General features: G+C 67.4%; 43 protein-coding genes and 1 pseudogene (1 of these 44 running past the window's edge). 21 read left to right on the forward strand and 23 right to left on the reverse strand.

From position 1 onward, the window contains the following. The 4 genes from U4Y88_RS08810 to ubiA all read left to right on the forward strand — a co-directional run. A partial coding sequence (locus U4Y88_RS08810) for a catalase (RefSeq protein ID WP_321783435.1) occupies nucleotides 1–733 on the forward strand: 733 nt, incomplete at its 5' end. 98 nt (nucleotides 734–831) lie between these two features. Further along, complete coding sequence (locus tag U4Y88_RS08815) at nucleotides 832–1,008, forward strand: hypothetical protein (protein WP_224004863.1); 177 nt, start codon at nucleotides 832–834, stop codon at nucleotides 1,006–1,008. Between the two features lie 177 nt (nucleotides 1,009–1,185). Beyond that, a complete protein-coding gene (locus tag U4Y88_RS08820) occupies nucleotides 1,186–1,674 on the forward strand; it encodes a Dps family protein (protein ID WP_224004866.1) in 489 nt (162 codons plus the stop codon). Between the two features lie 243 nt (nucleotides 1,675–1,917). After that, nucleotides 1,918–2,781 carry a 4-hydroxybenzoate octaprenyltransferase gene (ubiA, locus tag U4Y88_RS08825; protein WP_224004870.1) on the forward strand — a complete coding sequence of 288 codons (864 nt, stop codon included), beginning with the start codon at nucleotides 1,918–1,920 and terminating at the stop codon, nucleotides 2,779–2,781. Nucleotides 2,782–3,002: 221 nt separating this feature from the next. Here ubiA and proC read toward each other — a convergent pair whose 3' ends face one another. From proC to U4Y88_RS08855, 6 genes are all read right to left on the reverse strand, one after another. Then, entirely contained in the window at nucleotides 3,003–3,818 is an 816-nt protein-coding gene (gene proC / locus U4Y88_RS08830) for a pyrroline-5-carboxylate reductase (protein WP_065065091.1), read from the reverse strand. A gap of 21 nt (nucleotides 3,819–3,839) precedes the next feature. After that, on the reverse strand, nucleotides 3,840–4,538 hold the full coding sequence (locus tag U4Y88_RS08835; protein WP_224005188.1) for a YggS family pyridoxal phosphate-dependent enzyme: 699 nt from the start codon (nucleotides 4,536–4,538) through the stop codon (nucleotides 3,840–3,842). A 246-nt stretch (nucleotides 4,539–4,784) separates the two neighbouring features. Further along, nucleotides 4,785–6,014 carry a glycolate oxidase subunit GlcF gene (glcF, locus tag U4Y88_RS08840; protein WP_224004873.1) on the reverse strand — a complete coding sequence of 410 codons (1,230 nt, stop codon included), beginning with the start codon at nucleotides 6,012–6,014 and terminating at the stop codon, nucleotides 4,785–4,787. An 18-nt stretch (nucleotides 6,015–6,032) separates the two neighbouring features. Next, nucleotides 6,033–7,121, reverse strand: coding sequence for a glycolate oxidase subunit GlcE (glcE, locus tag U4Y88_RS08845; protein WP_224005191.1), 1,089 nt, complete (start codon nucleotides 7,119–7,121; stop codon nucleotides 6,033–6,035). Between the two features lie 294 nt (nucleotides 7,122–7,415). Then, a complete protein-coding gene (locus tag U4Y88_RS08850) occupies nucleotides 7,416–8,921 on the reverse strand; it encodes an FAD-linked oxidase C-terminal domain-containing protein (RefSeq protein ID WP_065065089.1) in 1,506 nt (501 codons plus the stop codon). Nucleotides 8,922–9,038: 117 nt separating this feature from the next. After that, complete coding sequence (locus tag U4Y88_RS08855; RefSeq protein WP_321783437.1) at nucleotides 9,039–10,454, reverse strand: FAD-binding oxidoreductase; 1,416 nt, start codon at nucleotides 10,452–10,454, stop codon at nucleotides 9,039–9,041. Nucleotides 10,455–10,747: 293 nt separating this feature from the next. Here U4Y88_RS08855 and U4Y88_RS08860 point away from each other — a divergent pair, with 293 nt between their 5' ends. Together U4Y88_RS08860 and hmpA are read left to right on the forward strand one after the other, a co-directional pair. Continuing rightward, nucleotides 10,748–11,344 carry a cob(I)yrinic acid a,c-diamide adenosyltransferase gene (locus U4Y88_RS08860; RefSeq protein ID WP_321783439.1) on the forward strand — a complete coding sequence of 199 codons (597 nt, stop codon included), beginning with the start codon at nucleotides 10,748–10,750 and terminating at the stop codon, nucleotides 11,342–11,344. Between the two features lie 218 nt (nucleotides 11,345–11,562). Next, the gene (gene hmpA / locus U4Y88_RS08865; RefSeq protein WP_321783441.1) at nucleotides 11,563–12,765 is read left to right on the forward strand and encodes an NO-inducible flavohemoprotein; all 1,203 of its coding nucleotides are present in this window, start codon (nucleotides 11,563–11,565) and stop codon (nucleotides 12,763–12,765) included. Between the two features lie 99 nt (nucleotides 12,766–12,864). Here hmpA and U4Y88_RS08870 read toward each other — a convergent pair whose 3' ends face one another. After that, the gene (locus tag U4Y88_RS08870; RefSeq protein ID WP_310633025.1) at nucleotides 12,865–13,797 is read right to left on the reverse strand and encodes a GlxA family transcriptional regulator; all 933 of its coding nucleotides are present in this window, start codon (nucleotides 13,795–13,797) and stop codon (nucleotides 12,865–12,867) included. 419 nt (nucleotides 13,798–14,216) lie between these two features. On the opposite strand from U4Y88_RS08870, the pseudogene galU reads away from it, so the two are divergent. Further along, a pseudogene (gene galU, locus U4Y88_RS08875) lies at nucleotides 14,217–15,092 on the forward strand (UTP--glucose-1-phosphate uridylyltransferase GalU); the annotation flags it as partial. Between the two features lie 358 nt (nucleotides 15,093–15,450). Here the strand turns inward: galU and U4Y88_RS08880 are convergent. Next, nucleotides 15,451–15,903 (reverse strand): GDP-mannose mannosyl hydrolase, encoded by a 453-nt coding sequence (locus tag U4Y88_RS08880; RefSeq protein ID WP_224004905.1) that lies wholly within the window; start codon nucleotides 15,901–15,903, stop codon nucleotides 15,451–15,453. Between the two features lie 280 nt (nucleotides 15,904–16,183). After that, entirely contained in the window at nucleotides 16,184–18,064 is a 1,881-nt protein-coding gene (locus U4Y88_RS08885; protein ID WP_321783443.1) for a hypothetical protein, read from the reverse strand. Between the two features lie 124 nt (nucleotides 18,065–18,188). Here U4Y88_RS08885 and U4Y88_RS08890 point away from each other — a divergent pair, with 124 nt between their 5' ends. The 8 genes from U4Y88_RS08890 (at nucleotide 18,189) to U4Y88_RS08925 (ending at nucleotide 29,289) form a co-directional block, all read left to right on the forward strand. Continuing rightward, complete coding sequence (locus tag U4Y88_RS08890) at nucleotides 18,189–18,605, forward strand: hypothetical protein (RefSeq protein ID WP_321783445.1); 417 nt, start codon at nucleotides 18,189–18,191, stop codon at nucleotides 18,603–18,605. 458 nt (nucleotides 18,606–19,063) lie between these two features. After that, complete coding sequence (locus tag U4Y88_RS08895; protein WP_065065081.1) at nucleotides 19,064–20,059, forward strand: GlxA family transcriptional regulator; 996 nt, start codon at nucleotides 19,064–19,066, stop codon at nucleotides 20,057–20,059. A 332-nt stretch (nucleotides 20,060–20,391) separates the two neighbouring features. Further along, a complete protein-coding gene (locus U4Y88_RS08900) occupies nucleotides 20,392–21,888 on the forward strand; it encodes a mannose-1-phosphate guanylyltransferase/mannose-6-phosphate isomerase (RefSeq protein ID WP_224004913.1) in 1,497 nt (498 codons plus the stop codon). Between the two features lie 31 nt (nucleotides 21,889–21,919). Then, nucleotides 21,920–23,308 carry an undecaprenyl-phosphate glucose phosphotransferase gene (locus U4Y88_RS08905; RefSeq protein WP_321783446.1) on the forward strand — a complete coding sequence of 463 codons (1,389 nt, stop codon included), beginning with the start codon at nucleotides 21,920–21,922 and terminating at the stop codon, nucleotides 23,306–23,308. Between the two features lie 108 nt (nucleotides 23,309–23,416). Then, the gene (locus tag U4Y88_RS08910) at nucleotides 23,417–25,642 is read left to right on the forward strand and encodes a polysaccharide biosynthesis tyrosine autokinase (RefSeq protein ID WP_321783448.1); all 2,226 of its coding nucleotides are present in this window, start codon (nucleotides 23,417–23,419) and stop codon (nucleotides 25,640–25,642) included. Nucleotides 25,643–25,719: 77 nt separating this feature from the next. Continuing rightward, complete coding sequence (gmd, locus tag U4Y88_RS08915) at nucleotides 25,720–26,838, forward strand: GDP-mannose 4,6-dehydratase (RefSeq protein ID WP_321783450.1); 1,119 nt, start codon at nucleotides 25,720–25,722, stop codon at nucleotides 26,836–26,838. Between the two features lie 5 nt (nucleotides 26,839–26,843). Next, complete coding sequence (locus tag U4Y88_RS08920; RefSeq protein ID WP_310631713.1) at nucleotides 26,844–27,809, forward strand: GDP-L-fucose synthase; 966 nt, start codon at nucleotides 26,844–26,846, stop codon at nucleotides 27,807–27,809. A 148-nt stretch (nucleotides 27,810–27,957) separates the two neighbouring features. Continuing rightward, complete coding sequence (locus tag U4Y88_RS08925) at nucleotides 27,958–29,289, forward strand: glycosyltransferase WbuB (RefSeq protein ID WP_321783452.1); 1,332 nt, start codon at nucleotides 27,958–27,960, stop codon at nucleotides 29,287–29,289. Between the two features lie 100 nt (nucleotides 29,290–29,389). Here the strand turns inward: U4Y88_RS08925 and U4Y88_RS08930 are convergent, their stop codons facing one another. Next, on the reverse strand, nucleotides 29,390–30,028 hold the full coding sequence (locus U4Y88_RS08930) for a hypothetical protein (protein WP_321783454.1): 639 nt from the start codon (nucleotides 30,026–30,028) through the stop codon (nucleotides 29,390–29,392). 310 nt (nucleotides 30,029–30,338) lie between these two features. Here U4Y88_RS08930 and U4Y88_RS08935 point away from each other — a divergent pair, with 310 nt between their 5' ends. Further along, nucleotides 30,339–30,929 carry a putative colanic acid biosynthesis acetyltransferase gene (locus U4Y88_RS08935; protein ID WP_321783881.1) on the forward strand — a complete coding sequence of 197 codons (591 nt, stop codon included), beginning with the start codon at nucleotides 30,339–30,341 and terminating at the stop codon, nucleotides 30,927–30,929. 105 nt (nucleotides 30,930–31,034) lie between these two features. Here the strand turns inward: U4Y88_RS08935 and U4Y88_RS08940 are convergent, their stop codons facing one another. From U4Y88_RS08940 to U4Y88_RS08950, 3 genes are all read right to left on the reverse strand, one after another. Then, entirely contained in the window at nucleotides 31,035–32,321 is a 1,287-nt protein-coding gene (locus tag U4Y88_RS08940) for a polysaccharide biosynthesis/export family protein (protein ID WP_224004950.1), read from the reverse strand. A gap of 132 nt (nucleotides 32,322–32,453) precedes the next feature. After that, nucleotides 32,454–33,692, reverse strand: a complete 1,239-nt coding sequence (locus U4Y88_RS08945; RefSeq protein ID WP_321783457.1) for a glycosyltransferase — start codon at nucleotides 33,690–33,692, stop codon at nucleotides 32,454–32,456. Then, nucleotides 33,689–35,110 carry a hypothetical protein gene (locus tag U4Y88_RS08950; protein WP_224004956.1) on the reverse strand — a complete coding sequence of 474 codons (1,422 nt, stop codon included), beginning with the start codon at nucleotides 35,108–35,110 and terminating at the stop codon, nucleotides 33,689–33,691. The genes U4Y88_RS08945 and U4Y88_RS08950 overlap by 4 nt, the downstream gene beginning before the upstream one ends. A 401-nt stretch (nucleotides 35,111–35,511) precedes the next feature. Between U4Y88_RS08950 and U4Y88_RS08955 the strand changes: the two genes are divergently transcribed. Beyond that, on the forward strand, nucleotides 35,512–36,717 hold the full coding sequence (locus U4Y88_RS08955; RefSeq protein ID WP_310630053.1) for an acyltransferase: 1,206 nt from the start codon (nucleotides 35,512–35,514) through the stop codon (nucleotides 36,715–36,717). Between the two features lie 26 nt (nucleotides 36,718–36,743). On the opposite strand, the gene U4Y88_RS08960 is transcribed toward U4Y88_RS08955, so the two are convergent. Next, the gene (locus U4Y88_RS08960; protein ID WP_321783458.1) at nucleotides 36,744–38,075 is read right to left on the reverse strand and encodes a glycosyltransferase; all 1,332 of its coding nucleotides are present in this window, start codon (nucleotides 38,073–38,075) and stop codon (nucleotides 36,744–36,746) included. Between the two features lie 312 nt (nucleotides 38,076–38,387). On the opposite strand from U4Y88_RS08960, the gene U4Y88_RS08965 reads away from it, so the two are divergent. Then, a complete protein-coding gene (locus tag U4Y88_RS08965) occupies nucleotides 38,388–39,635 on the forward strand; it encodes an oligosaccharide flippase family protein (RefSeq protein ID WP_224004965.1) in 1,248 nt (415 codons plus the stop codon). A gap of 64 nt (nucleotides 39,636–39,699) precedes the next feature. Here the strand turns inward: U4Y88_RS08965 and U4Y88_RS08970 are convergent, their stop codons facing one another. Continuing rightward, nucleotides 39,700–40,860 (reverse strand): glycosyltransferase, encoded by a 1,161-nt coding sequence (locus U4Y88_RS08970; RefSeq protein ID WP_321783460.1) that lies wholly within the window; start codon nucleotides 40,858–40,860, stop codon nucleotides 39,700–39,702. Nucleotides 40,861–41,334: 474 nt separating this feature from the next. Here U4Y88_RS08970 and U4Y88_RS08975 point away from each other — a divergent pair, with 474 nt between their 5' ends. Further along, the gene (locus U4Y88_RS08975) at nucleotides 41,335–42,297 is read left to right on the forward strand and encodes a glycosyltransferase family 2 protein (RefSeq protein WP_321783462.1); all 963 of its coding nucleotides are present in this window, start codon (nucleotides 41,335–41,337) and stop codon (nucleotides 42,295–42,297) included. Nucleotides 42,298–42,357: 60 nt separating this feature from the next. On the opposite strand, the gene aroG is transcribed toward U4Y88_RS08975, so the two are convergent. The 4 genes from aroG to U4Y88_RS08995 all read right to left on the reverse strand — a co-directional run bounded on the left by aroG (nucleotide 42,358) and on the right by U4Y88_RS08995 (nucleotide 50,925). Next, nucleotides 42,358–43,431 (reverse strand): 3-deoxy-7-phosphoheptulonate synthase AroG, encoded by a 1,074-nt coding sequence (aroG, locus tag U4Y88_RS08980; RefSeq protein WP_224004974.1) that lies wholly within the window; start codon nucleotides 43,429–43,431, stop codon nucleotides 42,358–42,360. A 466-nt stretch (nucleotides 43,432–43,897) separates the two neighbouring features. Beyond that, nucleotides 43,898–45,364, reverse strand: coding sequence for a metalloprotease TldD (gene tldD, locus U4Y88_RS08985; RefSeq protein ID WP_224004978.1), 1,467 nt, complete (start codon nucleotides 45,362–45,364; stop codon nucleotides 43,898–43,900). A gap of 82 nt (nucleotides 45,365–45,446) precedes the next feature. Then, nucleotides 45,447–46,328, reverse strand: coding sequence for a carbon-nitrogen hydrolase family protein (locus U4Y88_RS08990; protein ID WP_321783464.1), 882 nt, complete (start codon nucleotides 46,326–46,328; stop codon nucleotides 45,447–45,449). A gap of 82 nt (nucleotides 46,329–46,410) precedes the next feature. Continuing rightward, nucleotides 46,411–50,925, reverse strand: a complete 4,515-nt coding sequence (locus U4Y88_RS08995) for a YhdP family protein (protein WP_321783466.1) — start codon at nucleotides 50,923–50,925, stop codon at nucleotides 46,411–46,413. Between the two features lie 383 nt (nucleotides 50,926–51,308). Here U4Y88_RS08995 and glnE point away from each other — a divergent pair, with 383 nt between their 5' ends. Then, on the forward strand, nucleotides 51,309–54,152 hold the full coding sequence (gene glnE / locus U4Y88_RS09000) for a bifunctional [glutamate--ammonia ligase]-adenylyl-L-tyrosine phosphorylase/[glutamate--ammonia-ligase] adenylyltransferase (protein WP_321783468.1): 2,844 nt from the start codon (nucleotides 51,309–51,311) through the stop codon (nucleotides 54,150–54,152). 73 nt (nucleotides 54,153–54,225) lie between these two features. Here the strand turns inward: glnE and U4Y88_RS09005 are convergent, their stop codons facing one another. The 4 genes from U4Y88_RS09005 to U4Y88_RS09020 form a co-directional block, all read right to left on the reverse strand. Next, nucleotides 54,226–54,444 carry a type II toxin-antitoxin system RelE/ParE family toxin gene (locus U4Y88_RS09005; protein WP_321783470.1) on the reverse strand — a complete coding sequence of 73 codons (219 nt, stop codon included), beginning with the start codon at nucleotides 54,442–54,444 and terminating at the stop codon, nucleotides 54,226–54,228. Next, a complete protein-coding gene (locus U4Y88_RS09010) occupies nucleotides 54,441–54,722 on the reverse strand; it encodes a type II toxin-antitoxin system Phd/YefM family antitoxin (RefSeq protein WP_224004992.1) in 282 nt (93 codons plus the stop codon). Before U4Y88_RS09010 ends, U4Y88_RS09005 begins: the two co-directional genes overlap by 4 nt. A gap of 99 nt (nucleotides 54,723–54,821) precedes the next feature. Next, nucleotides 54,822–56,501 carry a DNA repair protein RecN gene (gene recN / locus U4Y88_RS09015; protein ID WP_321783472.1) on the reverse strand — a complete coding sequence of 560 codons (1,680 nt, stop codon included), beginning with the start codon at nucleotides 56,499–56,501 and terminating at the stop codon, nucleotides 54,822–54,824. Between the two features lie 58 nt (nucleotides 56,502–56,559). Next, the gene (locus U4Y88_RS09020; RefSeq protein ID WP_224004997.1) at nucleotides 56,560–57,471 is read right to left on the reverse strand and encodes an NAD kinase; all 912 of its coding nucleotides are present in this window, start codon (nucleotides 57,469–57,471) and stop codon (nucleotides 56,560–56,562) included. Here U4Y88_RS09020 and hrcA point away from each other — a divergent pair. Then, nucleotides 57,401–57,671, forward strand: the 5' end (the start) of a protein-coding gene (gene hrcA, locus U4Y88_RS09025; RefSeq protein WP_415774414.1) for a heat-inducible transcriptional repressor HrcA. It continues 1,085 nt past the right edge of the window; only the first 271 of its 1,356 coding nucleotides appear in the window; the start codon lies at nucleotides 57,401–57,403; the stop codon falls past the right edge of the window. The two genes, U4Y88_RS09020 and hrcA, sit on opposite strands and share 71 nt — an antisense overlap.

The following is a 57,671-nucleotide window of genomic DNA, read 5'->3' on the forward strand; positions in this document are numbered from 1 at the left end:
GTCGGCGCAGCGCGATCTGTACAACGAGATTGAAAAGGGCAATTTCCCGAAGTGGCATTTCCGCGTTCAGGTGATGCCGGAAGCCGACGCCGCGAAGGTGCCGTACAACCCGTTCGACATCACGAAGGTCTGGCCGCACAAGGATTACCCGCTGATCGACGTGGGCACGATCGAGCTGAACCGCAATCCCGAGAACTATTTCGCCGACGTGGAGCAGGCCGCGTTCACGCCCGCGAACGTGGTGCCGGGCATCAGCTTCTCGCCCGACCGTCTGTTGCAGGGCCGCCTGTTCTCGTACGGCGACACGCAGCGTTACCGACTCGGCGTGAACCATCACCAGATTCCCGTGAACGCGCCGCGCTGCCCGTTCCACGCGTATCACCGCGACGGCGCGATGCGCACCGACGGCAACCTCGGCGGCAACGTGAATTACGAGCCGAACCGTTTCGGCGACTTCGCGCAGCGTCCGGGCGCGGGCGAGCCGCCGCTCGCGGCGGGTGCGGTCGATCACTACGATCACCGTGAAGATGGCGACTACTACAGCCAGCCGGGCGCGCTGTTCCGTCTGTTCGACGCCGGTCAGCGCGAGCGTCTCTTTGCGAACATCGCGCGGCATATCGCCGGCGTGCCGTCGGAGATCGTGCAGGTGCAGCTCGAACATTTCCGCCGCGCCGATCCGGCTTACGCGGAAGGCGTGATCGCTGCGATGGCGGCGCTCGCGGAAGCGAAGTAAGGCATAACAAGGCAGGCAAATCAGGGAGCGCGGCGGGGCGCATCGACGTCCCGCCGCATCAGTTTCCGGTGGCGAGCCTCAAGCAAAGGAGCAGGATCATGACCCGAACGATGACGATGACGCTCAAGACCGTCGGCCCTGGCCGCGGCGCGGAGATGGCGCGCACGCGCGCGCAAGGCACGCAGTTCGTGCGCAACGTGGTGAGTTTTGCGATCGTGACGAGCGCGCTCGTGGCGGTCGCCGCGCAAGGCCTGGCGCATTTCGCCGCGCGCTGACGACGCCGGGAACACGCGCTGCTTGAGCCTTGTCCGACCTTGGGGCCGGATGCCCTTGGGTTTTACGCTACACTGACGCCCGATCGAGCGTTCGCGAATCGCCTTGCCGTATCGACGTATCCAGGCGAGCGCGGCGCCAGCGACCGGAAGTCTCACTGCTACAAAATAGGAGTCGTCATGGCCAAGAAATCTGCTGTGCAGCACGTGAATATCGGCATCAGCGACAAGGATCGCAAGAAGATCGCGGACGGTCTCTCGCGCCTGCTCGCGGACACCTACACGCTGTATCTGAAGACGCACAACTTCCACTGGAACGTCACGGGTCCGATGTTCAACACGCTGCACCTGATGTTCGAAGGGCAGTACAACGAACTGGCGCTGGCCGTCGACGCGATCGCCGAGCGCATCCGCGCGCTGGGCGTGCACGCGCCGGGCAGCTACAAGGAATTCGCGAAGCTCTCGTCGATCCCGGAAGCCGACGGTGTGCCGGCCGCTGAAGACATGATCCGTCAGCTCGTGGAAGGTCAGGAAGCCGTGGTGCGCACCGCGCGCGCGATCTTCCCGGCAACGGAAGCCGCCAACGACGAGCCGACCGCCGACCTGCTCACGCAGCGCATGCAGACGCATGAAAAGACCGCGTGGATGCTGCGTTCGCTGCTGGCTTGATCTGCGTTTGATCCGCACGATCCCTGGCTGAAGCGCCATGCGCCGATGCAGGGACACAAAGCCCGCTGGTTGATCTGATGGATCCGGCGGGCTTTTTCATTTGGGGCGCGCGTTGGGATGCTCGCGCGCCAGGGCGCTCGGACGCATCGCGCCCGATTTACGCCGCACTCGCCGATGATGAACTCGCGGCGAAGCGCCGCCGCCGTGGCCTACAATAGCGGCATCGTTTTTCGCGCTCCCATCATGTTCGCCCGACTCCCGCTCTATCTGCGGCTCGTCCGCATGGACAAGCCGATCGGCAGCCTGCTGCTGCTATGGCCGACGCTCAACGCGCTGTGGATCGCCTCGAACGGCCATCCGTCGCTGTCGCTGCTCGTGATCTTTACGGTGGGCACGGTGCTGATGCGCTCGGCGGGCTGCGCGATCAACGACTACGCCGACCGCGACTTCGACCGTCACGTCAAACGCACCGCCGAACGGCCGATCACCTCGGGCCGCATCCGCGCCTGGGAAGCGGTGGCGATTGCCGCCGGTCTCGCGATCGTCTCGTTTCTGCTGATCCTGCCGCTCAACGGGCTCACGAAGCAGCTTTCCGTCGTGGCGCTGTTCGTGGCCGCGTCCTATCCGTTCACGAAGCGCTTTTTTGCGATTCCGCAGGCGTATCTGGGCATCGCGTTCGGCTTCGGTATTCCGATGGCGTTCGCCGCGATTCAGGACCACGTGCCCGCGCTCGCGTGGATCATGCTGATCGCCAACGTGTTCTGGTCGGTGGCCTACGACACTGAATACGCGATGGTCGATCGCGACGACGACATCAAGATCGGCATCCGCACCTCGGCGCTCACGTTCGGCCGCTTCGACGTGCTCGCGATCATGCTCTGCTACGCGGTCACGCTCGGCATCTACGTCTGGGTGGGCATGACGCTGCAGTTCGGCTGGCTTTACTGGCTCGGCTGGGCAGCGGCGGCGGGCTGCGCGATCTATCACTACACGCTCATCAAGAACCGCGAGCGCATGCCGTGCTTCGCCGCGTTCCGTCACAACAACTGGCTGGGCGGCGTGCTGTTCGTGGGCATCGCCGCGCATTACCTCGTGGCCGGTTCCTGAGTGCGACTGCGACGCAGGATTCGGATGTAAAAAAAGCGCCTCGATAGTCGAGGCGCTTTTTCTTTGTGCTGGGGTTTTGTGCGGCGCTTGTTCTGCGCTTGTGCGTTGCCATTGTGCGTGGCGTACTGCCGTGCCGCGAACGTCGAGCAAATGCCGACGCAAGGCCGCCAATCGCGCGTGACAGCCGAACGCCGCCACGCGCGCCGCTTCCGGCTTGCGGCTTACTGCTTGCCGAATTCCTCGCCCATTTCCTTCGCACGCGCGTCGGCGGCCAGCGCGCCGCGCACAATGGCGTCCTTCACGGCTGAAGCGTCGAACGACGCAAGCGCCGCCGCCGTGGTGCCGCCCTTGGACGTGACGCGCTCGCGCAGCACGGCGGGCGTTTCGTCCGACTGCAGTGCGAGTTGCGCCGCGCCCGCGAACGTGGCGATGGCGAGCGCGCGGCCCTGCTGCTCGTCCATGCCGAGCTGGCGGGCGGCTTCCTCAAGCGCCTCGATGAAATAGAACACGTAGGCCGGACCGCTGCCCGAGATGGCCGTGACGGCGTCGATCTTGCTCTCGTCGTCGAACCAGACGGTCTGGCCGACCGCGCCCAGCACGTTCGAGGCGAGTTCGCGGCCCGCCGCGTCCACGCCGCCGCTCGCGACGAGGCCGGTCGCGCCCATGCCGATCAGCGCGGGCGTGTTGGGCATCGTGCGCACGATGCGCGTGTGGCCCTTGAGCCAGCGCGAGAGATCTTCGATACGGATGCCCGCGAGAATGCTGATGACGACCTGATGCGCGCCCAGGTGCGGCGCGAGCGATTCGGCGACGACCTTGGCGATCTGCGGTTTGACCGCGAGCAGGATGGCGTCGTAGTCGGCCAGCGCCGCGTCGGCGCCCGCGCCGGTGCGCACGCCGAACTGTTCCTCGCTGCGTTTGCGGGCGTCCTCGTTCGGATCGATCGCGTACAGGTTGGCGGCGGGAACGCCCTTGCGGATCAGACCGCCGATGAGTGCGGCGGCCATGTTGCCGCCGCCGATGAAGGCAATTTTCATGGTGTGGAGTGCGTACTTGAATCAGTGGGAGTAATCGCGCCCGCCAAAGATCGCGGTGCCGACGCGCACGATCGTGGCGCCTTCGAGCACGGCTGCTTCGAGATCGGCCGACATGCCCATGGAGAGCGTGTCGAGCGCGAGGCCGTCGGCGCGCAGCGCGTCGAACAGCTCGCGCAGCTGCCGGTGCGGCGCACGCTGTGCCTCGGGCGTGTCTGCCGGCTCGGGAATGGACATCAACCCGCGCAGGCGCAGGTTGGGCAACGCGGCGATTGCGTGCGCGATTTGTACGGCTTCCTCCGGCGCGGTACCGCTCTTGGAAGCTTCGCCGCTCACGTTGACCTGCAGGCACACGTTGAGCGGCGGCATGCCCGCGGGTCGCTGTTCCGACAGGCGCTGGGCGATCTTCAGTCGATCGATCGAATGAACCCAGTCGAAACGCTCGGCCACGGGCCGCGTCTTGTTCGATTGCAGCGGCCCGATGAAATGCCATTCGAGGCTCGCGCGCAGGTCCGCGAGCGCCTCGATCTTGTCCACGGCTTCCTGCACGTAGTTCTCGCCGAACGCACGCTGACCGGCGGCGTGCGCGGCGCGCACGTCGTCGGCGGGGAAGGTTTTCGACACCGCGAGCAACGCAACGGATTCCGGCGCGCGCCCCGCACTGCGGGCGGCGGCGGCGATGCGCTCATGGACGGCTTCGAGATTGTGGACGAGATCGGTCATCGGATTGGAGGCCGGCCGCGCAGCGCTGCCCGCGGCCGTTACGGCGCACATGAAACGAACGAAGGCAATTATACGGACTGCGCCGGGCCGCGAAATCTCCGCCAAAAGACGTAGGGCTTTTCCGCGTCATGCGACGGTCGAATTCTGTCGGTGCACCTGGGCGGCGCGGGCCTGACAGGCTGGCTCCTACGCCATCAGGCCGACTGTTGGCGCAATCGGCGGATCGTTACGCTGGGAAGTGTTTCTTCAATTCGCGGCCAGCATATGTTCGACCAGCTCAATCCAGTGCGTGACCGGAATCGGCGTGCCGCTTTGCAGGTGCGCGATGCAGCCAATGTTCGCCGAAACGATCAATTGCGGCTCCAGCGCCTTGAGCCGCTCCACCTTCTGGTTGCGCAGCGTGTACGAGAGGCGCGGCTGCGTGATCGAATAGGTGCCCGCGGAGCCGCAGCACAGGTGACTGTCCACCGGCAGGCGCACGTCGAGCCCGAGCGCGCCCAGCACGTGTTCCACGCCGCCGCGCACCTGCTGGCCGTGCTGGAGCGTGCAGGGCGGGTGATACGCCACGGTATGGATGCCGCGCCGGCGCGTGGCCGCGAGCAGTTGCTCCTCGAACTGCGGCAGGATCTCGGCCAGGTCGCGCGTGAGTTCGGCCACGCGCCGCGCTTTCTCCGCGTAGGCCGGATCGTGGCGCATCAGGTGCGCGTATTCCTTGACGGTCGCGCCGCAGCCGGAGGCATTCATCACGATCGCCTCCACGCCTTGCTCGATATACGGCCACCAGGCGTCGATGTTCGCGCGCACGTCGTTCAGGGCGTCGTCGGCGTAACCCATGTGCAGGCGGATCGCACCGCAGCAGCCCGCCTGAGGCGCCACCACGGTCTCGATACCCAGTGCATCGAGCACGCGCGCCGTGGCCGTGTTGATGTTGGGCATCATCGAAGGCTGCACGCAACCGGCGAGCATCAGCATCTTGCGCGTGTGTTTCGCGGTCGGCCAGGCGAGCGGGCGCTGGCGTACCGGCACCTTGTCGCGCAGCCGTCGCGGCAGCAGCGCGCGCACCTGCTGGGCGAGGCGCATGGCCGGCGAAAACAGCATGCGGCGCGGCAGAAAGCCCGCCAGGAAGCGCCGCGTGAGGCGCTGGCGCAGCGGGCGCGGCGCCCGTTCCTCGGCGAGCTTGCGGCCGATTTCCACGAGCCGGCCGTACTGCACGCCCGAGGGGCAGGTCGTCTCGCAACTGCGGCAGGTCAGGCAGCGGTCGAGGTGGGTGAGCGTGCTTTTCGAGACCGGCGCGCCTTCCACCATCTGCTTCATCAGATAAATGCGGCCGCGCGGGCCGTCGAGCTCGTCGCCGAGGAGCTGGTAGGTCGGGCAGGTCGCGGTGCAGAAGCCGCAATGCACGCACTTGCGCAGGATCGCGTCGGCTTCGTCGCCGTCGGGGGTGTTGCGAATGAAGTCCGCGAGGTTCGTCTGCATCGCCGCGTGATGGTCAGGTCAGAAGTCGGAATACAGGCGGCCGCGATTGAAGATGCGGGCCGGGTCGAACGCGGCTTTCAGGCCGCGATGGATCTTCATGAGCGGCGCGGGCAGCGGCGTGAACACGCCCGCGCTGCGGTCGTACTCGCGGCCGGTGCGGAACATTGTGGCGTGGCCGCCCGCCTGCTTGGCGGTGATGCGCACGGTCTGCGCGTCGGTTTCGGTGATCCACCAGCGCTGCGCGCCGCCCCATTCCATCAGCTGCGCGCCGGGCAATTGCAGCGGTTCGGCGATCGAGGGCAGCGCGAGGCGCCAGAGGGCGGCATTGGGCGCGATCGAGGCGAAAAACGGGTCGGTTTGCTCGCGCAGGCACGCCCAGAAACGCTCGGCTTCCACGGCGTCCACCACCTCGCCGCCCAGCGAGGTGCGCGCGGCTTTCACGCCGGCCTCGGCACCCGCCAGACGCACGACCAGCGTGCCGTTGCGCCAGGCGCTGGCCGTCATCGGCAACGGGCGGCCGCCCCATTCGTTGAGCTTGCGCACGGCGTCGGTGCCGTTCATGTCGAAGCGCAGCGTGGTTTCGGCCTGCGGCACGGGCAGCACCTTGACCGACAGTTCGAGCATCAGGCCGAGCGTGCCGAGCGATCCCGCCATGAGCCGCGAGACGTCGTAGCCCGCCACGTTCTTCACGACCTGGCCGCCGAAATGCAGCACCTCGCCGTGACCGTTCATGACCACGGCGCCCAGCACGAAGTCGCGCGCCGCGCCCGCCGCCGCCCGGCGCGGCCCGGCGATGCCGGCGGCAATGCAGCCGCCAAGCGTGGCCTGGGCGCCGAAGTGAGGCGGCTCGAACGCCAGCATCTGACCGCGCGCGGCGAGCGCCTGCTCGATTTCGAGCAGCGGCGTGCCCGCGCGCGCCGTGATCACCAGCTCGGCCGGATCGTACGCGACGATGCCCCGGTGCGCGCGCGTGTCGAGGACTTCGCCTTCGAGCGCCTGGCCGTACCAGTCTTTGGTGCCGCCGCCGCGAATGCGCAGCGGGCGGCCGTCGGCGGTCGCCGCGCGAATGCGCTCGGACCAGACCGCGACGATGTCGTCCTCTTCCATGTCGTCCATGGCGCGTTTGTCGTTGTGGTGCGTTCGATTGTACTGACGCGCCCCGTGCTGACAAGCCGGGGCAGGCCCGCATGGCGCACGCTTACAAGCGTGTTTGACCCGGTGCGCATGACACGCCGCAAGCCGCATGCGCGGCGCATCGCGAGGGGGCAAAACTGGCGTGCACCGCCGCGTGCGCGCTCGCGCCGTCCGTTGTGGCTGCCGCCGCGCGGGGTGGAAGAAGCGGATGAAGCGCGTGGCTCGCCCGCCCCGGCGTGTGCGTCAGGGTGTGCGTCAGCGTGTGCGTCAGAAGCGCGGCAGATCGGGATGCGGCAGCAGATTGCCGCGCACGTGCATGCGTCCGTATTCGGCGCAGCGCGCGCGCGTGGGAATGCCCTTGTCGGGATTGAGCAGCCCGGCCGGATCGAACGCGTGCTTCACGGCATGGAACGCGTCGCGCTCCTGGGGCGAGAACTGCACGCACATCGAATTGATCTTTTCGATGCCCACGCCGTGCTCGCCCGTCACCGTGCCGCCCAGTTCGACGCAGGTTTCGAGAATATCGGCGCCGAAGGCCTCGGCGCGGTGCCATTCGTCGAGGTCGTTGCCGTTGAAGAGAATCAGCGGATGCATGTTGCCGTCGCCCGCGTGGAACACGTTGATGCAGCGCAGCCGGTACTGAGCCTCCATCTCGTGGATGCGCGCGAGCAGCGGCCCGATGGCGCGGCGCGGCACCGTGCCGTCCATGCAGTAGTAGTCGGGCGAGATGCGTCCGGCGGCGGGAAAGGCGTTCTTGCGGCCCGACCAGAAGCGCAGGCGCTCTTCCTCGGTGCGCGAGATCTGGATGCGCGTCGCGCCGTGCTCGCGCAGCACGACGGTCGTGCGCGCGATCTCGTCGGCGACCTCCTCGGGCGTGCCGTCCGCCTCGCACAGCAGGATCGCGGCGGCGTCGAGGTCGTAGCCCGCTTTCACGAATTCCTCCACGGCGCGCGTGGCGGGCTTGTCCATCATTTCGAGACCGGCGGGAATGATGCCGGACGCGATGATGCCGGCCACCGCGTCGCCGCCTTTCACCACGTCGTCGAAGCTCGCCATGATGACCTGCGCGGTCTGCGGACGCGGGATCAGCTTGACGGTCACTTCGGTCACGATGGCGAACATGCCCTCGCTGCCGATCATGACTGCGAGCAGATCGAGCCCCGGCGCGTCGAGCGCCAGCGAGCCGAACTCCACGATCTCGCCGTCCATCGTCACCGCGCGCACGCGCAGCACGTTATGCACGGTGAGACCGTACTTGAGGCAGTGCACGCCGCCCGAGTTTTCGGAGACGTTGCCGCCGATCGTGCAGGCGATCTGCGACGACGGATCGGGCGCGTAATAGAGGCCGTAAGGCGCGGCCGCCTCGGAGACGGCCAGATTGCGCACGCCCGGCTGCACGGTGGCCGTGCGCGCGTAGGGATCGACTTCGAGAATGCGCTTGAACCGCGCGAGCGAGAGCACGATGCCGTGGCGGATCGGCATGGCGCCCCCGGAGAGACCCGTGCCCGCGCCGCGGGGCACGATCGGCACGTCGAGCCGCCGGCAGATCTGCACGATGCGCTGCACCTGAGATTCGGTTTCCGGCAGCGCCACCGCGAGCGGCAGGCGCCGGTAGGCCGCGAGGCCGTCGCACTCGTAGGCGACCGTGTCTTCTTCCCGGTGCAGCAGGCAGTGCGCGGGCAGCACGGCCATCAGCGCCTGAACCACTTCGCGCTGCCGCTGCGCGAGGGCTTCGGGCGAGAGTTCGGGCATCTTCGCCTCGGGTGCGTTCATGTCTCCTCCTGCTCGTGTGGTTCGCCGCGTACGGCGATCGCTGCGGTCGCTGTGTTCGCTGCTTTCGCTGTTTTCGTTACGGGCGCGCGTCTCGCGGCGCGCCTCGCCAGCGTCAGCTTACGCCGCCCAGCTGAAGATCTTGCCGGGATTCATCAGATTATGCGGATCGAGCGCGTGTTTGATGGCGCGCATGGTGTCGATGGTATCGGCGCCATGCTCCTCCACGAGAAAGTCCATCTTGTGCAGACCCACGCCGTGCTCGCCGGTGCAGGTGCCGTCCATGCGGATCGCGCGCTGCACGATGCGATGGTTCAGGCGTTCGGCCTCGTCGATCTCCTCGGGCTTGTCGGGGTCGATCAGGATCGCCACGTGGAAGTTGCCGTCACCCACGTGGCCCACGATCGGGCAGGGCAGGGGCGAGGCCTTCAGGTCCGCTTCGGTTTCCACCACGCATTCGGCGAGGCGCGAGATCGGCACGCAGACGTCAGTGGTCACCGCGCGGCAGCCGGGCTTCAGTTGCAGCATCGCGAAGTACGCGCTGTGACGCGCGTTCCACAAGCGGCTGCGGTCCTCGGGGCGCGTGGCCCACTCGAAACCTTCGCCGCCGTTTTGTGCCGCCAGTTCCTGCACGGTTTGCGCCTGCTCGGCCACGCCCGCTTCGGTGCCGTGAAACTCGAAGAACAGCGTGTGCTTTTCGCGCAGACCGAGGTTCGAATGCTTGTTGATCGCGCGCACCGCGAGTGCGTCGATGAACTCCACGCGCGCGATCGGCACGCCCATCTGGATCGTTTCGATCACGGCGCGCACGGCTTCGGCCATCGAGGGAAACGCGCACACCGCCGCCGACACCGCTTCCGGCTGCGGATAAAGGCGCACGGTGATTTCGGTGATCACGCCGAGCGTGCCTTCGGAGCCCACGAAAAGGCGCGTGAGGTCGTAGCCCGCCGACGATTTGCGCGCGCGCGTGCCGGTCTTGATCACGCGGCCGTCCGCGAGCACGGCGGTCAGACCGAGTACGTTCTCGCGCATCGTGCCGTAACGCACGGCGTTGGTGCCCGAGGCGCGCGTCGCCGACATGCCGCCGATGCTCGCATCCGCGCCCGGATCGATCGGGAAGAACAGGCCCGTGTCGCGCAGCGCTTCGTTGAGCTGCTTGCGCGAGATGCCGGGCTCGACGGTCACGGTCAGGTCTTCGGCGTTGATCGAAAGCACGCGGTTCATCTGCGAGAGGTCGATCGACACGCCGCCTTGCACGGCCAGCAAGTGGCCTTCGAGCGAGGAGCCGTTGCCGTACGGAATGATCGGCACGTTATGGCGCGCGCACAGCTTGACGATGGTCTGAACCTCTTCGGTGCTCTGCGCGTAGACCACGGCGTCGGGCAGTTGCGGGTCGAAACGGGATTCGTCGCGGCCATGATGGGCGCGCACGGCTTCGGCGGTCGAGACGCGTTCGCCGAATGCGCTGCGCAAGGCGTCGAGGAGTTCGGCGGGGAACGGGCGGCGTGCGAGGGCCGGCGGCGCGGGATGATTCACGCGGGTGTCTCCTTCGTTGGTCGCGGCCGATCGCGCAGATCGGCCTCTATGCGTGTGGGACGTGCTATCGGGTGCGTTTCATTTTACGCTGAACGTTCGCGGACGCGTTCGCGCCTCGGCGGGCGCGGGCGGACGCATGTTGCACCGCACGACGGGCACGCGGCGGAGCGCGTGGCGAAGCGCACCGTGAAGGTCACGGCCGTACCTATAATGAGCCGCGTGAGCTTTACCGCATGCCAGTCGAGGCACGACGGATTTGCGCACCGCGCATCAACGAAATCTGGAGAAACACGATGGGCAATCGTCTGAGCAAGATCGCCACGCGCACCGGCGACGACGGCACGACGGGACTCGGCGACGGCAGCCGCGTGGGCAAGGACGACGCGCGCATCGCGGCGATCGGCGACGTCGACGAACTCAATTCGCAGATCGGCGTGCTGCTGTGCGAGCCGCTGCCCGATGACGTGCGCGCAGCGCTCGTCGCGATCCAGCACGACCTGTTCGATCTGGGCGGCGAGCTTTGCATGCCCGGCCACACAATGGTCACCGACACGCATCTGGCCCGCCTCGACGACTGGCTCGCCGAGTACAACGCCGCGCTGCCGCCGCTCAAGGAGTTCATCCTGCCGGGCGGCTCGCGTGCCGCCGCGCTCGCGCATGTGTGCCGCACGGTCTGCCGTCGCGCGGAGCGGGCGATCGTCGCGCTCGGTCAGTCGGGGGCGACGATCGAAGCGGCGCCGCGCCGCTACGTGAACCGGCTCTCGGACCTGCTGTTCGTACTCTCTCGCGTGCTCAACCGCGCGGCTGGCGGCGACGACGTGTACTGGCGTCACGACCGCGGCGGCGCGACAAACGCTGCAACAAGCGGCGGCGAATTCTCGAACGAGTGAGCCTTAATTGGGGCGTGAGCGCGTCGCGATGGTTGCTCCCGTTGCTCCGCTAGTGCCGGGCAAATAGCGTCGGCGTGCAGCCCCGGCTCGCGGCGCCCTCGCGCCCCGGCTGGAAACCGCGTTACGCCCGCCCATGCTGTGGTGCGACAAAATGCCCGAGTCGGCGTGCGGCGTTAAACATGTATCGTATATACATCTTTAACGAGGAGAAGCCGCAAATGACTGCGCTCACCGCTGACCAGATCGCCCGAGTCAAGGCCACCGCGCCCGTTTTCGCCGAGCACGGCACCACGATCACGAAGCACTTCTACCAGCGCATGTTCAACGCGCATCCGGAGCTGAAGAACATCTTCAACCAGACGCACCAAAAGAGCGGCAGCCAGCCTGAAACGCTCGCGCGCGCGGTCTACGCCTACGCGGCCAACATCGACAATCTGGGTGTGCTCGGCGGCGCGGTCACGCACATCGCGCACAAGCATGCGAGCCTGAACATCCGTCCCGAGCACTATCCGATCGTCGGTCGCCATCTGCTGGGCGCGGTCGTCGACGTGCTCGGCGATGCCGTCGACCAGCCGACGCTCGACGCCTGGGCCGTGGCCTACGAGCAGCTCGCGAACATCATGATCGGCGCCGAGGCGAAGCTTTACGAAGCCGCGCCGTGGAGCGGCTTCCGTCCGTTCAAGGTGATGCGCAAGCAGGTCGAAAGCGACGAAATCACCTCGTTCTATCTGGCGCCCGCCGACGGCGCGAGCGCAGGCGGCTTCGAGCCGGGCCAGTACGTGAGCGTGACGCGCTACGTCGACCAGCTCGGCGTCGATCAGCCGCGCCAGTACAGCCTGTCCGACGCGCCGCACGGCCGCTGGCTGCGCATCTCGGTCAAGCGCGAGGACGGCCGCGCCGACACGCAGCCGGGCCACGTCTCGAACATCATGCACGCCGATGTGGAAGAGGGCGCGATCGTCCACGTGAGCGCGCCGATGGGCGAATTCACGCTCGACCGCAAGAAGACCACGCCGGTCGTGCTGATGAGCGGCGGCGTCGGCATCACGCCGATGACGTCGATGCTCGCCACGCTGCTGGCCGAGCGTAGCGAGCGCCAGATCGCGTTCGTGCATGCCTGCCGCAACGCCCGCGTGCATGCGTTCAAGGACTGGCTGCGCCGCAGCGCCGCCGAGCATCCGAACCTCAAGCGCGCGGTGTTCTACGAAGCCGTGGGCGCGGAAGACCGCGCGGGCGTCGACTACGACTTCGAAGGCCGCATGGACATCGGCCGCATCGAAGCCGCCGTGATGCTGCCGGACGCCGACTACTACCTCTGCGGTCCCGTTGCGTTCATGCGCGAGCAGAAAGAAGCGCTTGTCGCGCGCGGCGTCGATCCGGCGCGCATCCACACCGAGATCTTCGGCTCGGGCATGCTGTAACGACACGCGGGCGCGTCAAAGCGTCGTCGCCATGAAGAACGCCGCGCGGGCTGCATGTCCGCGCGGCGTTTTGCATTGGAGGCGCGAAGGCGTCGCCGATCAATCGTTCGACGCGCGCCGGTTTACCGCGCGATAGCCCGACGGCGAGATCGACAAACGGCGTCGAAAGATCCGCGCGAGCCGTTCGCCGCGCGGCACGCCGCAGCGCTGCGCGATTTCGTCGATGGGGAGATTGGTTTGTGCGAGCAGCAGACAACTCGCGTCGAGGCGCGCGCGCAGCAGATATTCCGAAGGCGTGAGGCCCGTCTGCGTCTTGAAGTGACGCAGGAAGTTGCGCATGCTCATTTGCGCGACGCGCGCGGCGTCGGCGACCGAAATCGGCTGATGGTAGTTCTCGCGCAGCCAGTGCGCGGCCGAGCTGATTTTGCCGTTCGGGCTATCCGATTCGCCGTCGTCGAGCATCGGGCCGAGACGTTCCCACGCGCCGGGCATCGTATCTTCCGAAATGCGCTGCGCGAGCGCCACGCCGTGATTGCGCTTGAGCACCTTGAGCGCGGCGATCAGCGCTTCGGGCGGCGTGACCACCGAGGCGCACGCGTGATGCGCTTCGAGCGCGCGCCGCAGACGTTGCGCCGAAGCCGCCGCGATCAGGCCGCTGCGCAGGAACGAGACGTCGGCGGCCGCGAGAACGGTGCGCCCTTCGCCGAGCGCGCGAATGATGCGCACCTTGGGCGCGAGCGCCTGCAGACGCGCGAGCAGGCGTTCGTTTTCGCGCGCCTCCTCGGCGCCGGGGCCGCCCGCGATGAACAGCGTATCGAAGCCGTTGCGCAGCGGGCCATGCACGCTGTCGGTCCAGATCCGCAGGCCGCAGCCGCTCGCGACGCTGCCGCCGTCCTCGGAGAGCACGACGAGCGAATAGACGGGGAGCGGTCCCGTGCCGGAGTCGTTCGCGAGACGAAAGACGTCGGCGAGCAGGCTCACGTCGCCGAGCGGAAAGCCCTCGAAAACCAGGATGCCGATGCGTTTGGCCATGGTCGCCAGCTTCAGGTGGGGGCGCGTCCGCAAGGCGGTTTGCCGGCAGATCACCCGATCGATGTGCATGGCCGGTTCCTCGCGCAAGAATGGATTCGCAGGAGTACGTTGCATTGTGCGGGGCGCTCGCGCGCCACGTTCGACTGGGCTCCATGATAGGACGCGTGTCGCGCGCGCCGCGCACCGCAGTCGGAAAACGCCGAGAGATTGGCAGAATGGCTCGATATGCGCTGGTTAAGCTGGCCTCGCGTCGTTCGTGGACGGGCGCGGCATGATCGCTGCACGTCCGGTCAGACGACGCAGCGAAACGATGTCGCAAATCGACGCCGCAAATCGATGCCGCACACCATGCGGAACATGACGCAAAAAACCACGCGCGGCGCACCCGGCGGCGCGATCCACCGAACGGCGAGGCGAACATGATCAAGCTGCGCAAGGCGGTCTTTCCGGTTGCCGGTCTCGGCACGCGATTTCTCCCGGCCACGAAGGCGAGTCCCAAGGAAATGCTGCCGGTGGTCGACAAGCCGCTGATCCAGTACGCCGTCGAGGAAGCGGTCGCCGCCGGCATCACCGAGCTGATTTTCGTGACGGGTCGCGGCAAGCGCGCGATCGAGGATCATTTCGACAAGTCCTATGAGATCGAGCGCGAACTGGAAGCGCGCGGCAAGGCGGCGCTGCTCGCGACCGTGCGCAGCATCAAGCCGTCGCATGTCGAGTGCATTTTCGTGCGTCAGCCGGAACCGCTCGGGCTCGGCCACGCGGTGCTGTGCGCGCAGAAGATCATCGGCGACGAGCCGTTCGCCGTGCTGCTCGCCGACGATCTGATCGACGCGCAGCCGCCCGTGCTCGCGCAGATGGCGCGGCGCTTCGATCACTATCACTGCTCGCTCGTGGCGGTCGAGGAGATCGCGCGCGCGGATGCGGGCGCGTATGGCGTCGTGAAGGGGCGCGCGTGGGACGAGCACGTGTACCGCATGTGCGGCATCGTCGAAAAGCCGACGCCCGACGAGGCGCCGTCGACGCTCGGCGTGGTGGGCCGCTACGTGCTGATGCCCGGCATCTTCGAGCATCTGCGCCGCTTGCGCCCCGCGCCGGGCGAGGAACTGGAGTTGAGCGACGCGATCCAGTCGATGCTTGCCGACGAACAGGTGCTCGCGCATCGATTTACCGGGCGGCGTTTCGATTGCGGCAGCAAGCTCGGTTATTTGCAGGCGACCGTCGAGTACGCGTTGCGTCATGCCGAAGTGGGCGAGGCGTTCGGCGCGTGGTTGCAGACGCGCGAAGCGCACGCGCCGGATGCATTGCACGTGTCGCACACGTCACATACGCCACACAAGCCGCACGACGGCCACGGCGCGCCGGACCTGCATCTCGTGCGCGATACGGCGGATGCCGACCTCGCCGCGGACGCCGATGCCGATGCCGATGCCGCCGACGATTTCGCCGCGCCGCTTACGGCGACCTGAACACACGAAGCGAAAACGCAGGAACGTGCGCGCGATCTTCGCGCGCGCACAGGCATCGCGCGTCGCACATCACGTCTCACACATCGCGCAGATTCAACGCATCGGCGAAGATCGCGTCGACAATCCTCTGGCACGCGCGATCAGGCGCCACCACGCGCCACGGCCCGCCATCACGCATCACCACCCGCTACGAAAAATACGCCTTCGTATTCGCATGCACATCGTCGCGCGCGAGGATTTCTTCGGGCGTGAGCCACGCGTACTGGCTGTGCTGATCGAAGCGCCCGACCGGCACGGTGCTGTCGAGCGTGAACGCGTAGGCGAGCACCACATAGTGCGTGCCGATCCCGTTCTCCGCTGCGAAATTATCCGGGTACAGATGCTCGTACACGCCGCCGAAACGCGCCGCTGCGCGCTGCATGCCCGCGATGCCCAGCTCCGTTTCGACGATGCGCGTGAACGCCGCGTCGAGCCGTTCCTCCTTGCGAATGCGTCCGCCCGGCACGAACCAGGTGCCGCGCGCAGGACGATTGCGCCGCTGGCCGAGCAGCACGCGGCCTTGCGCATCCACGACGATCAGGTCGATCGCGACGAGCGGCGCGAGGCGCACCACGTCGAGAAATTCGGTTGGCGACAGCATGAGCGAGCGGTCCAGTGGGAAGGGAAGGGCACAGCCCGACGCGCGCTCGCCTCGTATGCGTGGCGGACGACTGGACGAAACCGGCGAAGCAGGCCGCAGCGCGTTCAACAGCAGTCTAGGCGTGCCAATTTTGCGGCGCACTGTCGTTTGCCGCCTAAGTTTCGCTATCGCGGGCCAAGTTGCGCATTCCCGGTTGCCGCGGCGATTCGATTGGCGTAACGATCCCACGTATTGAAGCGGCGGCGTGCAATGCAGCCCTGACCGCGCACGCCGATGAGATTCAACGCGCGACGTATCCCGCCGGCGTGATCGCGTTCGCCTTCGCGATCGCCGCGTTCCCCGACACCACATAGATCGGCGATTCGGTCAGGCTCAGCGGCAGCATGCCGTCCTTGTAGCTCATCGTGCGCGCGTTGCCCATCATGTCGAACACGCTCACGTTGCCCGTGCTGCCGCGCGCGTCCACCGGCAGCGCCCAGTTGGTCGCGCGTTTCGCGTCGAAGCCGACGTTCGCGCTCCAGCGCGCGTCGTCGTGGCTCCAGAGCGCGGTGACGATCTTGCCGTCGGGGCGCGCGAACGCGTAGGCGTAGACACCCGGCGGCGTGTTGCGCAGCGCGCCGAGCGTGATCGTGCCGTCGACGATGCGCGTCATCGCCGCGACCGCGAGCGCGGCCGGCTTCGGGCTGATGTTGCCCGCGCCGTACGCGCCATCCGCGTGATCGAGTTCGAAGAACACGCCATAGCCCGCCGAGGTCTGCGGCATGTCCTGCGAATAGAACACGAAGGTCACGTCGGCGCCTTCGCCGAGCATGATCAGATGCGTGCGCGCGACCACCGCGCCTTGCGCGTAGAGCGTTTGCGCGTCGGGATAACGCGGGCCATATGTCTTGCCGATGTCGTAGCTGATGCCGGTTTCGGTGACGAACAGCGGCGCGCCGGGCTTGAGCAGATCGCGCATCGTGGCGCGCAGATCGCGCATCGCCATGGGCAGCGCGGGGCCTTTGCCCGTGGGCGTGTCGATCACGCGTTCGGGCGGATGCGAGGGGCTCGTGCCGAAGTCGTAGTAGCCGTGGATCGTCAGGCCGTCGAGATAGTTCTGGATGTTCAGTTTTGCGAAATGTTTGAGCCACTTGGTGTTGTCGCTGACGCCCGAGTACGTGAGGCCCATCACGACGGCGTTCGGATCGGTCGCGTGGATGCCCTGATACACCGACGCATAGGTCGCGACGAAATTCGCGTCGGAGTCGCGCCAGGGCAGGCCGCCGTCGGGGTCGGGTTCCCACGTCACCTGATAGTAATTGCGCGACTGGCGCGGGAAGGTCTTGGCGCGCACGCGTGCGGACTCGGTGCCCACGCGCGTCATGAACTCGCGCAGCGCGGCCTGCGAGGCGGGCGCGTAGCTGTGCGTGAAGTTGGTGTCCGTGATCTTCGCGGCCTTGTCGGGCGGCGCGGCCCACTTCGGAATGCCGTCGAGCAGGATCAGCCGCATGATGTCGCCGCGCTCGAACCAGCTCGCGAGCTGCGGCTTGGACGGATCGAAGGTGTTCGGCGCGTCCGGCTCCATCGTGTACCACTTGCGCTCGTCGTTGGCCCACGTGAGGCCGAGATCGGTATAGAGCGGACGATAGCCGTCGCCGCCGCAGCAGTGCTGGCCCGGCGCGATGAACGCGGTGCCCTGGCCGCCGAAGCGGTGCAGGTCCTGACGCGCGAGACGCGGCTCGGGCAGCACGGCGCTCACGTCCGGCAGCACGCCGAAACTCGCGATGCCGCCCGGACGCGTGCCGCGTCGAGGCAGCGTGCCGTCGGGGTCCGATGCCATCGACGCGAGCGTGGCGCTGAACGCGAAGTAGCCCGCTTGCGGCATCGTGCAGGTGAGCGTCGTCACGCGTTTGCCGGGCGCCACGGCGAAGGAGCCCGTCGCTTGCGGGCGGCTCCACGTGTCGTCGATCTGCCATTGGACCTTGTCGTTGCCGCGCGCGCGCGTGACGACGTCGATGCGCACGCTCTTGCCGCGCGGAAAGAGACGCGTGCCGTCGCTGCCCGGCGTGTCGGCCGTGATCGGATCGTCGCCCGCGGGCGCGGCGGCTGCGTCGCCGGGCGCGTTGCGGCACACGACGGCCTCGTCGGCGCGGCAGGTGGCGGCGCCCAGCGCGCCGAACATCAGCACGCACGCGAAGAATGCGAACCTCGCGCTTGCGCCACGTTGGCCACGTTGGCCGCGTGTCGCGTGGTGATGGCGCGCGTTGTCATTGTGCTGATGTTTCGAACGCTTGAGTGTTGCGGCCATGCTTGCCGCCACGTTCACGAGCGCAAACACAGCGGTCTGCGCGATAACGCTTCGCAAGCCGCGTGTCAGCCGCGCGTCGGGGATCGATCGATCCGACCGGTCACGTGCGATGAATGCAGTCGTGTGCGGCGCAGCAGCACCTGGCGCGATTGGCCAGGTTTTGCGCGCATTGTGTGTCGGCCACGCATCACGCGAACGCGCGAGTGCGGATATCGTGCAATATCGCAGCGGATTCATCGGCGGATTCCTGACTCGGTTTCGCGGGTTAAAAGAGCATGAAAAACCAAGCCTAAAGGCTGCCGATGAACGTGCGCCGCCAGGCTTCAGTCGTTTCGCGCAATTCTGTGCGCTGGCCCACATAATTCACACAAATACGCCAATGCGTATCGATAAAACAACTGTAATTGTTATCTGATATTGTGCAGTGCAACTTGATTTAAAAACGTCTAATATCCTGTCAGTGCGTATGAAATTGACGCTTTCAGGTTAATTTTACGTCTTTAAATCAGACGAATAAGCGCGCTGTCTTTGTATTCCCGCCTCATTCCATCCTGCGCGATGCGTAAAGATCGGAAGACTCCGTAGTATTCGTCGTATCAATGGTGCGTTTGCCGAGGCTTTAATCTGAGCCATTCCGCGGACCACCGGCCATTATTCGACATATCGATCGAATGGTCGCCGGGGCGGATTGCGTCTGATCGAAGCCGTGATGCACATGCTTCAAATCGGTCCGCGACCGGACTAAATGCGCCAATGTCTCGCCACTTTCGGTCAGTCGTCGTTGCGCGATTTTTTATCTGCCTATGATGCACTGCACACGGAATGCTATTACCAGGACTTTTCACTAGGACGGGGGCTGTTTAGGGGAAAAGCATGGCATACGCAAGTCTGGATTTGCCGTCGTTTGCTCACCCGCATTTCGTTACCGCGGGTGTGAGTCGTGAAGTGCGTCATATCGCAATACTGCTTTTCGATGGCTGTTCGTTGCTTGGTGCCGGTATCGTGGCGGAAGTGTTTCATGTCGCCAACGAGTTGTCGTCCGATACCGCCAGGCGTTCGCCTTACGATGTCAGCATTCTTTCCGCCGATGGCGGCAACGTCACCTGCTCGTCGTCGGTGCGTGTGTGGACGGACGGCCTCGATGCGCGTCATTACGTCGGCTTCGACGCGCTGTTCGTCGCGGGCGGCAAGGGCGCTTTCGCCGCGGCCAACGACGAACGCTTGATCGCGTGGCTGCGTCACGTGCATGCGAACACCGCGACCATCCGGCCGATCGGTGAAGGACGTTCGTTGCTCGAAGCCGCGAATCTGTGCGGCCAGCGCACGCAGCGCGAGTTCGGCTCCTACGCGATGCAGAACACGCGTGAGGACGCGGGCGGCGACGCCGGCGACCGGCTCGAGTCGATGAAGAGTGCGCTTACGCTCGTCAAACGCGATCTCGGCGTGGACGTTGCGCGCGCCGTGACCGAGCGGCTGATGCCCGATTCGGGCGGCAACCTCTTGCCGTTTCTCGGCGATGCGCTCGGCAGCGCGCCCGCCGACAAGGTGAGGGCGGCCGCGCGCTGGCTGCAGGAGAATTGCCAGCGGACGATCTCGATCGCCGACGCCGCGCAGGTTGCGGCGATGAGCGAGCGGAATTTTCTGCGCCGTTTCAAGCTGGAGATGGGCATCACGCCATCGGACTATCTATTGCATGCACGGTTGGCGATCACCTGCAGTCTGCTCACGGATTCGGAGTTGCCGGTCGACAAGATCGCGCGGCGCACGGGCATGGGCAACGGCGACCGTCTCGCGAAAATTTTCCGTAAACGCATGATGATCTCGCCCTCCGAATATCGCGAGCAAAGCCGCCGGGAAGCGGGCGGATGAACCTCGCAGCCGCTCGCCGGCATGCCGCGCGAAGCTGCGCGGTATGGCGCGGCGGCGCACGGGCATGCACGAGTCCGCATGAACATACATGAGCCCGCATGAGTCGCTAGTGCGCGGATACTGAGCCACAAGCCACAGGTCCGATAGCCGCCTGTCTGCATGTCGACGCGGCCGTCCATCGCCTCTATCGTTTTGCCGCCGCTTGTTCGCGGTCCCGGGTCGCTTGTCGCGAGACACGGCGATTCCGCCAGATATGCAGGAGTCCGAACATGATGCAAAGATCAGGGATTCAGCAATCCGCCGCTCAACCACCGATGCCACCTCTGCCACCCATGGCGTCCGAGCCGACGCCGCAAGCGCCGATCGCGCAGGACACGGCCTGCACGCGCATCGTCCCCGTCGTGCTGGCGGGCGGTTCGGGCACGCGCCTGTGGCCGATGTCGCGCGAGCACTTTCCGAAGCAACTGATTGGCGTGGTCGGCAGCGACACGCTTTTGCAGGCCACCGTGCATCGCCTCGACGGCTTCTCGCCCGAATGGCAGGTCGCGGGGGCGCCGATCGTCGTCTGCGGCGAGGCGCATCGTTTCGTCATCTCCGATCAATTGCACGCGTGCGGTATCGATGCGCGGCTCGTGGTCGAGCCCGCGCGCCGTGACACCGCGCCCGCGCTCACGCTCGGCGCTGCGCTCGCGAGCGCCAACGGCGACGACGCGATTCTCGTGGTGATGCCGTCCGATCACGCCATCGCCGACGTGAAGGCCTTGCAGCGCGCGCTCGAATGCGCCGCGCGCCACGCGCAACGCGGCGCCATCGTCACGCTCGGCGTGCCGCCGCGCTCGCCGGAAACGGGCTTCGGCTACATCCGCATCGGCGAGGCGCTCGAAGCGGGCGCGCATCGCATCGACGGCTTCGTCGAAAAGCCCGCGCCGGAACTCGCCACGCAGTACGTGGCGCAAGGCGGCTACTGGTGGAACAGCGGCATCTTCGTGATGCGCGCGAGCGTATGGCTCGAAGCGCTGCGCGCGTTGCAGCCCGACATGCACGCGGCCTGTCTCGCGTCCTTCGTCGGCGGCCAGCAGGACGGCGACGTGTTCCGTCCGTCGGCGCAGGCCTTCGCGGGCACACCCGCCGATTCGATCGACTACGCGGTGATGGAGCGTCTTTCGGGCAGCAACGGCTGGGCGCCCGAGGGCGTCGTGGTGGCGCTCGACGCGGGCTGGTCCGATCTCGGCTCGTGGGACGCCGTGTGGGCCGCGATGGACAAGGACGAAGCGGGCAACGTGGGGCGCGGGCGCGTGATCTTCGAAGGCGCCGTGGCGAGCTACGCGCATTCGGAAGGCCGCCTCGTGGCGTGCGTGGGCACGACCAATCTCGTGGTGGTCGAAACCGCCGACGCCGTGCTCGTGGTCGATCGCTCGAAAGTGCAGGACGTGAAGGGACTGGTCGCGCGCATCAAGGCGCAGCACGCGCCCGAAGCCGACGCCCACCGCAAGGTGCAGCGCCCGTGGGGCTTCTACGACTCGATCGATCAGGGCGAGCGCTTCCAGGTCAAGCGCATCGTCGTGACGCCGGGCGCGCGGCTCTCGCTGCAGCTGCATCATCACCGCGCCGAGCACTGGACGGTGGTGCGCGGCACCGCGCTCGTCACACGTGGTGAGGAATCCTTCCTGTTGAGCGAGAACGAATCGACCTACATTCCGCTGGGCACGCGCCATCGACTTGAGAATCCCGGCAAGGTGCCGCTCGAGATCATCGAGGTGCAGTCGGGCGCGTACCTGGGCGAGGACGACATCGTCCGTTTCGACGATACCTACGGACGCTGCAATTGAGCGGCCCGGCACGATCGGCAAGGTGACCGACATGCGCGAGCTTCAAAATCTGATGGCGAGAGTGCTGGACGTGACGGCGGTGTTCGTCGGCGCGAGTGTCGCGGCGCAGATTCGTTTCGACGATCTCACGCCGCGTGGCATGAACGAGGCATTCGTTTTGCTGGCGGCGGCGTTCGCGCTCGTGATCTTTCCGGCGTTCGAACTCTATCAATCGTGGCGCGGCCGCTCCAAGGCGTTGATGGCCGGGCAGGTGGCGGTGGCGTGGATCGTCGTGCAGGGCTGCGCGCTGATCGCCATGTACTCGACGATGCATCACGTCGATGCGGTCTCGCGGCTCTGGTTCGCATACTGGACCGCGGTGGCCGCCGGGCTCCTGATCGCATGGCGCGTGATCGCGCACGGCGTGCTCGCGCACGTGCGGCGCGCGGGCATGAACCTGCATCAGGTGGCGATTGCGGGATCGGCGGCGCAGTGCGACGAGATCGTGCGGCGCATCGATTCGGAACCGGGCTCGGGCTTTCGCGCTTCGGCGCTCTACAACACCGTGCCCGAGACGCCGCCGCGCAACGGCACGGGCGCCGCGCTGTGCGACACGATCGAAGGCTTCGCGCAGTACATCCGCGAGCACGATGTGCACGAACTGTGGCTTGCGCTCTCGCTCGCCGAGGAGCGCACGGTGGTGCGTCTCGTCACCGAGTTCCGCAACGACCTCGTGAACATCCGCTTCATTCCCGACGTGCGTTCGCTCGCGTTGTTCGACACCAGCAGCGTGATCGAGCTGCTCGGCGTGCCCGCGATCAATCTCGTGGCCTCGCCGTTGCCCGCGAGCGCGCAGTTCAAGAAGGCCGTGTTCGACCGCGTGTTCGCGACCTGCGCGCTCATCAGCCTGACGCCGGTGCTGCTCGGCATTTCGGTCGCTGTGAAGCTGTCGTCGCCGGGACCGATTCTGTTCAAGCAGCGCCGCAAGGGCGCGGACGGCCGCGTGTTCACGATCTACAAGTTCCGCACGATGCGCGTGCACTGCGAGGCCGCCGGCACGCTCAGCCAGGCCACGCGCGGCGACCGCCGCGTGACGCGCGTGGGCGCGTTCCTGCGCCGCACGAGTCTCGACGAGCTGCCGCAGTTCTACAACGTGCTGCGCGGCGACATGTCGGTGGTCGGCCCGCGCCCGCATGCGCTCGAACACGACGACCTCTATCAGCGTGTGGTGACGGGCTACATCCACCGTTACCGCATCAAGCCCGGCATCACCGGCTGGGCGCAGGTCAACGGCTTTCGCGGCGAGACCGACCGGCTCGAAAAAATGGAGCTGCGCGTCGCGCACGATCTGTATTACCTGGGCCACTGGTCGTTCTGGCTCGACATGCGCATCATCGCGGCGACGATCGCGCATGGACTGTTCAGCCCGAACGCCTATTGAGCGCTCGGGCCCTGGAGCCGCGCGGTCCGGTCCCCGCGCGGCTCCCGCATGCGAAGCGCGCAGCCGACGCGCGGCGCGTGGGTTTCACCGGATCTCGGGAGACGGAAGATGGCGATGAACTATGTTGACGGCGGCTACGCCGTGAGCACCGAAGAGCGGTATCTGGGCGATTACCTGCAAACGATCGTCGCCAACTGGCGCACGATTGCGATCGTGACGCTCGCGGTCACGCTGCTGGGCGCGAGCTACGCGTTTCTCGCGAGGCCGACGTATCGCGCCGACGTGATGTTCCATCTCGTCGACAAGGCGGACAACGGCAAGAAGGATGCGGGCCTGCCGCCGATCAACGGCATGTTCGACGAAAAGACCTCGGCCAACGGCGAGATCGAGATGCTGAAGTCGCGGCTCGTCACGCAGGAAACGGTGAACCGGCTGCATCTGGACATCGGCGCGAAGCCGCGCGAAATGCCCGTGATCGGCGGCCTGCTCGCGGGGCTCGAAAACGGCAGCTGGGGCATCAAGCTGCCCGCCTTCCTGCGCTCGAATAATTACGCGTGGGGACGCGGCGAGATCGCGGTGTCGCGTTTCGATACGCCCGACGCGCTCTACGACCAGGACTTCACGCTGGTCGCGGGCGAGGACGGCGCGTATGTGCTGCGCGACCCCGAGGGCGTCGCGCTGCTCGAAGGCCGCGTGGGCGAGGACGTCTCGGCCAACACGGCCGACGGTCCGATCTCGCTGCACGTCGACCGCCTGAACGGCCCGGCGGGCACGCCGTTTTCGCTGACGCGCGCCTCGACGCTCACCACCGTCGAGCGGCTGCAACGCGCGCTCGACGTGTCCGAGGTGGGCCTGCAATCGGGCGTGATCCGCGCGAGCCTCGAAGGCCACGACAGCAAGCTCACGGCCGGCATCCTCAACAGCATGGCGCACGAGTTCATCCGCCAGGACGTGCAGGGCCGCTCGGCCGAAGCCGAGCATATGCTCGCCTTCCTCGACGAACAACTGCCGCAACTGCGCAAGCAGCTCGACGACGCCGAGCAGAAGTACAACAACTTCCGCAATCAGCACGGCACCGTCGATCTCGGCGAGGAAAGCCGTCTGCTGCTGCAACAGGTCGTGGACAACAAGACGCGTCTCGAAGACCTGCAACAGCAGCGCGCCGAACTCGCGCAGCGCTTCACCGAGCATCACCCGGCCGTGGCCGCGCTCGACGCGCAGATCGCCGCGCTGTCGAGCTCGCAGGGCGCGCTCCAAAGCAAGGTCAAGAGCCTGCCCGACACCGAACAGGCGGCGGTGCGCCTGCTGCGCGACGTGCACGTGAATACCGAGCTTTACACGAACCTGCTCAACAGCGCCCAGCAACTGCGCGTGGCGAAGGCGGGTCAGGTCGGCGACGTGCGCGTGGTCGATTTCGCGGAACCGCCCGACGATCCGGTGCGCCCGAAGCGTGTGCTCGTGATCGTGCTGTCGATCGGCGCGGGCATCGTGCTCGGCATCCTGATCGCCTTCATGCGCAAGTCGCTGTACGGCGGCGTCGAGCGTCCCGACGAACTCGAAGCGGCGCTCGGCGTGCCGGTCTTCGCGGTGGTGCCGCGCAGCCACAAGCAACTGCGCCTGCAACATCATGTGGCGTCGCGCCGGCGCGGCCTGCACGTGCTCGCGCAGCAGTCGCCGCAGGACATCGCGGTCGAAGGCGTGCGCAGCCTGCGCACCACGCTGCAGCTCTCGCTCAACGAGGCGCGCAACAACATCGTGATGCTCACGGGCTCGCGGCCCGACATCGGCAAATCGTTCCTCTCGGTCAATCTCGCGGCGCTGGTCGCCTCGGTGAACAAGCGCGTGCTGATCGTCGACGGCGACATGCGGCGCGGCGACGTGCACTCGCACTTCGGCATCGCGCATCAACTGGGTCTCTCCGATGTGCTGCTCGGCGCCGACCTGAACGCCGCGATCCAGCGCGAAGTGCTGCCGGGTCTCGACGTGCTCGCAAAGGGCTCGCTGCACGCGCATCCGTCCGAGCTGCTGATGAGCGCGCGCTTCGAATCGCTGCTCGAAGAACTCAAGTCGAAGTACGACATCGTGATCGTCGATACGCCGCCGGTGCTCGCGGTGACCGACTCGACCGTGATCGGGCGTTATGCGGGCACGACGCTGCTCGCGATCCGCCACGGCCGGCATCCGCTTTCGGAGCTGGAAGAGACGGCCAAGCGGCTGCGCAACGGCGGCGTGAATCTGTGCGGCGTGCTGCTCACGGACGTGCCGCAAACGGGCGCGTTCGTCGGCGGCGGCTATCGCGGCGGCTACTACGGTTACGAAAGCATCGCAGGGTAAGTCCGCGGCGCGCCGGCCCGCGCGCGGGCGGCCGATGCGCCGAACAATCCATTTCGCTTTGACGCGAGGAGAGAACGATGGCTCGGAAGGTTGCGTTGATCACCGGCATCACCGGTCAGGACGGTTCGTATCTGGCAGAACTGCTGTTGAACAAGGGCTACGAGGTGCATGGCATCAAGCGCCGCTCGTCGCTGTTCAATACCGATCGGATCGACCATCTGTATCGCGACGTGCACGACCCGGAGCAGGGCATCCAGCTGCATCACGGCGAACTCACCGATTCGACGGCGCTGTTGCGCGTGATCCAGCGCGTCGGCCCCGACGAGATCTATAACCTCGCGGCGCAAAGCCACGTGGCGGTCTCGTTCGAGGAACCCGAATACACGGCGAACGCCGACGGTCTCGGCACGCTGCGCATTCTCGAAGCGATCCGCATTCTCGGGCTCACGCAGAAGACGCGCTTCTATCAGGCGTCGACCTCGGAACTCTACGGGCTCGTGCAGGAAGTGCCGCAGCGCGAGACCACGCCGTTCTATCCGCGCAGCCCGTATGCGGTCGCCAAGCTGTTCGCCTACTGGACCACGGTGAACTATCGCGAAGCGCACGGCATCTACGCGTGCAACGGCATTCTGTTCAATCACGAATCGCCGCAGCGCGGCGAGACCTTCGTCACGCGCAAGATCACGCGCGCGATCGCGCGCATCGCGGTCGGCCTGCAAAAAGAGCTGTATCTCGGCAATCTCTCGGCGATGCGCGACTGGGGCCACGCGCGCGATTACGTCGACATGCAATGGCGCATGCTTCAGCAGGAGACGCCCGAGGATTACGTGATCGCGACCGGCGTGCAGTACAGCGTGCGCGATTTCGTGCGCACGGCGGCGGAGGAACTCGGCATCACGGTGCGTTTCGAGGGCTCGGGCGTCGATGAGGTGGGCATCGTCGAGCACGTGGAAGGGCGCGAGACGCGTCTCGCGGCGGGCGATGTGATCGTGCGCGTCGATCCGCGCTACTTCCGTCCGACCGAAGTGGAGACGCTGCTCGGCGACGCCACCAAGGCGCAGGAAAAGCTCGGCTGGCGTCCGACCACGTCGTTCCATTCGCTCGTCAAGGAAATGGTGCGCTCCGACTACCAGATCGCACGCCGCGACGCGCTCGTTACGCTCGCGGGCTTCCGCGCGCTCGAACATCACGAGTGACGAGCATGGACACGAACTCCCGCATCTTCGTGGCCGGCCATCGCGGCATGGTGGGCTCGGCGCTGGTCCGCGCGCTGCAGGCGCGCGGCTACTGGAACCTCGTCACGCGCACGCGCGCGGAACTCGATCTCACCGATCAATCGGCCGTCGATGCGTTCTTCGACGCCGAGCAGATCGACGCGGTGCTGCTCGCGGCCGCGAAAGTCGGCGGCATTCTCGCGAACTCGACGCAGCCCGCGCAATTCGCTTACGACAATCTCGCGATCGAAACCAACGTGATCCGCGCGGCCTACAACACGGGCGTGGAGCGGCTGGTGTTCTTCGGGTCGTCGTGCATCTATCCGCGCGAATGTCCGCAGCCGATCCGCGAAACCTATCTGCTGACCTCGCCGCTGGAGCCGACCAACGAGGCCTATGCGATCGCGAAGATCGCGGGCCTCAAGCTCTGCGAGGCGTACAACCGGCAGTACGGCACGCACTACGTTTCGCTGATGCCGACCAATCTCTACGGCCCCAACGACAACTACGACCTCGGCAGCAGCCACGTGCTGCCGGCGCTGATCCGCAAGGCGCACGAGGCGCGCGCGAGCGGCGCGCGTTCGTTGACGGTGTGGGGCTCGGGCACGCCGCGCCGCGAGTTCCTGCACGTCGACGATCTCGCGGATGCGACGATCTTCGTGCTCGAACACGAGACCGGCGACGGCGTCTACAACGTGGGCGTCGGCGAGGATCTGTCGATCCGCGAACTGGCCGAGCGCATCTGCGAGACGGTGGGCTTCGACGGCGAACTGGTGTTCGACACCAGCAAGCCCGACGGCACGCCGCGCAAGCTGCTCGACGTCTCGCGCCTCGGCGGACTCGGCTGGCGCGCGCATATCGGGCTGGGAGAGGGACTCGCGCGCACTTACGGCGACTTCCTGCACACGCACGGCGCGCCCGTGCCCGAAGCCAGCGCCCACGCCCACGCCTGAGCGGCCCGACTGACACGCGGTTGTTGTTGGCGGCGGGCGTCCTGTGCGGACCGGCGAATGGCGCCCGCTTTTTTTTCCGGTCCGGCGTGGCGTCGCGCGCCGTTCGGACAGCGCAGAACACGACAGAGCACGAACCTGGCACGAGCCGATGAGAATCCTGATCTACGGTCTGAATTTTGCGCCCGAAGTCGCGGGCGTCGGCAAGTACACGGCGGAGATGGTCGACCAGCTCGTGGCGCGCGGCCACGAGGTGCGCGTGGTGTGCGCGCCGCCGTATTACCCGCAATGGCGTGTGCAGGACGGCTATCGCGCGTGGCGCTACCGGCGCGAAAGCTGGCACGGCGTGCCGGTGTCGCGCGCGCCGCTGTGGGTGCCGCCGAAGCCCGGCGGACTCAAGCGCATCATCCATCTGGCGAGCTTCGCGCTGATGTCGCTGCCGGTGCTCGTGCGCGAGGCGCGCTGGCGTCCGCAGGCCGCGATGCTGATCGCGCCGACCTTGTTCTGCGCGCCGGGCCTGCTCACGGTGGCGCGGTTGATCGGCGCGAAAACCTGGCTGCATATTCAGGACTTCGAAGTGGACGCCGCGTTCGATCTCGGCCTGCTGCAAGGCGGCGCGGGTTCGCGCGTCGCCGGCCTCGCGCGCGCGTTCGAACGCGCGGTGCTGCGGCGCTTCGACGTCGTCTCGTCGATCTCGCCGCGCATGGTCGAGCGCGCCGTCGACAAGGGCGTGGACGCGGCGCGCGCCGTGTCGCTGCCCAACTGGGTCGACACGCACGCGATCTTTCCGCTGCCGCAGCCGAGCGTCTATCGCGCGAAGCTCGGCATTCCGCTCGATCATACGGTGGTGCTGTACTCGGGCAGCATGGGCGCGAAGCAGGGCATCGAAATTCTCGCCGATGTGGCGGCCACGCTCGCGGTGCGGCCCGACATCAGCTTCGTGTTTTGCGGTGATGGCGCGGGCAAGGCCGATCTCGAAGCGCGCTGCGCGACGCTGCCGAACTGCCACGTGCTGCCCTTGCAGCCGACGGCGATGCTCAACGAACTGCTCAATGTCGCCGACATACACGTGCTGCCGCAGCGCAACGACGCCGCCGATCTTGTCATGCCGTCGAAGCTGACCGGCATGCTCGCGAGCGGGCGCGCCGTGGTCGCGATGGCGCGGCCCGGCACGAGTCTCGCCGACGTGGTGACGGAAACCGGCATCGTGGTGCCGCCCGAAGACGGCGCGGCGCTTGCGCAGGCGATCGTCGCGCTGGCCGCCGATCCGGCGCGGCGCGCGGCGCTCGGCCAGGCCGCGCGGCATTACGCGCAGCGCATGCTGTCGCCGCACGCGATCATCGGCGCGCTGGAAGCGCGGCTTGCGGCGCTGGTGGGCGCGATTGTGGGCGAGGAGGCCGTGGTGGCCGCGCAGGCGTCGGCGCAAGATCAGGCCGAGGCGACCGGCGCGCCGCTCAGCGAGGTCGAGCACCGCGACGCGTGATGGGTGCGTGAATTCGCGGCGGCTTCGGCGCGTGTTACGGCACGCGCCGAAGCGATTCAGTTTCGTGGCGAGCTTCGTCGCGTGCGCGATATGTTGTGCGTCACCACGGCGAGCGATACAGCTGCGCGGCGGCCGCGCGTTGCGAGCCGTACGGATTGCCGTAGATCTTCGCGGTCGGCGAGGTGGTGCTCGCGCCCCAGTCGTAGGCCGCCCAGCCGCCGCCTTGCGCGCCCGAGGCGGCGTTGTCCGGCCTGGCGTGCGTGATGCGGCTGTGCGTGCTGCTGCGGCCCGCGCTGGCGCCGTTCATCGCGCTGGCGCCGCGCGCGCGGCTCGATGCGCCGCTACCTGTCCCGCGGCCGCCGCCCGATGCGCCAGTGCCCGTCGCGTAGAAGTCGGTCGGGCTCACGATGTGCATCCGCGATTCGGTCGTCAAAGCCTTTTCCTGGCCCTCGGGCGACGCGCCGTCGCTGCTGTAGGCGCCACCGCCGCCATACGGATTGTGCGACGCGCCCGGGCTGCCGAGCAGGCGCTGCTCGTCGGCGCGAGCGCGGCGCGCGGCGGCGGTGAGTGCGCTCTCGCCGCTGGCGGAGCCGCGCTGGCCATTCGCCGATGCCGAGGTGCCCGACGCCGCGTCGCCCTGCGCGTGCACGATCGACGGCGACGCCGCTAGCGCCGCGCAGAGCGTGACGAGTGCGGCAAACGGAATCATCGGCGGATACGGACGGCGAGGCGTGATCATGAGCGTCATTCCCGCGCGCCGCACGGTGCGGCGCCATGCTTGCATGGTGCCCACGCTGCGTCGCGCGGCTGCGCCAAAACCCCGGCCATCTCGGCCACGCGTGCGAGGCGCGCGGGCCGCCGCCCGATAATGGAGGCGCTTGCCGTCGTGCAATCGAAGCCGCCAACCACACAAGCGCATCACGACCGGCAAGATCGACAAGATCGACAAGAGCCACAAGATCAACAAGCGAAGTCGAACCGGCCCCGACGGGCAAGGAGCGCGCATGGCTGAAACGGGCGAAGGATACGCGGCGCACGCCGCTGGCGCGATGCCGCCGCCGCGCGCGCAGGAAGCCCCCGCCGCGCGCGCGGATCTGCCTGTGATCGATCTGAGCCGCGCGGGCAAGGGCAATTACGTCGCGCGGCGCGGCAAGCTCGTGCAGGCCGCGTGGTACATCGTCGAGACCTGCGTGCTCGATAACCGCCTGCTGCCGTTCTCGGCGCTACGCGTGGGGCTGCTGCGGCTGTTCGGCGCGAAGGTCGGGCACGGCTGCCGCCTCGTGCATCCGATGCGCGTCAAGGCGCCGTGGAATCTCGAACTCGGCGATCACTGCTGGATCGGCGTGGACGTCTGGCTCTACAACCAGGCGCCCATCCGCATCGGCTCGAACGTCTGTCTTTCGCAGGGCGCGTTTCTGAGCGCGGGCTCGCACGACATGCGCACGAACATGGATCTGCGCGTCGCGCCCATCGTGATCGAGGACGGCGTCTGGGTGTCGTCGAAATGCGTGGTGCAGATGGGCGTGACGATCGGACGCTCGGCCGTCGTCACGCCGCTCTCGGTCGTGCATCGCTCGCTCGAAGCGGGCGGCGTGTATGGCGGCAATCCGTGCCGGTTCATACGCTGGCGTTTTCAGTGAGCAACGAATAAGCCGCGAACAAGAAAGCACGCGAACATAAAAAACGGGCCCTTGAAACAGGGCCCGTTTTGCGTGAAGCGCGCGGCTCAGGCGCGCACGCTTCGATCAATAACCATACCCCACGGCGCGCCCGGCCGAGGCCGCCTGCGTGCTCGGCAGGATCAGGTTCACCACGCGGCTCCACTTCACGAGCGAGGAGGCGTCGACGAAGATCACGTCGCTCGGATTCAGCTCGAACTCGTCGGCGGTGGCCATCGATTCGGGCGACGAGGCGTCGAGGTGATACACGGTGCGGTGGCCTTCCTTCTGTCCGCGCACGACGTAGACCTGCGAGGCGTCGCCGGAACCCTGGCTGATGCCGCCCGCGTTGCCGAGCGCCTCGTTGAGCGTGAGGCGGCCGTTGTCGAGCGGAATGCTGCCCGGATGCCCGACTTCGCCCAGCACGTACACCTTGCTGTCGTTCTCCGAATACACGCGGATCAGGTCGCCGTTCTGCAAGATGATGTTGTCGGGATTCACGCCCTTCTTGATCATGTCGGGAATGTTCACGAGCACCGTCTTCTTGCCGCGCGTCACGCTCACGCGCGAGCGGTCGCCCGCCGCCGTGAAGCCGCCCGCGCGGTTGATCGCCTCGGGCAGCGACATCGTCATGTCGTTGAGCACCATCAGGCCCGGCGTGCGCACCTCGCCGTCCACATAGACGCGGCGGCTGCGATACGCCTCGATGCGCAGCGTCACCTGCGGATTGTGCAGATAGTACGAGAGCTTGCTGGCGACGAGATTGCGCGCGTCGAGTTCGGTCAGTCCGGCCACGTGGATCGGCCCGACGTACGCGACCTGGATCGTGCCCGACGAATCGACCGTATAGCCCGACACCACCTGGCTCGTGCTCTGATCCTGCTGGCTGTTGCTGCCAGTCGACGAGGTCGGCAGATTCATCTCGGGGTGATCCCAGACGACGATGGACAGCACGTCGCCGGGGCCGAGCGTATAGGGCTTGGGCGTGCCGAACAGCGACTCGACGTCGTTGGGCACGATGGTCGGTCTCGCGGCGTGTTCCTTCGCGATCAGCGCGGGATTGATTTCGATGAGCGCGTTCGGCGGCGGGGCGTCGTTGTTCGTGCCGCCCGAAGCGTGCGCCGCTTCGGTGGCGGCCTTCGCCTGCGTGACGCTCGACGGCGCGGTCATGCCCGGCGAGAACGCGCAGCCCGCGAGCAGCGAAACGAGCGCGGCCAATGCCGTCGCCGCGCTCAGCGCGCCGCGCCGTTTTGCGCGTCCGTACGGTGCGGAGGCGCCTGCTTGTGTGATGGCTTGTGTGACTGCCTGTTTATCCGCGAGCGCCGCAGCGTCGGCGCCCGTCACGCTCGAACCACCCGATATGCTGTGTGACATAGCCTTGTCCCCTCAGTTCAGGAATCGCTTACCCCCGGCCGGCGCGCGCATCGCGATCTCGCGCGGCGCCGTTCCGTCGCGACGCGGCCTGACTGCACCGTGTCCGATTTTCAATCGTTATCCTTATGACATTCAGTTGCGCAGCGTCACGGTCGCTTCCGGCTGCTCGGCGGTATCGACATGCAGCGCGCGCTGCGTGCGCGCCCGCGCGGCGGCGTGCGACGGATGCTCGTGCAGCAGCGCGAGCAGCGAGCGCACCATGCCGCCCATCGCGAAGCGCGCGTCGAAGGTGCGTTTCGCCTGCGCGCGCATCATGCCGCGCTGTGCGTCGTCGAGTCCGCGCCATGCCGAGAGCAGCCCTTGCGTGCCCGCGACCGTGTCGGGCGCGACGAAGCCCGCGCCGTCCGATTCGATTTCGCGCCACACGTTGACCTTGTCCGAGACCAGCACGGGCAGGCCGCACGCGAGCGCCTCGGCCACCGACACGCCGAAATTTTCCTGATGCGAAGGCAGCACGAACACGTCGCTCGCATGGAACGCGCCCCACTTGAGATTGCCTTGCAGCATGCCGGGCCAGCTGATGCGATGCGCGATGCCGTGCGACTGCGCGATCGCCTGCAAGGCGGGCTGCCAGTCGTTCTTGTCGGGGCCGGCCATCAGCAGATGGGCGTCGGGCGTCGCGCGCGCATGTTCGGCGAACGCGTGCACGAGCAGGTCGCAACCTTTCTTCGGATGCAGGCGGCCGAGAAACAGCACGATGCGCTTGTTGCGCAGATGCGGCGACGCCTGCAAAAACTCCTCGCGCAGCGTGTTCGCGTCGAGCGTGGGCGGATTGGTGCCGAACGGCACGACGCGTTCGTTGGCGCGATAGAGCCAGAACGATTCGCGCGCGAGCAGGCGTTCTTCCTCGGTCGTGAAGATCACGGCGGCGGCGTCGCGCAGCACGCGGTATTCGGCCCACGGCCAGTACGCCCACTTCTTCAGATGCTTGAGCGGATAGGTGAGGCGGAACCACGGATCGAGCATGCCGTGCGCGTAGACGTAGTAGGGCAGGCGCGTCGTGCGCAGCGCGCGCCACGCGCCGTAGCCGTGGTATTGCCAGAGACCGTGGACGATGGCCGCATCGAAGCGCGTGGCGTTCGCGCGCAGCCACTGCGCGTAGGCGGGGCAATAGCCGTAATGACCGCGCGCGGGACCGAGCGCGTGCAGCGGGAGCGGAAAATCGCGCACATAGGGCGCGTCGATCGGATCGAGCGAGACGACTTCGATGCGATGGCCGAGCGCCGCCATCGCAAGACCGCTTTGACGCACGCCTTCGATGGGACCGCCCGAACGCGGATCGACGGTGGACACGAGATGCAGGATTTTCATCGGGGCTCCGGGGTCGCGTAGGGAGAGAGCGGCGCCGGCGCGGGCGCCGGAGGTCGGAAGGCGGGCTCGGCGCGTTCGCGCCGGCGCGGGCGTTGCTGCGGATGCGCGTACGGATCGCCATGGGAGCGGCGGCGCAGTATGTCGATGCGGTAATGAAGCTGCGAATACAGCGCGACCACGAGGCCGAGCGCGATGCCGTAGACGAGCCCCGAGAAACGCGGCCCGAGCGGATTGCCGCCGATCGACGCGCCCGGCAGCGCGGCCAGCACGAGAATCGCCATGCTGAACGGCATCAGCAGCGGCTCGCGCGGCGCGAGGCGGTGCCAGCGCCGGAACGCGACGCCGCCCGCCACGAGCGCGACCAGCACCGCGATCGGCATGCAGGCGCCGAACACGATGCCTTCGGCGTAGAGCTGGTAGACCCAGAAGTTGTGGCCCGCGACCCAGTCGCTGGTGTCGAAATAGTCGGACTTGCTGAAGGTCTCGCGCACGTAGGGGAAGTAGATCGGCGAATAGCGGTAGACGTGGCCGTAGCCCTTGCCGAACAGCAGCGTTTCCGCCGACGCCGTCACCTGATCGTATTGATCGCGGATTTCGGCGATGCGCGTGATCGTGGTCGGATCGCGGTCGGAGTCGGAATTCTGCGCGGCGTTAATGCGCTGCGACCAGTGATTCGTGATCGACGGAAAGAGCCACGCGGTGCCCGCCGCGAGCGCCACGACGCAGAGCAGCGCCGCGAGCGTGCGCACGGCCGATTTGATCAGATGGCTGATCGACGGCGCGGCGAGCCACGCGGCGAAGATGGTGAGCATCACGGTCGCGACCAGCAGGCTGCGCGTGACGCTCAGCAGCTCGACCACGAGCGTGGCGAGGAACACCAGCACCATCCACACCGAAAAGCGCCGCGCGACGATGAACTGATGCAGCAGCATCGCCTGCAGGCCGAGCATGGTCGGCGAGACGATGCGAAAGCGGATATCGGACAGCGGCCCGCCCACGGCGAACATGCCGAACAGGAACGTGAAGATCAGGCCGAGCACGTTCGCGTAGTAGAGCGCGTTCTGCATCTGCGCGAGCCGCACCGGATGCCACGGCCGGCACATCGCGAAGTAGCCGAGCGCGAACAGCAGGAACGGCAGGATCACGCGCAGATAGTTGCCGATCGGATTGTGCTGGAGCAGTTGCGCGACGAGGCTGCCGCCGAGACTCAGCGCGAGCATGATCGTCACGAATGAACGCAGCCGGGACTCGCGCGTGAAGCGCGGGCCGATCATCATGAGGATGGCCGCGCCGGCCAGCGCCGGAAACACGACCAGCCATTGCGCGCCATGGCCGAACTGCGAATCGGGCGCCTTGTAGTCGAACGCGAGCGGCACGAAGCACAGCCAGATCCAGAGGACCGCATGTTTGTTTCGCATCGGCGTTCCTCCCGCAGCGGTGCGTGGTTGCGCATACGGCCAGCGCCGCATGCGGAGTTTCGCCCCAATATAAAACGCCGCGAACGCGTTGCCATGCCGCTGGCGCGAAGGGACAGAATTGTGGCGGGCCGAAAAAAATGATCGATCGGGCGTGATGGGGTCTGTCCGAGAATGCCGGGAAGTTGGCGCACGCCGACAGGCGCGCTTGCGCAAGATGGGGGCGACCAGGTCGGTCCGCCGGGGGCGCGGGCGCGGATTGAATTCACTGCCGAAGTCACCGTGGAAGTCACGCCTGAAGCCCCTTCGGAAACCGCATCGGAAGCAGCAACGCAAGCCACACCGGAAGCCACATCGGAACGCGGATCGGCTCGCCAGCCGGGCCGCCATTGCGAGGAGCCGACATGAACCTGTTGCGCGGCGCGCCGCCCGCGGTGCGCGGACGATCGATCGAGCTCGACTTCGTGCGCGGCATCGCGATCCTCGCGGTGATGGGCTTTCATTTCCACACGGTGCACACCGGTCACGCGTGGGTCGACTTCATCGAATATCCGCTCAAGAGCTTCGGCCACGAGGGCGTCAATCTGTTCTTCACGCTCTCGGGTTTTCTGGTCGGCGGCCTGCTGTTGCGCCAGTACGCGCAGAACGGCCGCATCGCCGCGCGCCGTTTCATCGTGCGGCGGATCTTCAAGATCTGGCCCGCGTATTACGTGCTGATCCTCTTTCACGTGCTGGCCGGACGGCATCCGCGCGACACCTTCCTGTGGCAGAACCTCACGCATCTGCAGAACTATTTCGGCACCTCGATTGCGCAGACGTGGAGCCTCGCCGTCGAGGAGCATTTCTATCTGTTCCTGCCCGCGCTGCTGATCGTGCTCGCGCATTTCCGCCTGCGCGCCAATGCGCTGATCGGCGTGATGGCCGTGCTTTGCGCGCTCGTGCTCGGCGCGCGCAGCATCGCCGTGGCGAGCGGCAATCTCGACGCCGCGTTCAACTACACGCAGTACCGCATCGACAGCCTGCTGTTCGGCGTGATGCTCGCGACGGTCTACTGGATGAAGCCTGAAGTCTGGCGCGGACTCGCCGCGCGCAAGGGCTGGCTCGTGGGCGTGGTGGTGCTGCTGGTCGCGTGGCTCACGCTGGCGACGCGCCATGTCGCGCTCGACGAGAGCATCGGCTTCACGCTTCAGGCCGCCGGTTTCTGCGCGCTGATCGTGCTCGTGCTCGAACATTCGGGCGGGCTGCGCGCGTCGTGGCTGTATCGCGCGATTGCGTGGCTCGGCGTGTATTCGTATGGGATCTATCTCTGGCATTCGCTCGCGCTCGCGCCTGGCGATTTTCTGATCCGCAAGCTCGACGCGCTGCACGTGCCCGCGCTGGCCGCGTGGCCGGTCGTGCTCGGCGCGCAGTTCTTCGTCGCGATCGTGCTCGGCTATGTGACCACACGCGCGATCGAGTTTCCGTTCCTGCGTCTGCGCGATGCGGTGTTTCCCGACCGCCGTCCGGCCCGCGCGAGCGCGGCCTCGGCGCCGACCTCACCCGCGCCTGTCACGGCGACGCCCGCTGCAGGTGCAAGCGATGTCGATGGCAAGGTGGGCGGCGTGGCGTGAGGTGACGGACGCTCAGACCATCGCGCTCAGACCATCGCGTTCTGCAAGGTCTGCTTGAACTGATCGAGCGTGTTGCGCGCGAGCAGATGCGCGTCGGCGCGCGCGATACCCGCGCCGGGCGCGCGCTCGCGCCAGCTTTGCGCGAGCGTGCCGATCGCGCGCGCGATGGTCGCGGGTTCGAGATCGTCGAGCAGCGGACCGAGCGCGCCGTCGCGGCAGAACCAGCCGATCAGGCCGTCGGCGCTCGCGAGCACCGGCTTGCCGAAGCGGTACGCCTGCACCAGCACGCCGCTCATGCCGTAATGTTTGCGGTAGCCGAGCCACACGGCGTCGCAGGCCGAGAACAGATCGCGCTCCATCTCGTCGGGCACGAAGCGGTCGAGGATCACCGGCGCGGGCATCAGATGCGGCGCGTGCGCGTTGATGAACGCGCGCGTTTCGTCGTCCTGCTGGCCCGCGATCACGAGGCAGGGCGCGCCGTGCATCTGCGCCAGCGCCTCCATCAATTCGCGGATGCCCTTGCGCTCGCCGATCGCGCCGTAGACGAGCAGATAGCGCGTCTGCGCGTCGAGCCCGAGACGCGCGCGCGCGATCTGCGGATCGACGGCGTCGATTTCGGGAAACGGGTCGGCGACGTAGGCGAGGCGCGTCGAACTCGCCGACGACGAGGCCGACGAGGGCGAGGACTGCGAGCGCGTGCGCGCGAACCACTCCGGCAGCGTCGGATCGATGGTGAGCAGCGTGCGCAGGCCGCGCGCGCGCACGCCGCGCCGGAACAGCATCGACTTCACGAGATCGACGAGCGGACGGCGCGGCGTGCGCAGCCCCGCCTGCGCGTGATGGAAGGTCATGCCCATCACGATGGCGATCCATGGCGTCTCGCCGAACGGCGTGTCGAGGGCCGCGAGCGTGTAGAAGAAGTAATCGGCGTAGGGCACGACCACGAGGCGCACGCGCGTCGAGCGGCTGATCTCGGCGAGCGCGCGTGAATAGAAGTCGCGAAAGCGCATGTAGACGCTGCACGCGTATGGCAGGCCGCGCGGCACCGTGTGCAGGTCGAGCAGCATGACGCGCCGATCGGGGCGCGCCTCGCGCTCGATGCGCTGCACGAGCGGATGTTCGGCGTAGGCGGTATCCGTGACGACGAGGCAGCGATGGCCGGCTTCCACGCACGCCTGCGAGACCCATTCGACGTAGCGCCAGCGATGTCCCGTGAAGTTGGGCTCGATGATCGCGATCCATGCGTCGTCGGCCGCCGCGCCGTCGCTGGCGGAGCCGGTGGCTGTGCCGGGCCCGACGGCGTCGTTTCCGTCGGCGGCATCGTCGGCGTCGTCACGGCGGTATCTGGCGATCGACACGGTATCCATGTAGTCGGCCCGTCTGAGGATTGTGCGTCTCACCATAGCAGCGCGGCGCGCGCGCCACGCGCCAAAATGCGGGCCGGGGTGGCCGAAAACGCCTGGCGGCGCGGCGCGGGTTGTCCGCCTGGCGCGCTGCCGCACGTTGACACACGCTGTCACGCGGCGCGTCCGATTCCGCCTGGCAGATGGCGTCTGGTGACGTTTGCGCCGGGTTAACGTCGCAAGGTCGGCCCCGCGAGACCCGGGGCAAAGGCGCGCGTACGGCGCGCTCGCGGCGACAGGACAAAGGACAACGCAAGGAGAAGCGGATTGCGCGCGATGCGGGTGCCGGCGTGGCCGGTCAAGGCGGGGTTCGGTCCCGGCGCGGCGACGTGGGTGTTGCTGCAGCAGGTCGTCGTGCGCGGCCTCGTGGCCGTCAAATTTCTCGTGATCGGACGCATTCTCGGGCCGTCCGCGATCGGTCTCGCGAGCGTGGCGCTGCTGGCGGTCGCGATCGCCGAAGCGCTCTCCGACACCGGGCTCGCGCAGGCCGTGATCCAGGGCCCGACGGCGCCCACGCGCGATCAGAACGGCGCGATCTGGACCACGCTCGCCACGCGCGGCCTGCTCATCGCGCTGCTGCTGGTCGCCAGCGCGCCGCTGATGGACGCGCAGTTTCAACTGGGCGGCGCGCTCGGCCTCGTGCAACTCGCCGCGCTGCTGCCGTTCCTGCGCGGGCTGGCGTCGCCGGCCTATTTCATCGCGCAGCGCGAGCGGCGCTTTCAGCATATCGCGGGCATCGAGATCGCCGCTGCGTGCGTCGATTGCGCCGTGGGCGTCGGCCTCGCGCTGGCTGGCGCGGGTCCGTATGCGCTGCTGTTCGGCATGATGGTCGGCGAGGCCTTCAAGAGCGTGCTGACGTGGACCACGCTCGCGCCGCGTCCGCCGATCCGGCTGCGCTGGTCGGGCATCGGCCATTACGTGGGCTTTTCGCGCTGGATCTGGGCGAGCAGCGTGATCATCCTGATCACCAATCAGTTCGACAAGGTGGTGGTCGGCAAGCTGCTCGGGCCGACGCAACTGGGCGCGTGGCAGATGTCGTCGAAGCTCGCGCAGATGCTGCTCGCCGACGCCGCCATCGCCATGTCGCAGTATCTCTTTCCGACCTTCGCCGCGCATCATCGCGGCGGCGCGCAGGCGGCCGCGCGGCTGTTCCGCATTTATCTCGGCGTGACGGCGCTCGGGCTCGCCGCCGTGGTGATCGTGCTGCGCTTCGCCGCCGAGCCGCTGTTCTCGATCGTGCTGGGCGCGGCGTGGCTTTCGGCGGTGCCGCTGTTTCGCATCTTCGTCATCAACATGGCGATCAGCGCGCTGAACTCGGTGCTGGCGTCGTATCTGCGCGCGGTCGGCGACGCGCGTGCCGTGACGGTCGCCTCGCTGATCCAGGTCGGCACGCTCGCGGTCAGCGTGCCCATCGCCACGCATCAGTGGGGCGTGATGGGCATCGCGTGGTCGATGACGCTCGGGCTTGCGTCGGGCGCGGGCTGGATGCTGTATCGCGTGGGGTGCAAGCGCTGAACGGCGTGTGAAGCGCATCGCACAGATACGCCTGAATCGCGCCTCAAATACGACTCAGACGCACTCAAGCACGCAGCGACGCCTCGACGATTTCCGCAAGCTGATGCCCGAGCGTGGGCGTGTTGAGCCGGCAATAGGCCGCGTGCGCGGCGGCGGCCATCTCGCGCATCGCGTCGGGCGGCAGCGCCCACGCGCGGCGCAGCGTGGCGGCGAGCGCCTGCACGCCGCCGTCGCGGCCGAACAGGAAGCCGGTGCTGCCGTCCTCGACGTAGCCCGGCTCCGGTCCCATGTGCTGACGCAGCCGGTCGTGGACCACGGGCGGCAGACTCAGCGCGAACATGTGCACGACCGACAGTCCCGCCGAACCCGGATAGCAGCCCACGCGGCAGCGGCGGCTGATGGCGGCGATGGTGTCGTCGTCGTAGAGCGCGCCGTACCAGATCACCTCGCCGCGGTCGCGATAGCGGCGTTGCAGGCTCGCGGCATGTTCGCCGCCGCCGATCACGTGCAGCGCGATATCGCAGCCTTCGCGATGCATTTGCGCGATCACTTCGATCAGGCGCTCGATCTGCGAATCCTCGCGCAGCCGGCCGATGAACAGCACGCCGTTTTCGGTGCCGGTTTTCGCGGCGGGCTCGACCGTCGACGACACCGTGAGCGAGTTGTTGGCGACCACGAGCTTGCTCGCCGGACAGCCGATGCGCACGAGCGAGCGCCGCGACGCCTCGGTATAGCAGACGTAGCGCTGCGCGAGCGCGACGGCGAGCCGGTAGCAGAGCGTGCGCACGAGGCCCGCGTGCTTGTGGCGATACAGTCCCTGACCGTGGATCAGCACCGGCACGCGCATGGCGCGGCCCGCGACGAGCGCGAGCCACAGCGAGAGATAGCGGACGTCGGCGAAAATCAGCACGGCGTCGGGACGTTCGAGAACGATGCGTTCGAGCACGCGGCTTTGCATGCGGATGCGCCGCGACGGCAGGCCCGCGATGCGCGTCTCGACGAACTCCTCGCAGTCGGGCCGCTCGCGCGAAAAGCCGCTCGCCTCCACGCCTTCCGAACACGCGAACACCTTCACGCAAAACAGCCGGTTCAGCGACTCGATGACTTCGACGCGATAGCGCGCGATCAAGGGCTGCACGTAGAACACCACGGGCCGCTCGCGCACCGCGCTGTGCGCGTCGTGTGCGTCGTGTTCCTCGGCATAAAGACGCGTCCCGGTAGACATGATCTTGTTTTCCACAGCCTGGCTCCAGCATGCAGACGCGGTCGATTGGGGACGGTGTCTCGTGTATCCGGCTTGTTATCCGGTCAGTTTTTTTGATTTCCTCTGAATGTTGTAGGCGAGCCGTAGCAAAAGGGGAACCCGAAATTCGCTATGGAAAATTGGGCGCTCGCAGGGCCGTGCTATGGGCGATGCAGCATTCATAAACGCACGGGAACGGTGCGAAAAATGGCGCAAAAAGACCGGCAGAATGGCGGATGCCGGCGATCCGCTTGTCGGCGAAATTGTGTGCCGACCTCTTGCGGCAATGTCTTGTGGCGCGTTTTTTGTTGCGATGCATCGCCCGTTGAATTCAGCCGATGAATAGAGTGATTCGGACAACTTGATTTGTGCGTCTCGGACCCGGCGTCGACCTGGGGTAATCTCGGAGCGAATGGATGTCTGCGGTCGTGCATCCAGGCGAATGCGGAGAACTCGATGACGATGCTCACAGGCGGTGCAGCCCCAGCTTCATCCGTGGACGGCGCAAGCATGCGCGCCACCGCCAGGAACACCGCGCACGACACCGCGCGCGTGGCCGCTGTGATCGCCACCAAGGGCCGTCCCGCGGCGACCGCGTGGGCCGTGCGTCTGCTCGCGCGGCAAACGGTGCGTCCCGTGCAGGTGATTCTGTCCGCGAGCTGCGCAGCCGATCTCGGTCCCTACGACGCGGAAGGTCTGCGCGTCGACGTGCTGATCGGCAGCGCGGGATCGAGCGTGCAGCGCAATCGCGCGCTCGACGCGCTCGCGCCCGACATCGACATCGTGATCTTTCTCGACGACGACTTCGCGCCCGAGCGTCACTGGATCGCGCAATGCATCGAGGCGTTCGAGGCGGATAGCGGGCTCGTCGGTTTGTCGGGACGCACGCTGCGCGACGGCGCGCAAGGTCAGCCGGTTGCCTGGGAAGAAGCGCTCGCGCTCGTCGACGGCGCGCAGGAAGAGGCGCGCCAGCGTCCGCCGCTGCGTGACTGCGACGAGCTTTATGGCTGCAACATGGCGTGCCGCGCGCAGGCGATCGCCGGGCTGCGTTTCGACGAACGGCTCGTGCTCTACGGCTGGCTCGAAGACAAGGATTTTTCGCGGCGGCTCGCGCGCGGCGGGCGGCTCGCGTACTGCGATTATCTGATCGGCGTGCACCTGGGCCTGCGCGGCGGCCGCGTGTCGGGCCGCCGTTACGGCTATTCGCAGGTGGTCAACGCGATGTATCTGTGCCGCAAGGGCGTGATGTCGAGGAAGGAGGCGGCGAGCAACATCGTGCGCGCGCTCGGCATGAACTGCCTGAAGTCGATGCGCCCGGAGGCGCATCTCGACCGGCGCGGTCGCCTGATCGGCAACGTGATCGGCATCGCCGACCTGTGCATCGGCGCCGTGCGGCCCGAGCGCGCGGCGCGGCTGTGAAGCCCGCGCCGCGCGCTGTTTCCCGATGACGTAGACGCGCGTCGTTGCGCGTCGTCGTGCCTAGTTGCCGCTGCCGCGCGCGATGCGGCGCTGCTTGACGCTTTCCGCGAGACCTTCGAGCACGTTCACGCTGTCTTCCCAGCCGATGCACGCGTCGGTGATGCTCTGGCCATAGGTGAGCTCGCAACCTTCCTTGAGGTCCTGACGGCCCGCCACGAGGTGCGATTCCACCATCACGCCGACGATGCGCTCGTCGCCCGCCGCGATCTGGCGGCCGATATCGGCGCACACGGGAATCTGGTTCTCGTGCTTCTTCGAGCTGTTGGCGTGGCTCGCGTCGATCATCAGACGCGCGGCCAGACCGGCCTTGCCGATGTCGGCGCAGGCGGCGTTCACGCTTTCCGCGTCGTAGTTCGGCGTCTTGCCGCCGCGCAGGATCACGTGGCAGTCCTCATTGCCCGCCGTCGAGACGATGGCCGAGTGGCCGCCCTTCGTCACCGAGAGGAAATGGTGCGGCTGCGACGCGGCCTTGATGGCGTCGACGGCGATCTTCACGTTGCCGTCCGTGCCGTTCTTGAAGCCGACCGGGCAGGAGAGGCCCGAGGCCAGTTCGCGGTGCACCTGCGACTCGGTCGTGCGCGCGCCGATCGCGCCCCACGAGATCAGGTCGGCGATGTACTGCGGGCTGATCATGTCGAGGTATTCGGTGCCCGCGGGCAGGCCCAGTTCGTTGATCGAGACGAGCAGTTCGCGTGCGGTGCGCAGGCCGTCGTTGATCTTGAAGCTGTTGTCCATGAACGGGTCGTTGATGAGACCCTTCCAGCCCACCGTCGTGCGCGGCTTTTCGAAGTACACGCGCATGACGATTTCGAGTTCGTTCTTGAAGCGCTTGCGCTCTTCGACGAGGCGCTTCGCGTAGTCGATCGCGGCCTTGGTGTCGTGAATCGAGCACGGCCCGACGATCACGATCAGGCGGTCATCCATGCCGTGCAGGATGCGGTGCATCGCGCGGCGCGATTCGTAGATCAGCGTCGACGCGTCTTCCGAGCACGGGAATTCGCGGATCAGGTGCGCGGGCGGCGTCAGTTCCTTCAGTTCGCGGATACGGACATCGTCGGTGTTGTGCGGGGGCATGTTGTTTTCTCCTGATCCTGGGTGCGTAGCGTGCGTCGGTCGGACGGTGCTGCAAAAATCGGTTAGATGAAAATGCGGCTCTGAGGCAATGCACGAAAAGTGCGGGACGAAAAAAAACCGCCAGACTTGGCTGGCGGTTTCTCGTTTGTTCGGGGTCCTGCGCGTACTATCAACCCTCTCGATCCGCCAGCGGTCTGAGATACCAAAAGAAGTAAAAATAAAACTTCGTGGCGAACATGGCGGATTGGGCTTGGCTAAATTGCGTTTGGCAAAAAAAGCGTTCGTTACGTCGAAAAGGGTGATTGCCTTTATACCCCGGCCGTCTCGCGGCTGGCAAGCGGGTTTGCGCGAAAAAGCGGATTATCCGCGCGATTGTGCGGTGCGATGCAGAAAATCCGCGTGGCGATGCGGAATTTCCGCATCGCCGTGCATCGCGCGCCGATGCGAACCCGCGCGCGCTTTAACTTTAAACCGTGCCGCCGACCGTCATGCGGTCGATGCGCAGCGTCGGCTGGCCCACGCCCACCGGCACGCTCTGGCCCTCCTTGCCGCACACGCCCACGCCCGAGTCGAGGCGCATGTCGTTGCCGATCATGCTCACGTACTTGAGCGATTCCGGGCCGCTGCCGATCAGCGTCGCGCCCTTCACGGGGTAGGTGATCTTGCCGTTCTCGATCATGTACGCCTCGGACGCCGAGAACACGAACTTGCCGTTTGTGATGTCCACCTGGCCGCCGCCGAAGTTCACGGCGTAGAGGCCGTTCTTCACCGAGGCGAGGATTTCCTGCGGGTCCTTGTCGCCGTTCAGCATGTAGGTGTTGGTCATGCGCGGCATGGGCAGCGCGGCGTACGACTCGCGGCGCGCGTTGCCGGTCACCGGCATCTTCATCAGGCGCGCGTTCAGCGAATCCTGGATGTAGCCCTTGAGAATGCCGTCCTCGATCAGCGTCGTGCACTGCGTCGGGTTGCCTTCGTCGTCGATATTGAGCGAGCCGCGGCGATTCGGCAGCGTGCCGTCGTCGACCACGGTGACGCCCTTGGCCGCCACGCGCTGGCCGATCTGGCCCGCGAACGCCGACGAACCCTTGCGGTTGAAGTCGCCTTCCAGACCGTGGCCGATGGCTTCGTGCAGCAGCACGCCGGGCCAGCCCGGCCCGAGCACGACGGTCATCGCGCCAGCCGGGGCCGGACGCGCTTCGAGGTTCACGAGCGCCGCGTGGACGGCGTCGTCGACGTACTTGCTGAGGATGTCGTCGGTGAAATAGCCGTAGTCGTAGCGGCCGCCGCCGCCGCCGCTGCCGACTTCGCGGCGGCCGTTCTGCTCGGCGATCACCGTGACCGAGACGCGCACGAGCGGGCGGATGTCGGCGGCGAGCGCGCCGTCGCTGCGCGCGACCAGCACCACGTCGTATTCGCCCGCGAGGCCGGCCATGACCTGGGTGATGCGCGGATCGCGTCCGCGCGCCATCTGCTCGATGCGTTCGAGCAGCTTCACTTTCTCGGTCGCTTCGAGCGAGCTCAGCGGGTCGGAGGGCAGGTACAGGTCGCGGCCCGCGATGCCCTTGAGCGACGACGCCACCTTGATCTTCTGCTTGCCGCCGCCCGCCTGCGCGATCGAGCGCGTGGCGATGGCGGCCTGGCGGATCGCCTCGGGCGAGAGGTCGTCGGAATAGGCGAACGCGGTGCGCTCGCCGGACACCGCGCGCACGCCGACGCCCTGGTCGATGCTGAAGCTGCCCGACTTCACGATGCCTTCTTCCAGGCTCCACGCTTCGCTGCGGGTGGTCTGGAAATAGAGGTCGGCGTAGTCGACGCGGTGCGTGAAGATCTCGCCGAGCGTGCGCGTGAGCACTGCCTCGTCGAGGCCGTAGGGCGTGAGGAGCAAGTCCTTCGCGGTCGCCAGATTGCGGATGCCGGGTTCGATGATGTTCATGCGCTCAGTGGGATCAATCGTTGAGTCTGTGAAGGAAGATTCGGGCGCGGTGCGCTCAATTCAAGTGGCGCGCCCGGGTTCGTCAGGAACAGTCGAGCACGCGATGCCGCCATGCGGGCAGACTCGCGCGCACGGCGGCGATACGGTCGAGGTCGAGGTCGCCGATCACCACGCCGGGGTGTTCGTCGAGCACGTCGACGATCTCGCCCCACGGGTCGATCAGCATGCTGTGGCCCCAGGTGCGCCGGCCGTTTTCGTGCGTGCCGCCCTGCGCCGCGGCGAGTACGTAGCACTGGTTCTCGATCGCGCGGGCGCGCAGCAGGATTTCCCAGTGCGCGCGGCCCGTGGTGTAAGTGAACGCCGACGGCACGACCATCAGCGCGCAGCCGTCCTGGCCGCCGGGGCTGCCCATGCGGCGGTACAGCTCGGGAAAGCGCAGATCGTAGCAGACCGACAGGCCCACGCGGCCGAACGGCGCCTCGAAGGTTTGCACCTCGGCGCCGGGACGGATCGTGCGCGCCTCGTCGAACGATTCGGCGCCTTTCTCGAAGTTGAACAGATGGATCTTGTCGTAACGCGCGCGCTCCGCGCCGCTCGGATCGAACACGAGCGTGGTGTTGAGCACGCGGGTTTCCTCGGGCGCCTTCAGCGGCAGCGTGCCGCCGATGATCCACACGCCGTGGCGCTTCGCGGCATCGGCGAGAAAACGCTGGATCGGGCCGTCGCCGTAAGCTTCGCGGATCGCGAGCTTGTCGGTGTCCTTGTGGCCCATGAAGCAGAAGTACTCTGGCAGCAGCACGAACTGCGCGCCTTGCGCGGCGGCGTCGGCGATCAGGCGTTCGGCTTCGGCGAGATTGCGCGCGGGGTCGGGCGTGCTGACCATCTGCAGCGCGGCGACGCGAAAATGCGTCGCGGGCGGCGCGGTTGGGGTGGACGTGGCGGCTTGCGTGGGAGATTCGCTCATCGGCGGCTCGTGAGTGGACGATGTTCGTTGCCGGCCCGTTCGGGCAGCCGCGCCAGGGAGGAGGGGTTCCGTGATCCGAACCTCAATGCGCCGCCGCCGGGACCTGCGCGTCCATCTTACCCTGATCGCCGTGCAGGCGCTCGACGTGGGGTTTGGCCCAGGAGCCCGTGATGGCGTAGTCGCGCGCGAACGCCGACTCGACCGTGTGCGAGAGCGCGATGTCGCCCACCAGCGCGGCGAGACCGAGGAACGGATTGATGATCGCGGCGACCACCACGCCCGCGCCCGCGCTGACCGTCGGCACCACGTGCACGCGCAGGTCCTGGGTTTCGTGCGCGAGATCGACGGTGCCCTGCATCTGCGCGCGGCCCGGCGCGGTGACGAGCTTGAAGTCGCCGGTACGGCCGATGCCGTTCTGGATCTGCCCCGTGCCCGTGACGCTCGTGAAGGGCAGGCCTTCGCCGATCACGTCGCGGAAGTCCATGCTCGCGAAGCGCGCGAGGCTTTGCAGGCTCAGCACGCCGAGCAGCTTGGCCACGCCCGGATCGACCTTGAGGATCTGACCGTGGCGCAGGTCGACTGCGAGATTGCCGTTGAGCGTCGGGAAGTCGATCTTCGTGGGGCCGCCGCGCCAGACCAGATTGCCGCTCAGCGTGCCTTCGCCGCTCTTGATCGCGTGCGCGACGCCCGCGCGTTCCAGCAGCTTGCCCGCGTCCTTGATGTCGACGTGGAAATCGAGCGCGGTGCGGCGCGGCGTCTGCGTGACGCCGCCCACGGTGTCGGCGGGCGCGGCTTCGTCGCCGATCGCGCGCCAGTTTTCGGTGGCCGTGAAGTGCGCGTCCGGGTTCAGGATGTCGAGCGTGTCGAGCTGCCAGACCGGCACGCCGTTCTCTTCGGAGTTGTGCGCGTTGATCTGCAGGCGGCCGAGGTCGCGGCCGCGCACGATCAACTGGTTCACCACGAGGTCGATCGACGGCATGTTCTGCGCGGGCTGCGAGACGGCCTGGCCGAGCAGGTCGTTCTCGGTCGCGGCGGGCACGACGAGGCGCGCGAGCCGCGCTTCGAGCGTGCCGGGCGAACCGGGCACCGCGCCCGGCTTCCACGAGACGTGGCCCGAGACCTGGTTCGAGGCGAGGTTGGCCTGCCATTCGTTGCCGCGCTCGCCGCTGCGCGAGGCGCCGACGATCACGTTTTCCCAGTGGCGCTTGAGCAGCGTGAGCGTGCCGACGTGAACCGCGAAGCGCGACGGCAGGTACTGCGCGAACGCGCCGCCGGGCGCGGGCGGCGCGGCGGCAACGTTTGCCGCGCTGGCCGGCATGGCGGCCGATGCGCTGGTTGCAGCGCTGGTTGCCGCGGTGCTTGCGCTATTGGCGGGAGCCGCAGCCGAAACCGCCGCGCCGCTCGCCGGATTCGCCACGGCGTTGGCCGCGCTGGTCGCGGCGGGGCTGGAGGCGCCGTTCGCCATCGCCGCCGCGGCCGCGTTGGCCGGGGCGCTGTCGCGCGCCGATTCTGCGCGATCGGCACGTTGCGCCGCCACCGCTGCCGCATTGCTCGCCGCCGCCTTGCCGCGCAGCTGCTGAACCACCATACGCCAGGCGTCGGCGTCGAACTCGGGCACATCGACGGCCGCCGTCACGCCTTCGGCGGGCAGGTCGGCGGGCTTGTTCATGCCGATTGCGCCGCGCACCACGTCCGGCACCGCGTGGCCCGGATTGCGGCGCAGCACGTAGCGCGCCGCGAGCGGGCCGAGCGTGAGTTCCGCGTGCTGATAGACCGAAGCGTCGGTGGCGCTGGCGACCGTGCCGGCGTCGTTGGCGTCGCCGGTGCCCGGCTGAAGCGAGAAGCGCAGCGGCATCTGCGTGCCGGCGCGCTTGCCGAACGGCGCGGGCAGGTCGATGGCGAGATCGGTGAGATCGGAACTCGCCTTCACGTCGGGCAGATGGCCGCGCGTGCCGTCCACCGAAAGCGAGTAGGGCGCCGCGCCCGAGAAGCGTTCGAGCACCGCCGCCGCCGTGCCGCGCAGATTGAGGCCGCGCGCCGCATCGACGGCCACGTTGCCCGCCACGTTCAGCTTGTAGCGGCCGTCCTCGCGCATCCCGCCATTCGCGCGCAGGTCGCCGCCGAGGAAGCGGCCCGTGAGGCGCTCGACTTCGGCGCTGCGGTTCGTGAAGTGCACCTTGCCGTTGAGCGCCGAGAGCGGCGGCACATTGTCGGCGGCCAGCGTGTTGTTCTCGAAGCCGATCGCGCCGGCCACCAGCACCTTTGGCATCGGCTTGCGCGGGATCGTGAGCTTGAGCGCGAGCGTGGCCGGCCCTTGCGCGCGCACCTTCGCGGGCGCGTGCTTCGACATCGCGCCGATCGAGCTGTTGTCGGCGTACGCGAGCAGGTCGGCGAGCGGGCCGCGCCCCGCGCCTTCGATCACGAGATCGGAGCCCTTGATGCCGAGTTCGTCGATGCGGCCGTTGACGTCGCGCAACACGAAGTTGCGGTAATGGCCGCGCGCCACGTCGAAGCGCAGCTGCTTTTCCTTGAGCGTGAACACGCCGTCGATGCCGTCGAACGCGGGCCACACGTTGGGCACGCCGTTGCGCATGGTCTTGGGCGGATACGGCGACGGGTCGAAGCGGCCGTCTTTGAACGGCGCGACGATGCGGAACTGGCCCGCGTCCGGGTCGCGCGAATAGGGGAATTTGGTGAGATCGCCGTGAATCTCGATGGTCGCGCCCTTCGAGATGCCCGCCTGGAGCCCGTGGCCCAGATAGATGCGCGTTTTCTCGCTGATGCTGGTGGGCAGATAGCGCGCGATGGCGTTGACCTTGGCCTCGTCGAAATGCGCGACGAGATCGAGCGCGCCGCGCCCGTGGCCCGGATTCGTGTAGTGCGCGGTCATCTTCGCGCGCGCGTCGGCGTTCTGCACGCCCAGCTCGCTCACGTCGACGACGAAAGCCTTGAGCTTGTCGCCCGGATTGCGTCTGGCGGCCACCGTCCACTTCGCGGTGCCGTACAGGCTGTCGAAGGTCAGGCGCGGATCGTCGAACACGCCCGGCAGCGTGACCGCCGACTTCGAGGCGTCGAGGCGGATGAAGCCGTGCGATTCGTCGGCGTCGATATGCCCCCAGAGATTCTCGAAGCCAGGCAGGCCCGCGCGCGGGTGATTGCGCGGCGTGAGGCCCGGACCCGGCTCCTGCGCCGCCACGCTGATGCCTTGCAGATCGCCCTTGAAGCGGTAGTGGAGGATCGGCTCCACCGGCGCCGAGCGCTGCTCGGTGGCCGCTTCGCCCGAGTCGGGCGCGCCGCGTTCGAGCGCGAGTTCGTAGTTGGCGACGAGCCCTTGCGGATTGAAGCGCACCAGCGCGTTCTGCACGCGGCCCGGCAGCGGCAGCGCGCGCATGAACTCGGCGAGGATGCCCAGATCGATGCGGTCGCCGCGCACGCTCACGAGCTGGCCCACTTGCCGCGATTGCTGGCGAAAGCGCGCATCGAGCGTGGTGAGCGCGAGCGTGCGCACGAGCGGCGTGCCGTCGTCGAGCGGCGGCTGGCCGAGTTCGGCGTGGAAGTCGTGCAGTTGCAGCGTGAAGTCGCCGGGCGCGAGGCCCATGCGCCAGTTGAAGCGCGCGACCGGCAGATCGAGACGCGGCTGCGTGGGCTTCACGCGCAGCGCGACGTTGCTGCCGCTGAGCACGCCGTCGGCGGACTGGATGCGGCCGTCTTCGAAGTGCGCCCAGATCGCGTTGTCGATGCGTCCTGCATAGGTCGTGATCGGCAGCGGAATGTAGCGCGCCAGTGTGGGCAGATCGACGGGACCGGTCGAAATGTAGGCGTTGCCGCTCCACGTGTTCGGCTTGCCCGCGGGCGCGAGGCGCGAGTGCTTGAACTGCGCGCGGAAGTCGAGCGGGCCGTGCAGCACCGTGCCCTCGGCGGGCGCCTGCAACGCGACGCGGTGATCGTAACCGTCGTTGAGAATCGCGAGGCGGATGTTCGAGAGCTTCAGTTCGGGCGCGTCGCGCGTGGCGTCGGTCCAGCGCAGCGTGCCGCCGCGCAGCACGATGGCCTGCTGGCGCATCAGCCAGGTCGTGAAGGTGGCGTTGCCGGTATGCGCGGTGGGTACGGGCACGCCCGCGACCGTCAGCGTGCCGTCGTCCTCGCGCGTGATCAGCACGTCGGGGCGCTCGACGATCATGCTGGAAAGCAGCGGCTCGAACAGCACGAGCGAGCGCCACGACACCGAGGCGGTCGCGTGCGGCACGTTCAGCGCGAGCTGGCCCTGGCGGTTGCGGATCGTGAGGTCGGCGACGTCGATGCCGGGCTGGAAGCCCGACCAGTGCGGCGAGAGCTTGCCGATGCGGAAATCGGCGTGAATCTTGTCGGAGACGAGCTTTTCGATGCGCGGACGGAAGTCGTCCACATGCGGCAGCACGATGTAGCGCAAGCCCAGCAGCAGCACCGACACGATGAAATACAGGACGAGCGCGATGCACGCCAGCACGCGCAGCGTGTGACGGAGGACCGGGTGGTGATGCTGGGAGCCCGCGTCTGCACTTTCCCGGCTGGCGTGTCCGGTGGGGTGCGGGCCGGCGGGGTCGTTACGCTCGGGCATGCTGCGGCGGGTGGGGTATGGTAGCGTTGCGTTCTGACGACGAAATGTATCACACAGGGCCGTATACAAGGCCATCCGGGGAAGCCGGGATGGCCCGTGGCGCGCGGGTTTCTACATGGCGGGCAGGGCGGTTGACAGGCGCTTCGGTGTCCGGCGCGACGCGGCGGGCGGAGCGTGCGAGCCCAGGCGCGGCGTCTGGTATCTGCAAGCCTTGCAACGGAACGTCACCGCCGGTCCTCGCGCGTGTCATCTTCGGCGCTGTGCGGTCCGCGCGTGTTGCGCGTGGGTTCCGCAAGCGTCCCGCGTATTGTCCGGTTCCCGTGCCGCTTTCATCGCGCGATCATCCACGTTTCTCTCCGCTTATTCCGCCGGGCCAGGCCTTCATGACTGACATTCCCCTTCTGAGTTCCAGTTATTCGCGCTATGCGGCGCGCGCTTATGCGGCCCGTCCCGGCCTCGAAGCCGAGGTCGAGGCGCTCGCCGCCGCGCCGATCACGCGCGAGCGTATCGTCGCGCGGCTCGACGCGCTGTGCGCGCAGGCCGGCGGCCGAGCGGTCGATCCAGCAAGCGCCGCACCTGCTTCGGCTTCCGGTTCGGTTCCTCTCGCGCTGACCGACGAACAGTTGAAGACCGCGCTGCGCCAGGTGCGCGTGGAAGTGATCTGCGCGGTGATGGAGCGCGATCTGGGCCAGGTCGCCGACGTCGCCGAAGTGACCGGCACCATGACCGATCTCGCCGAAGTCGCGATCGAGCGCGCGCTCGCGGTCGTGAGCGCCGATCTCGAAACCGTGTTCGGCGAGCCGCGCGGCCCGAACGGCGAAAAGCTCACGCTCGGCGTGGTCGGCATGGGCAAGCTCGGCGGGCGCGAGCTCAACGTGTCGTCGGATATCGACCTGATCTTCGTCTACGAGGACGACGGCGAAACCACCGGCGGCCAGCGCTCGCCGATCGCCACCCAGGACTACTTCACGCGCGTGGGCAAGCGGCTGATCGGCGCGCTGTCCGACGTGACCGCGGACGGCTTCGTGTTCCGCGTCGACATGCGGCTGCGGCCGAACGGCGACTCGGGACCGCTCGTGTGCAGCCTCGGCATGCTGGAGGAATATTTCTACGTGCAGGGCCGCGAGTGGGAGCGCTACGCGTGGATCAAGGGGCGGCTCGTCTCGGAGCGTGAGTCCGACAGCGCGCAGCGCCTCGCCACGCAGCTCGACTCCCTCGTGAAGCCCTTCGTCTATCGCCGCTACCTGGATTTCGGCGTGATCAGTGCGATCCGCTCGCTGCATTTGCAGATCCGCCAGGAAGCGCAGCGCCGCGCCATGATGCGCCCCGACAAGGCCGACGACATCAAGCTCGGGCGCGGCGGCATCCGCGAAATCGAATTCAGCGCCCAGGTGTTCCAGCTGATTCGCGGCGGTCAGGACGCGGGCTTTCGCGTGCGCCCGACGCTCGCCGTGCTCGGCTACGCGGCGGCGCGCGGCCTGATCGCGTCCGAGGTCTGCCACGACCTGACGCTCGCCTACAACTTCCTGCGCGAACTCGAACACCGCCTGCAATATCGCGACGACGCGCAGACGCACGCGATGCCCGTCGACGACGCCGAACGCGCGGCGCTCGCGAAATCGATGGGTTTCAGCGACTACGCCGCGCTGATGAGCGTGCTCGATGCGCACCGCGAAAAGGTCGAGCATCAGTTCGACCAGATCTTCTCGGACAAGGTCGGCGGCGAGAGCGGCTGCGGCGCGCCCGAGGACGGCGCGGCCGCGTGGGTGTGGAGCGGCGCGCTGGCCGAGGAAAGCGCGGACGGCGCCTTGCTCGAACGCCTCGCCGACCTCGGTATCGACGATCCGGCGCCGCTGCTCGCGCGCCTGCGCGGCCTGTGGACCTCGTCGCGCTACACGGGTCTGCCCGAAAAGAGCCGCGAGCGTTTCGACATCGTCGCGCAGCGCGCGCTCGACGCGGCGCGCACGCTGGAGCCGCGCGCGCGGCGCGGCGTCACGCTCGCGCGCATGTTCGACCTGCTCGAAGCCGTGATCCGGCGCGGCGCCTATCTCGCGCTGCTGACCGAATATCCCGATGCGCTCGACCGCGTGCTCAAGGTGCTCGGCGCGTCGCGCTGGGCGTCGGGCTATCTGATCCGCCATCCGCAACTGCTCGACGAACTGCTCGACGACGAAGCGATTTCGTCGCCGTTCGACTGGCCGGAATTCTCGCGTCTGCTGCGCGCGCGCCTCGCCGCCGCCACCGATGTCGAGCAGCAGATGGACCTGCTGCGCCACGCGCACCAGGCCGAGGTGTTCCGCATCCTGCTCAACGACCTGGCCGGGCGGCTCTCGGTCGAGCACGTGAGCGACCGCCTCTCGGAACTCGCCGACGCGGTGCTCGACGCGACCATCGACACCGTCTGGAAGCAGTTCGCGAAACGCCATCGCGAGGTGCCGCGCTTCGCGGCCATCGCGTACGGCAAGCTGGGCGGCAAGGAACTGGGCTACGCCTCGGACCTCGACATCATCTTTCTCTACGACGACGAGGACGAGCGCGCCGCCGAAATCTACGCGACCTTCGCGCGCCGCCTGATCACCTGGCTGACGACCGCGACGGGCGCGGGCACGCTGTTCGACATCGATCTGCGGCTGCGGCCGAACGGCGAATCGGGGCTGCTCGTCACCGATCTCGACGCGTTCCGCCGCTATCAGCTACGCGAAGGCGACGCCGCGAACACGGCGTGGGTGTGGGAGCATCAGGCGCTGACGCGCGCGCGCTTTTCGGCCGGCGACGCGGGGATCGGCAACGCCTTCGAGGCGATTCGCGTGCAGGTGCTCACCACGCCGCGCGACGACGCGCCGCTCGCGCAGGAGATCGTGGAGATGCGCCAGCGCGTCGAGGACGGGCATCCGAACCGCACCGAGCTGTTCGATCTGAAGCACGATCGCGGCGGCATGGTCGATATCGAGTTTCTCGTGCAGTACTGGGTGCTGCTGCACGCGGCGCAGGACCCGGAACTGATCCGCAATACCGGCAATATCGCGCTGCTGCGCGAGGTGTCGCGCTTCGGGCTGATGAGCGAGGAGGAGGCCGATACGATCGGCTCGGCGTACCGGCTGTATCGCAAGCTCCAGCATCAGATGCGGCTCGACGGCATGGAGACGGCGCGCGTGGACCCGGCGCGCGTCGAGCGCGAGCGCGAGACGGTGCTCGCGTTGTGGAAGCGGGTGTTTGGGGAGGGGTGAGGGATTGGCGCGGTTCAGGCTTTCAGTAGACGCCGCGCCAGCACGTCTTTCAAATCCCGCCGCGTGTCGACGATCAGGTCATACCCGCGACCACTTGACGGAAACCGGGCAGGCCGAGTTCTGCCAGCTCGGGCGGGGTCGATCCAGATTGCGGAAACTTCGCGAGCAGGGTGACGGCGTCTTCGATGCTCGCAAAGGTCGCGAGCCAGGTTTCATTGCCGAATTTCGTGCGCAAATAACGCCGCAAGTCCTGCAAGTCGTCCCGCGCGGAGCGCAGAAAGACGACGTTCATACGAGGCCGTCGTCCTTGTCCATTTGCTTCAGTTCGGCGAATACGTCGTCTGCCGCGATGACCTGGCCTGCTTCGATTTCCTTGCGACCCAAGGCTAGTAGCTTGAGCAGCGCGAGCGTCTGCTGCATGTCGTCGTACGACTGCGCATCTTGCACGATGACCTTGGGTTCGCCGCCCTCGGTGATGAGCAGCGGCTCGCGGCTTTGCGCAACCTCACGAACGATCTCGGCCGCATGATTTTCCAGGTAGCTGACGGGTTTGATCTGAGCAGGCTTCATGTCCACCTCGTTGCCCTCATTCGGAACGGATAACCGGACAAACTATAGGCCGGTTCGCGCGTGTCCGCCTTGCCGTATCCGGCATGCCGTGCCCGCGCCTCACGCCGCCAACATCTCCTTCGCATGCCGCCGCGTGGTCGCGGTGATCTCCAGCCCGCCGAGCATGCGCGCGACTTCCTCCACGCGGCCCGGCCTGTCGAGCGGCGTGACGACCGAAACCGTGCCGCCGTTGCCGTCGCCGGACTTCGACACCTGGAAGTGGTGATCGCCGCGCGCGGCCACTTGCGGCAAGTGCGTGACGCACAGCACCTGGCGCGCGTGCCCGAGCTGATGCAGCAGACGGCCGACCACTTCGGCCACGCCGCCGCCGATGCCCGTGTCCACTTCGTCGAAGATCAGCGTGGGCGTGGGGCTCGCGGCGCTCGCGATCACCGCGAGCGCGAGGCTGATACGCGCGAGTTCGCCGCCCGAGGCGATCTTCGCGAGCGGGCGCAGCGGCACGCCCGCGTGGCCCGCGACGCGGAATTCGATCTGCTCCAGACCGTGCTGGCCGCCGATCGGCTCGCCGTTCGAGCCGTTGCCGAGCGGCACCAGCGCGACGTCGAAGCTGCCGCCCGCCATCGACAATTCCTGCATGCCCTGCGTGACCGCCGCGCCGAGCGCGTGCGCGGCCTTGGCGCGCGCCTTCGAGAGCTGACGCGCTTCGGCGAGGTAGAGGTTCTGCGCCTTGTCCGCGGCGGCGCGCAGGCCGTCGAGGTCGGAGGCGGCGTCGAGCGCGGCGAGCTGCTGGCGGCGCGCCGCGTGCTCGTCGGGCAGCGACTCGGCCGGCAGGCGGAACTTGCGCGACGCCGAATGCAGCGCGTCCAGACGATGTTCCACCTGGGCGAGCCGATGCGGATCGAGGTCGAGACGCTGCGCGTAGTGCGAGAGCGAATACGACGCTTCCTGAAGCTGGATCGCGGCCGGTTCGAGCGCGGCGAGCGCGTCGTTGAGTTCGTTGTCGACTTCGGCGAGGTCGCGCAGCTTCGAGACGATCGAATTCAGATGCGAAATCATCGCGTCGTCGGATTCGGAAAGCGCCGCGAGCGCGCCTTGCACGCCGTCGATCAGATTCGCCGAATTCGAAAGCCGCGTGTGCTCCGCGTTCACTTCTTCCCACTCGCCCGGCTGCGGCGCGAGCTTGTCGAGTTCGGCGAGCTGCCACGCGAGGCGCTCGCGTTCCAGTTGCAGTTCGCGGTCGCGCGACATGGCGGTCTGCACGGCCAGGCGCGCATCGCGCGCGTCGCGCCACGTGCGCGTGACGGCGGCGGCGAGATCGGTCAGGCCCGCGTGCGTGTCGAACAGCTCGCGCTGCGCGTCGGGGCGCATCAGCAGTTGATGCGCGTGCTGGCCGTGAATATCGACGAGCCGCTCGCCCACATCGCGCAGTTGCGCGAGCGTGGCCGGCGTGCCGTTGATGAAGGCGCGCGAGCGGCCGTTACTGTCGACGACGCGGCGCAGCATGACGACGCGCTCGCCGTCGGGCAGCGCGAGCGCGTGCTCGTCGAGCCATTGCTGGATGTGCGGCGGCGTGTCGAATTCGGCGGTGATGTCGGCGCGGCTTTCGCCCGTGCGCACGACGCCCGCGTCGGCGCGCGCGCCGAGCGTCAGCGCGAGGGCGTCGATGAGAATCGACTTGCCGGCGCCCGTCTCGCCGGAGAACACGGAAAAACCGCTGTCGAATTCGAGGTCGAGCGCGGCGACGATCACGAAGTCGCGTATCGAAAGGTGGCGGAGCATGGCGTCTTGAGTCGGGCTGGCGTGCCGTTTATACAGTGTTGTGGCGGGGTGGCCGCGCTTAGTCCTGCGGGTCGTCCTGCAGCGACGGATGCTCGTTCCAGTGCAGCTTCTTGCGCAGCGTGCGGTAGTAGCTATAGCCGACCGGATGCAGGAAGGGCACGGTATGACGCGAGCGGCGCACTTCGATGACGTCGTTCAGCTCGACGGCCGTGAACGACTGCATGTCGAAATTCACGTTGACGTCGCGGCCCGCAACGATCTGGATGCTCACCTTGCAGTCGTCGGGCAGCACGATCGGGCGGTTCGAGAGCGCGTGCGGCGCGATCGGCACGAGCACGATGCCCTGCAGCTGCGGATGCAGGATCGGCCCCTGCGACGACAGCGCGTAAGCCGTCGAGCCCGTGGGCGTGGCGACGATCAGGCCGTCCGAGCGCTGGTTGTACATGAAGCGCCCGTCCACGTGCACGCGCAGCTCCGCCATGCCGGAGAAGCCGCTGCGGTTCACGACCACGTCGTTGAAGGCGAGCGCGTGATAGATCGGGTCGCCGTCGCGCGTGATGCGCGATTCGAGCAGCGAGCGCTCCTCGCGCTCGAAGCTGCCCGCGAGCAGTTGCGGCACGATCTCCTGCATGTCGGAGAACGGGATGTCGGTGATGAAACCGAGCCGCCCGTGGTTGATGCCGATGAGCGGCGTGCGGTAGGGCGCGAGCTGGCGGCCGATGCCGAGCATCGTGCCGTCGCCGCCGAGCACCACGGCCACGTCCGCGCGCGCGCCGATTTCGGCGGGCTGGAGCGCGGGATAGCCGCTGGCGCCGATTTCCTGGGCGGTCTGCGCTTCGAACACGACTTCGAAGCCGCGTTGCGAAATAGTCTGGGCGAGCGCCATCAGCGGCTCGCCGATGCCTTGCGTGTTACTGCGCCCGACGAGCGCAACCGTCTTGAACTGGCTCTGGATCTTCTGGATCTGCATGCCGCAATTACACCATAGTCAGGTCCCGAAAAGAACCTGGGAGCCAATACGGGCGGGGCAGCGGGCGAAAAAACACGCCTTCCGCGGCCATGCGCCCGTGCGCGCTTTTCTCGTGAAACGCGGCGCCTTTCTCGCAAAAGCTGGTGACGCGCCGATGACAGCCGTGCATTTCGCCCGATATGCCGCGCGCCGGGCGGCCC

The sequence above is a fragment of the Paraburkholderia sp. J94 genome (genome assembly GCF_905220285.1).
Classification (GTDB): Bacteria; Pseudomonadota; Gammaproteobacteria; order Burkholderiales; family Burkholderiaceae; genus Paraburkholderia; species Paraburkholderia tropica_A.

Coding starts and splice junctions, on each gene's coding strand:
- U4Y88_RS09020 (WP_224004997.1), bottom strand. CDS start 57,471: ATGCAGATCCAGAAGATCCAGAGCCAGTTCAAGACGGTTGCGCTCGTC.
- U4Y88_RS08815 (WP_224004863.1), top strand. CDS start 832: ATGACCCGAACGATGACGATGACGCTCAAGACCGTCGGCCCTGGCCGC.
- U4Y88_RS08910 (WP_321783448.1), top strand. CDS start 23,417: ATGGCGATGAACTATGTTGACGGCGGCTACGCCGTGAGCACCGAAGAG.
- U4Y88_RS08955 (WP_310630053.1), top strand. CDS start 35,512: ATGAACCTGTTGCGCGGCGCGCCGCCCGCGGTGCGCGGACGATCGATC.
- U4Y88_RS08890 (WP_321783445.1), top strand. CDS start 18,189: ATGCTTGCCGCCACGTTCACGAGCGCAAACACAGCGGTCTGCGCGATA.
- aroG (WP_224004974.1), bottom strand. CDS start 43,431: ATGCCCCCGCACAACACCGACGATGTCCGTATCCGCGAACTGAAGGAA.
- U4Y88_RS09005 (WP_321783470.1), bottom strand. CDS start 54,444: ATGAACGTCGTCTTTCTGCGCTCCGCGCGGGACGACTTGCAGGACTTG.
- recN (WP_321783472.1), bottom strand. CDS start 56,501: ATGCTCCGCCACCTTTCGATACGCGACTTCGTGATCGTCGCCGCGCTC.
- U4Y88_RS08850 (WP_065065089.1), bottom strand. CDS start 8,921: ATGAACGCACCCGAGGCGAAGATGCCCGAACTCTCGCCCGAAGCCCTC.
- U4Y88_RS08880 (WP_224004905.1), bottom strand. CDS start 15,903: ATGCTGTCGCCAACCGAATTTCTCGACGTGGTGCGCCTCGCGCCGCTC.
- ubiA (WP_224004870.1), top strand. CDS start 1,918: ATGTTCGCCCGACTCCCGCTCTATCTGCGGCTCGTCCGCATGGACAAG.
- U4Y88_RS08905 (WP_321783446.1), top strand. CDS start 21,920: ATGCGCGAGCTTCAAAATCTGATGGCGAGAGTGCTGGACGTGACGGCG.
- U4Y88_RS08995 (WP_321783466.1), bottom strand. CDS start 50,925: ATGCCCGAGCGTAACGACCCCGCCGGCCCGCACCCCACCGGACACGCC.
- U4Y88_RS08895 (WP_065065081.1), top strand. CDS start 19,064: ATGGCATACGCAAGTCTGGATTTGCCGTCGTTTGCTCACCCGCATTTC.
- U4Y88_RS08975 (WP_321783462.1), top strand. CDS start 41,335: ATGACGATGCTCACAGGCGGTGCAGCCCCAGCTTCATCCGTGGACGGC.
- glnE (WP_321783468.1), top strand. CDS start 51,309: ATGACTGACATTCCCCTTCTGAGTTCCAGTTATTCGCGCTATGCGGCG.
- gmd (WP_321783450.1), top strand. CDS start 25,720: ATGGCTCGGAAGGTTGCGTTGATCACCGGCATCACCGGTCAGGACGGT.
- U4Y88_RS08900 (WP_224004913.1), top strand. CDS start 20,392: ATGGCGTCCGAGCCGACGCCGCAAGCGCCGATCGCGCAGGACACGGCC.
- U4Y88_RS08920 (WP_310631713.1), top strand. CDS start 26,844: ATGGACACGAACTCCCGCATCTTCGTGGCCGGCCATCGCGGCATGGTG.
- U4Y88_RS08885 (WP_321783443.1), bottom strand. CDS start 18,064: ATGTTCGGCGCGCTGGGCGCCGCCACCTGCCGCGCCGACGAGGCCGTC.
- U4Y88_RS08990 (WP_321783464.1), bottom strand. CDS start 46,328: ATGAGCGAATCTCCCACGCAAGCCGCCACGTCCACCCCAACCGCGCCG.
- U4Y88_RS08970 (WP_321783460.1), bottom strand. CDS start 40,860: ATGTCTACCGGGACGCGTCTTTATGCCGAGGAACACGACGCACACGAC.
- glcE (WP_224005191.1), bottom strand. CDS start 7,121: ATGGAAGAGGACGACATCGTCGCGGTCTGGTCCGAGCGCATTCGCGCG.
- U4Y88_RS08940 (WP_224004950.1), bottom strand. CDS start 32,321: ATGTCACACAGCATATCGGGTGGTTCGAGCGTGACGGGCGCCGACGCT.
- U4Y88_RS09010 (WP_224004992.1), bottom strand. CDS start 54,722: ATGAAGCCTGCTCAGATCAAACCCGTCAGCTACCTGGAAAATCATGCG.
- tldD (WP_224004978.1), bottom strand. CDS start 45,364: ATGAACATCATCGAACCCGGCATCCGCAATCTGGCGACCGCGAAGGAC.
- glcF (WP_224004873.1), bottom strand. CDS start 6,014: ATGCAGACGAACCTCGCGGACTTCATTCGCAACACCCCCGACGGCGAC.
- hmpA (WP_321783441.1), top strand. CDS start 11,563: ATGACTGCGCTCACCGCTGACCAGATCGCCCGAGTCAAGGCCACCGCG.
- U4Y88_RS08950 (WP_224004956.1), bottom strand. CDS start 35,110: ATGCGAAACAAACATGCGGTCCTCTGGATCTGGCTGTGCTTCGTGCCG.
- U4Y88_RS08835 (WP_224005188.1), bottom strand. CDS start 4,538: ATGACCGATCTCGTCCACAATCTCGAAGCCGTCCATGAGCGCATCGCC.
- U4Y88_RS08935 (WP_321783881.1), top strand. CDS start 30,339: ATGCCGCCGCCGCGCGCGCAGGAAGCCCCCGCCGCGCGCGCGGATCTG.
- proC (WP_065065091.1), bottom strand. CDS start 3,818: ATGAAAATTGCCTTCATCGGCGGCGGCAACATGGCCGCCGCACTCATC.
- U4Y88_RS08820 (WP_224004866.1), top strand. CDS start 1,186: ATGGCCAAGAAATCTGCTGTGCAGCACGTGAATATCGGCATCAGCGAC.
- U4Y88_RS08870 (WP_310633025.1), bottom strand. CDS start 13,797: ATGGCCAAACGCATCGGCATCCTGGTTTTCGAGGGCTTTCCGCTCGGC.
- U4Y88_RS08945 (WP_321783457.1), bottom strand. CDS start 33,692: ATGAAAATCCTGCATCTCGTGTCCACCGTCGATCCGCGTTCGGGCGGT.
- U4Y88_RS08925 (WP_321783452.1), top strand. CDS start 27,958: ATGAGAATCCTGATCTACGGTCTGAATTTTGCGCCCGAAGTCGCGGGC.
- U4Y88_RS08930 (WP_321783454.1), bottom strand. CDS start 30,028: ATGATCACGCCTCGCCGTCCGTATCCGCCGATGATTCCGTTTGCCGCA.
- U4Y88_RS08860 (WP_321783439.1), top strand. CDS start 10,748: ATGGGCAATCGTCTGAGCAAGATCGCCACGCGCACCGGCGACGACGGC.